Source organism: Thermococcus pacificus (genome assembly GCF_002214485.1).
In the GTDB taxonomy this organism is placed as follows: domain Archaea; phylum Methanobacteriota_B; class Thermococci; order Thermococcales; family Thermococcaceae; genus Thermococcus; species Thermococcus pacificus.
The window spans coordinates 1,707,984-1,760,844 of record NZ_CP015102.1 but is presented as its reverse complement, the minus strand read 5'-3'; the positions used below and the strand labels follow the sequence as shown (position 1 = coordinate 1,760,844).

The 52,861-nt window shown below is 55.6% G+C and carries 62 protein-coding genes and 1 pseudogene (2 of these 63 only partly in view); 36 read left to right on the top strand and 27 right to left on the bottom strand.

Translation table 11 applies throughout. The features are described 5' to 3' along the window. Both A3L08_RS09665 and A3L08_RS09660 read left to right on the top strand, forming a co-directional pair. Nucleotides 1-1,313, top strand: the 3' portion of a protein-coding gene (locus A3L08_RS09665) for an ABC transporter ATP-binding protein (RefSeq protein WP_088854807.1). It extends 424 nt beyond the left edge of the window; 1,313 of the gene's 1,737 nt are visible here — the last part of the coding sequence; its start codon lies beyond the left edge, outside the window; it ends in the stop codon at nucleotides 1,311-1,313. Continuing rightward, entirely contained in the window at nucleotides 1,306-3,048 is a 1,743-nt protein-coding gene (locus A3L08_RS09660) for an ABC transporter ATP-binding protein (protein WP_088854806.1), read from the top strand. Before A3L08_RS09665 ends, A3L08_RS09660 begins: the two co-directional genes overlap by 8 nt. Before the next feature lie 57 nt (nucleotides 3,049-3,105). Here A3L08_RS09660 and A3L08_RS09655 read toward each other — a convergent pair whose 3' ends face one another. The 3 genes from A3L08_RS09655 to A3L08_RS10205 all read right to left on the bottom strand — a co-directional run bounded on the left by A3L08_RS09655 (nucleotide 3,106) and on the right by A3L08_RS10205 (nucleotide 5,623). Further along, complete coding sequence (locus A3L08_RS09655) at nucleotides 3,106-4,089, bottom strand: hypothetical protein (RefSeq protein WP_088854805.1); 984 nt, start codon at nucleotides 4,087-4,089, stop codon at nucleotides 3,106-3,108. Nucleotides 4,090-4,696: 607 nt separating this feature from the next. Next, entirely contained in the window at nucleotides 4,697-5,149 is a 453-nt protein-coding gene (locus A3L08_RS10210; RefSeq protein WP_232461732.1) for a hypothetical protein, read from the bottom strand. Nucleotides 5,150-5,158: 9 nt separating this feature from the next. Beyond that, nucleotides 5,159-5,623, bottom strand: a complete 465-nt coding sequence (locus A3L08_RS10205) for a hypothetical protein (RefSeq protein WP_232461731.1) — start codon at nucleotides 5,621-5,623, stop codon at nucleotides 5,159-5,161. A gap of 133 nt (nucleotides 5,624-5,756) precedes the next feature. Here A3L08_RS10205 and A3L08_RS09645 point away from each other — a divergent pair, with 133 nt between their 5' ends. The 7 genes and pseudogenes from A3L08_RS09645 to A3L08_RS09615 all read left to right on the top strand — a co-directional run bounded on the left by A3L08_RS09645 (nucleotide 5,757) and on the right by A3L08_RS09615 (nucleotide 9,751). Then, nucleotides 5,757-6,530: a CPBP family intramembrane glutamic endopeptidase gene (locus tag A3L08_RS09645; protein WP_088854804.1), complete on the top strand. Its 774-nt coding sequence runs from the start codon at nucleotides 5,757-5,759 to the stop codon at nucleotides 6,528-6,530. After that, complete coding sequence (locus A3L08_RS09640; protein WP_088854803.1) at nucleotides 6,527-7,048, top strand: hypothetical protein; 522 nt, start codon at nucleotides 6,527-6,529, stop codon at nucleotides 7,046-7,048. The genes A3L08_RS09645 and A3L08_RS09640 overlap by 4 nt, the downstream gene beginning before the upstream one ends. Nucleotides 7,049-7,116: 68 nt before the next feature. Continuing rightward, on the top strand, nucleotides 7,117-7,590 hold the full coding sequence (locus A3L08_RS09635; RefSeq protein ID WP_088854802.1) for a nucleotidyltransferase domain-containing protein: 474 nt from the start codon (nucleotides 7,117-7,119) through the stop codon (nucleotides 7,588-7,590). 228 nt (nucleotides 7,591-7,818) lie between these two features. Next, nucleotides 7,819-8,265 (top strand): annotated as a pseudogene (locus tag A3L08_RS09630) (class I SAM-dependent methyltransferase); the annotation flags it as partial. Next, nucleotides 8,262-8,933 carry a carbon-nitrogen hydrolase family protein gene (locus A3L08_RS09625; RefSeq protein WP_088854800.1) on the top strand — a complete coding sequence of 224 codons (672 nt, stop codon included), beginning with the start codon at nucleotides 8,262-8,264 and terminating at the stop codon, nucleotides 8,931-8,933. The pseudogene A3L08_RS09630 and the gene A3L08_RS09625, both read left to right, overlap by 4 nt. A gap of 35 nt (nucleotides 8,934-8,968) precedes the next feature. Further along, nucleotides 8,969-9,298 carry a methionine--tRNA ligase subunit beta gene (gene metG, locus A3L08_RS09620; protein WP_088854799.1) on the top strand — a complete coding sequence of 110 codons (330 nt, stop codon included), beginning with the start codon at nucleotides 8,969-8,971 and terminating at the stop codon, nucleotides 9,296-9,298. Continuing rightward, nucleotides 9,299-9,751, top strand: coding sequence for a protein-tyrosine phosphatase family protein (locus A3L08_RS09615; protein WP_088854798.1), 453 nt, complete (start codon nucleotides 9,299-9,301; stop codon nucleotides 9,749-9,751). Here A3L08_RS09615 and A3L08_RS09610 read toward each other — a convergent pair. After that, a complete protein-coding gene (locus A3L08_RS09610) occupies nucleotides 9,738-10,301 on the bottom strand; it encodes a nitroreductase family protein (protein WP_088854797.1) in 564 nt (187 codons plus the stop codon). The two genes, A3L08_RS09615 and A3L08_RS09610, sit on opposite strands and share 14 nt — an antisense overlap. Before the next feature lie 64 nt (nucleotides 10,302-10,365). Here A3L08_RS09610 and A3L08_RS09605 point away from each other — a divergent pair, with 64 nt between their 5' ends. Further along, on the top strand, nucleotides 10,366-11,232 hold the full coding sequence (locus A3L08_RS09605) for a hypothetical protein (protein ID WP_232461730.1): 867 nt from the start codon (nucleotides 10,366-10,368) through the stop codon (nucleotides 11,230-11,232). Here A3L08_RS09605 and A3L08_RS09600 read toward each other — a convergent pair. From A3L08_RS09600 to A3L08_RS09590, 3 genes are read right to left on the bottom strand one after another with little or no spacing between them, the layout of a single operon-like run. Then, complete coding sequence (locus tag A3L08_RS09600) at nucleotides 11,223-11,972, bottom strand: MBL fold metallo-hydrolase (protein ID WP_088854795.1); 750 nt, start codon at nucleotides 11,970-11,972, stop codon at nucleotides 11,223-11,225. The genes A3L08_RS09605 and A3L08_RS09600 overlap by 10 nt on opposite strands. Before the next feature lie 52 nt (nucleotides 11,973-12,024). Then, nucleotides 12,025-12,393, bottom strand: a complete 369-nt coding sequence (locus A3L08_RS09595) for a nucleotidyltransferase domain-containing protein (RefSeq protein WP_088854794.1) — start codon at nucleotides 12,391-12,393, stop codon at nucleotides 12,025-12,027. Beyond that, nucleotides 12,356-12,781, bottom strand: coding sequence for a HEPN domain-containing protein (locus A3L08_RS09590; protein ID WP_088854793.1), 426 nt, complete (start codon nucleotides 12,779-12,781; stop codon nucleotides 12,356-12,358). Before A3L08_RS09590 ends, A3L08_RS09595 begins: the two co-directional genes overlap by 38 nt. Nucleotides 12,782-12,832: 51 nt before the next feature. Here A3L08_RS09590 and A3L08_RS09585 point away from each other — a divergent pair, with 51 nt between their 5' ends. Together A3L08_RS09585 and A3L08_RS09580 are read left to right on the top strand one after the other, a co-directional pair. Then, the gene (locus A3L08_RS09585; RefSeq protein WP_088854944.1) at nucleotides 12,833-13,297 is read left to right on the top strand and encodes a Mut7-C RNAse domain-containing protein; all 465 of its coding nucleotides are present in this window, start codon (nucleotides 12,833-12,835) and stop codon (nucleotides 13,295-13,297) included. Next, the gene (locus A3L08_RS09580) at nucleotides 13,294-14,001 is read left to right on the top strand and encodes a 6-hydroxymethylpterin diphosphokinase MptE-like protein (RefSeq protein WP_088854792.1); all 708 of its coding nucleotides are present in this window, start codon (nucleotides 13,294-13,296) and stop codon (nucleotides 13,999-14,001) included. The genes A3L08_RS09585 and A3L08_RS09580 overlap by 4 nt, the downstream gene beginning before the upstream one ends. On the opposite strand, the gene A3L08_RS09575 is transcribed toward A3L08_RS09580, so the two are convergent. After that, on the bottom strand, nucleotides 13,985-14,812 hold the full coding sequence (locus A3L08_RS09575) for a hypothetical protein (protein WP_088854791.1): 828 nt from the start codon (nucleotides 14,810-14,812) through the stop codon (nucleotides 13,985-13,987). The two genes, A3L08_RS09580 and A3L08_RS09575, sit on opposite strands and share 17 nt — an antisense overlap. A gap of 62 nt (nucleotides 14,813-14,874) precedes the next feature. Here A3L08_RS09575 and A3L08_RS09570 point away from each other — a divergent pair, with 62 nt between their 5' ends. Both A3L08_RS09570 and mobB read left to right on the top strand, forming a co-directional pair. Then, complete coding sequence (locus A3L08_RS09570; RefSeq protein ID WP_088854790.1) at nucleotides 14,875-15,090, top strand: LSm family protein; 216 nt, start codon at nucleotides 14,875-14,877, stop codon at nucleotides 15,088-15,090. Nucleotides 15,091-15,099: 9 nt separating this feature from the next. After that, nucleotides 15,100-15,834, top strand: a complete 735-nt coding sequence (gene mobB, locus A3L08_RS09565) for a molybdopterin-guanine dinucleotide biosynthesis protein B (protein ID WP_088854789.1) — start codon at nucleotides 15,100-15,102, stop codon at nucleotides 15,832-15,834. Here the strand turns inward: mobB and A3L08_RS09560 are convergent. Next, nucleotides 15,831-16,229, bottom strand: a complete 399-nt coding sequence (locus A3L08_RS09560) for a M67 family metallopeptidase (protein ID WP_088854788.1) — start codon at nucleotides 16,227-16,229, stop codon at nucleotides 15,831-15,833. The two genes, mobB and A3L08_RS09560, sit on opposite strands and share 4 nt — an antisense overlap. Nucleotides 16,230-16,292: 63 nt before the next feature. Here A3L08_RS09560 and A3L08_RS10040 point away from each other — a divergent pair, with 63 nt between their 5' ends. Next, nucleotides 16,293-16,442 carry a hypothetical protein gene (locus A3L08_RS10040; RefSeq protein ID WP_198362123.1) on the top strand — a complete coding sequence of 50 codons (150 nt, stop codon included), beginning with the start codon at nucleotides 16,293-16,295 and terminating at the stop codon, nucleotides 16,440-16,442. Nucleotides 16,443-16,636: 194 nt separating this feature from the next. Then, a complete protein-coding gene (locus A3L08_RS10035) occupies nucleotides 16,637-16,786 on the top strand; it encodes a hypothetical protein (protein WP_198362122.1) in 150 nt (49 codons plus the stop codon). A gap of 80 nt (nucleotides 16,787-16,866) precedes the next feature. Here A3L08_RS10035 and A3L08_RS09555 read toward each other — a convergent pair whose 3' ends face one another. From A3L08_RS09555 to A3L08_RS09545, 3 genes are all read right to left on the bottom strand, one after another. Next, complete coding sequence (locus tag A3L08_RS09555) at nucleotides 16,867-19,257, bottom strand: CDC48 family AAA ATPase (protein ID WP_088854787.1); 2,391 nt, start codon at nucleotides 19,255-19,257, stop codon at nucleotides 16,867-16,869. Nucleotides 19,258-19,384: 127 nt separating this feature from the next. Next, nucleotides 19,385-19,873 carry an Hsp20/alpha crystallin family protein gene (locus tag A3L08_RS09550; protein WP_088854786.1) on the bottom strand — a complete coding sequence of 163 codons (489 nt, stop codon included), beginning with the start codon at nucleotides 19,871-19,873 and terminating at the stop codon, nucleotides 19,385-19,387. Between the two features lie 105 nt (nucleotides 19,874-19,978). Further along, entirely contained in the window at nucleotides 19,979-20,836 is an 858-nt protein-coding gene (locus A3L08_RS09545; protein WP_088854785.1) for an MBL fold metallo-hydrolase, read from the bottom strand. Between the two features lie 85 nt (nucleotides 20,837-20,921). On the opposite strand from A3L08_RS09545, the gene A3L08_RS09540 reads away from it, so the two are divergent. The 8 genes from A3L08_RS09540 (at nucleotide 20,922) to rpl18a (ending at nucleotide 28,120) form a co-directional block, all read left to right on the top strand. After that, a complete protein-coding gene (locus A3L08_RS09540; RefSeq protein ID WP_088854784.1) occupies nucleotides 20,922-21,860 on the top strand; it encodes an ABC transporter ATP-binding protein in 939 nt (312 codons plus the stop codon). Further along, a complete protein-coding gene (locus A3L08_RS09535) occupies nucleotides 21,857-22,648 on the top strand; it encodes an ABC transporter permease (RefSeq protein WP_088854783.1) in 792 nt (263 codons plus the stop codon). Before A3L08_RS09540 ends, A3L08_RS09535 begins: the two co-directional genes overlap by 4 nt. Further along, a complete protein-coding gene (locus A3L08_RS09530) occupies nucleotides 22,645-24,822 on the top strand; it encodes a COG1470 family protein (RefSeq protein ID WP_088854782.1) in 2,178 nt (725 codons plus the stop codon). The genes A3L08_RS09535 and A3L08_RS09530 overlap by 4 nt, the downstream gene beginning before the upstream one ends. Nucleotides 24,823-24,909: 87 nt before the next feature. After that, nucleotides 24,910-26,598 (top strand): acyl-CoA mutase large subunit family protein, encoded by a 1,689-nt coding sequence (locus A3L08_RS09525; protein ID WP_088854781.1) that lies wholly within the window; start codon nucleotides 24,910-24,912, stop codon nucleotides 26,596-26,598. Between the two features lie 121 nt (nucleotides 26,599-26,719). Continuing rightward, complete coding sequence (locus A3L08_RS09520) at nucleotides 26,720-26,875, top strand: 50S ribosomal protein L39e (protein WP_012572069.1); 156 nt, start codon at nucleotides 26,720-26,722, stop codon at nucleotides 26,873-26,875. 10 nt (nucleotides 26,876-26,885) lie between these two features. Next, nucleotides 26,886-27,158, top strand: a complete 273-nt coding sequence (locus tag A3L08_RS09515; protein WP_088854780.1) for a 50S ribosomal protein L31e — start codon at nucleotides 26,886-26,888, stop codon at nucleotides 27,156-27,158. A gap of 27 nt (nucleotides 27,159-27,185) precedes the next feature. Continuing rightward, nucleotides 27,186-27,872 carry a translation initiation factor IF-6 gene (locus A3L08_RS09510; RefSeq protein ID WP_088854779.1) on the top strand — a complete coding sequence of 229 codons (687 nt, stop codon included), beginning with the start codon at nucleotides 27,186-27,188 and terminating at the stop codon, nucleotides 27,870-27,872. A 17-nt stretch (nucleotides 27,873-27,889) separates the two neighbouring features. After that, nucleotides 27,890-28,120, top strand: a complete 231-nt coding sequence (gene rpl18a / locus A3L08_RS09505) for a 50S ribosomal protein L18Ae (protein WP_088854778.1) — start codon at nucleotides 27,890-27,892, stop codon at nucleotides 28,118-28,120. Nucleotides 28,121-28,123: 3 nt separating this feature from the next. Here rpl18a and A3L08_RS09500 read toward each other — a convergent pair whose 3' ends face one another. Continuing rightward, on the bottom strand, nucleotides 28,124-28,741 hold the full coding sequence (locus A3L08_RS09500) for a DUF7411 family protein (protein WP_088854777.1): 618 nt from the start codon (nucleotides 28,739-28,741) through the stop codon (nucleotides 28,124-28,126). A 95-nt stretch (nucleotides 28,742-28,836) separates the two neighbouring features. On the opposite strand from A3L08_RS09500, the gene A3L08_RS09495 reads away from it, so the two are divergent. Beyond that, nucleotides 28,837-29,253: a YhbY family RNA-binding protein gene (locus tag A3L08_RS09495; protein ID WP_088854776.1), complete on the top strand. Its 417-nt coding sequence runs from the start codon at nucleotides 28,837-28,839 to the stop codon at nucleotides 29,251-29,253. A gap of 3 nt (nucleotides 29,254-29,256) precedes the next feature. After that, the gene (locus A3L08_RS09490) at nucleotides 29,257-29,709 is read left to right on the top strand and encodes a 30S ribosomal protein S19e (RefSeq protein WP_088854775.1); all 453 of its coding nucleotides are present in this window, start codon (nucleotides 29,257-29,259) and stop codon (nucleotides 29,707-29,709) included. Between the two features lie 37 nt (nucleotides 29,710-29,746). Here A3L08_RS09490 and A3L08_RS09485 read toward each other — a convergent pair whose 3' ends face one another. Continuing rightward, nucleotides 29,747-30,508: a transglutaminase-like domain-containing protein gene (locus tag A3L08_RS09485; RefSeq protein ID WP_157721617.1), complete on the bottom strand. Its 762-nt coding sequence runs from the start codon at nucleotides 30,506-30,508 to the stop codon at nucleotides 29,747-29,749. Between the two features lie 101 nt (nucleotides 30,509-30,609). Between A3L08_RS09485 and A3L08_RS09480 the strand changes: the two genes are divergently transcribed. The 3 genes from A3L08_RS09480 to A3L08_RS09470 are packed head-to-tail and all read left to right on the top strand — an operon-like array spanning nucleotide 30,610 to nucleotide 32,180. Continuing rightward, nucleotides 30,610-30,948 carry a DNA-binding protein gene (locus tag A3L08_RS09480; protein ID WP_088854773.1) on the top strand — a complete coding sequence of 113 codons (339 nt, stop codon included), beginning with the start codon at nucleotides 30,610-30,612 and terminating at the stop codon, nucleotides 30,946-30,948. A 15-nt stretch (nucleotides 30,949-30,963) separates the two neighbouring features. After that, complete coding sequence (locus A3L08_RS09475; protein WP_088854772.1) at nucleotides 30,964-31,242, top strand: hypothetical protein; 279 nt, start codon at nucleotides 30,964-30,966, stop codon at nucleotides 31,240-31,242. Nucleotides 31,243-31,280: 38 nt separating this feature from the next. Beyond that, nucleotides 31,281-32,180: a transcription initiation factor IIB gene (locus tag A3L08_RS09470; protein ID WP_088854771.1), complete on the top strand. Its 900-nt coding sequence runs from the start codon at nucleotides 31,281-31,283 to the stop codon at nucleotides 32,178-32,180. Between the two features lie 41 nt (nucleotides 32,181-32,221). Here the strand turns inward: A3L08_RS09470 and fen are convergent, their stop codons facing one another. Both fen and A3L08_RS09460 read right to left on the bottom strand, forming a co-directional pair. Continuing rightward, nucleotides 32,222-33,247 carry a flap endonuclease-1 gene (gene fen / locus A3L08_RS09465; protein WP_088854770.1) on the bottom strand — a complete coding sequence of 342 codons (1,026 nt, stop codon included), beginning with the start codon at nucleotides 33,245-33,247 and terminating at the stop codon, nucleotides 32,222-32,224. Between the two features lie 92 nt (nucleotides 33,248-33,339). After that, on the bottom strand, nucleotides 33,340-33,801 hold the full coding sequence (locus tag A3L08_RS09460) for a phosphate-starvation-inducible PsiE family protein (RefSeq protein ID WP_088854769.1): 462 nt from the start codon (nucleotides 33,799-33,801) through the stop codon (nucleotides 33,340-33,342). A 249-nt stretch (nucleotides 33,802-34,050) separates the two neighbouring features. Between A3L08_RS09460 and acs the strand changes: the two genes are divergently transcribed. Both acs and A3L08_RS09450 read left to right on the top strand, forming a co-directional pair. Further along, nucleotides 34,051-35,448, top strand: a complete 1,398-nt coding sequence (gene acs / locus A3L08_RS09455) for an acetate--CoA ligase alpha subunit (RefSeq protein WP_088854768.1) — start codon at nucleotides 34,051-34,053, stop codon at nucleotides 35,446-35,448. A gap of 93 nt (nucleotides 35,449-35,541) precedes the next feature. Then, complete coding sequence (locus tag A3L08_RS09450; protein WP_088854767.1) at nucleotides 35,542-36,249, top strand: metallophosphoesterase family protein; 708 nt, start codon at nucleotides 35,542-35,544, stop codon at nucleotides 36,247-36,249. A gap of 1 nt (nucleotide 36,250) precedes the next feature. Here A3L08_RS09450 and A3L08_RS09445 read toward each other — a convergent pair whose 3' ends face one another. The 3 genes from A3L08_RS09445 to A3L08_RS09435 form a co-directional block, all read right to left on the bottom strand. Further along, nucleotides 36,251-36,559, bottom strand: a complete 309-nt coding sequence (locus A3L08_RS09445; protein WP_088854766.1) for a PRC-barrel domain-containing protein — start codon at nucleotides 36,557-36,559, stop codon at nucleotides 36,251-36,253. A 75-nt stretch (nucleotides 36,560-36,634) separates the two neighbouring features. Further along, nucleotides 36,635-39,148: a CDC48 family AAA ATPase gene (locus A3L08_RS09440; protein ID WP_088854765.1), complete on the bottom strand. Its 2,514-nt coding sequence runs from the start codon at nucleotides 39,146-39,148 to the stop codon at nucleotides 36,635-36,637. After that, nucleotides 39,145-39,912: a hypothetical protein gene (locus A3L08_RS09435; protein ID WP_088854764.1), complete on the bottom strand. Its 768-nt coding sequence runs from the start codon at nucleotides 39,910-39,912 to the stop codon at nucleotides 39,145-39,147. The genes A3L08_RS09440 and A3L08_RS09435 overlap by 4 nt, the downstream gene beginning before the upstream one ends. Before the next feature lie 130 nt (nucleotides 39,913-40,042). On the opposite strand from A3L08_RS09435, the gene A3L08_RS10030 reads away from it, so the two are divergent. The 3 genes from A3L08_RS10030 to serS all read left to right on the top strand — a co-directional run bounded on the left by A3L08_RS10030 (nucleotide 40,043) and on the right by serS (nucleotide 43,013). Then, entirely contained in the window at nucleotides 40,043-40,198 is a 156-nt protein-coding gene (locus tag A3L08_RS10030; protein WP_198362121.1) for a hypothetical protein, read from the top strand. Between the two features lie 171 nt (nucleotides 40,199-40,369). Continuing rightward, a complete protein-coding gene (locus A3L08_RS09430; protein WP_088854763.1) occupies nucleotides 40,370-41,572 on the top strand; it encodes a molybdenum cofactor synthesis domain-containing protein in 1,203 nt (400 codons plus the stop codon). A 73-nt stretch (nucleotides 41,573-41,645) separates the two neighbouring features. Then, nucleotides 41,646-43,013, top strand: coding sequence for a serine--tRNA ligase (gene serS / locus A3L08_RS09425; protein ID WP_088854762.1), 1,368 nt, complete (start codon nucleotides 41,646-41,648; stop codon nucleotides 43,011-43,013). A gap of 40 nt (nucleotides 43,014-43,053) precedes the next feature. Here serS and A3L08_RS09420 read toward each other — a convergent pair whose 3' ends face one another. Then, nucleotides 43,054-43,752, bottom strand: coding sequence for a nucleotidyltransferase domain-containing protein (locus tag A3L08_RS09420; protein WP_088854761.1), 699 nt, complete (start codon nucleotides 43,750-43,752; stop codon nucleotides 43,054-43,056). Nucleotides 43,753-43,831: 79 nt separating this feature from the next. On the opposite strand from A3L08_RS09420, the gene A3L08_RS09415 reads away from it, so the two are divergent. Further along, nucleotides 43,832-44,254, top strand: coding sequence for a hypothetical protein (locus A3L08_RS09415; protein WP_088854760.1), 423 nt, complete (start codon nucleotides 43,832-43,834; stop codon nucleotides 44,252-44,254). A 13-nt stretch (nucleotides 44,255-44,267) separates the two neighbouring features. Here A3L08_RS09415 and A3L08_RS09410 read toward each other — a convergent pair whose 3' ends face one another. From A3L08_RS09410 to minD, 7 genes are all read right to left on the bottom strand, one after another. Then, entirely contained in the window at nucleotides 44,268-45,443 is a 1,176-nt protein-coding gene (locus A3L08_RS09410) for a hypothetical protein (protein WP_232461729.1), read from the bottom strand. 74 nt (nucleotides 45,444-45,517) lie between these two features. After that, nucleotides 45,518-46,537, bottom strand: coding sequence for an L-threonylcarbamoyladenylate synthase (locus A3L08_RS09405; RefSeq protein WP_088854759.1), 1,020 nt, complete (start codon nucleotides 46,535-46,537; stop codon nucleotides 45,518-45,520). A 39-nt stretch (nucleotides 46,538-46,576) separates the two neighbouring features. Continuing rightward, nucleotides 46,577-47,608, bottom strand: a complete 1,032-nt coding sequence (locus tag A3L08_RS09400) for a glycosyltransferase family 4 protein (protein WP_088854758.1) — start codon at nucleotides 47,606-47,608, stop codon at nucleotides 46,577-46,579. A 37-nt stretch (nucleotides 47,609-47,645) separates the two neighbouring features. Further along, nucleotides 47,646-48,872 carry a cell wall-binding repeat-containing protein gene (locus tag A3L08_RS09395; RefSeq protein ID WP_198362120.1) on the bottom strand — a complete coding sequence of 409 codons (1,227 nt, stop codon included), beginning with the start codon at nucleotides 48,870-48,872 and terminating at the stop codon, nucleotides 47,646-47,648. 142 nt (nucleotides 48,873-49,014) lie between these two features. Then, a complete protein-coding gene (gene asnB / locus A3L08_RS09390; protein WP_088854757.1) occupies nucleotides 49,015-50,457 on the bottom strand; it encodes an asparagine synthase (glutamine-hydrolyzing) in 1,443 nt (480 codons plus the stop codon). A 122-nt stretch (nucleotides 50,458-50,579) separates the two neighbouring features. Beyond that, on the bottom strand, nucleotides 50,580-51,323 hold the full coding sequence (locus A3L08_RS09385; RefSeq protein ID WP_088854756.1) for an ATP/GTP-binding protein: 744 nt from the start codon (nucleotides 51,321-51,323) through the stop codon (nucleotides 50,580-50,582). Continuing rightward, entirely contained in the window at nucleotides 51,320-52,057 is a 738-nt protein-coding gene (minD, locus tag A3L08_RS09380; RefSeq protein ID WP_088854755.1) for a cell division ATPase MinD, read from the bottom strand. Before minD ends, A3L08_RS09385 begins: the two co-directional genes overlap by 4 nt. 80 nt (nucleotides 52,058-52,137) lie before the next feature. Here minD and A3L08_RS09375 point away from each other — a divergent pair, with 80 nt between their 5' ends. Continuing rightward, on the top strand, nucleotides 52,138-52,861 hold the 5' end (the start) of the coding sequence (locus tag A3L08_RS09375; protein WP_088854754.1) for a PINc/VapC family ATPase. 1,085 nt of this gene lie beyond the right edge of the window; the window shows 724 of its 1,809 coding nt (coding positions 1-724); the start codon lies at nucleotides 52,138-52,140; its stop codon lies off the right edge, out of view.

The following is a 52,861-nucleotide window of genomic DNA, read 5'->3' as shown; positions in this document are numbered from 1 at the left end:
TGTACTCGCTCTTTCTGATAGCGGTCTCGCTCTACTACATGGTCCGGATGAACACCCTCCTGACTGCCGTGGCCCTGGTTACCATAGGGATCGTCGTGGCCTTGAACTCGGCCTACGCAATGAAAGTCCGCCCCATCTACGACAGGATCAGGCACCAGACAGGTGTAATAGCCTCTACAGCCACAGGGACGATAGCCGGGATAAAGACGATAAAGGCCCTCTCGGTGGAGGAAGAGATCAGCAAAAAGTTCGAGAGGGAGAACGAGGAACTCTACTCACTCAACGTCGAGGCCACGAGGGTGGTGGCGATATACGGAAACGCCTCCTTCCTCGTCCTTGGAATAGCGATGAGTGCGATGCTCTACTTTGGTGGAAGGGCCATCATAGTGAACACGCTGACGGTTGGGGAGCTCGTGGCCTTCCTCACGTACATGCTCACGATGACCTGGCCCCTCAGGGCGCTCGGCTTCACAATAGCCGACATCCAGAGGAGCCTGGCCGCGGCTTCGAGACTTTTTGAGGTTGTGGATTCCGCTCCCGGGAGCGTTGATCCGCCGAATGCTGTCGAGCTGAAGAACCCAAGGGGCGAGGTGGAGTTCAGGGATGTGTGGCTCACCTACCACACGGGGAAGACCGTTCTCAGGGGGCTGAGCTTTAAGGTGAAGCCCGGTGAGAAGGTCGTCATAACCGGACCGCCGGGCTCGGGAAAGAGCACGGTTCTGAAGCTGATAGCCAGGTTCTACGAGCCCGAGAAGGGAGAGGTGCTCCTGGACGGGGTTGACGTGAGGAAGATAAAGACGGAGAGCCTGAGGAAGACCGTAGCCTACGTCCCGCAGGAGCCCTTCATCTTCAACCGGAGCATAAGGGAGAACATCGCCCTTGCCAAGCCGGACGCGACGATGGAGGAGATAGTAAAGGCCGCCAAGATAGCGAAGATACACGATTTCATTGTATCTCTTCCAGAAGGCTACGACACCGTGGTTGGGGAGAAGGGGGTAACCCTCTCGGGCGGCCAGAGGCAGAGGATAGCGCTGGCGAGGGCCCTGCTCCTCGATCCAAAGGTAATCCTCCTCGATGATCCAGTCTCGAACCTCGACGCCGGAACCGAGAAGCAGCTCGTGGAGGACTTGAAGGAGATACTGAAGGACAGGACGGCGTTGATAGTTTCCCAGAGGCCGTCACTAGTTAAGCTCGCCGACAGAGTTATTGTAATGGCCGAGGGCAGAATAGTAGAGGACGGTAAACCGGAGGAGCTGGCCAGGAAAGGTGGAGCCTTCAGCGAGATGCTCAGGGCGGTGGGAGGAAATGAATGAGTCGTCGCTCTCGCTCATAGTGCGCTTCGTAAGGGAAGCCCTCTCCGAGAGGAAAACCCTCGCCATAGTGGTGGTGAGCATCATCGGCTCGGCTTTGGCTAACCTGGCCTCCCCCTACCTCCTGAGCGTGGCGATAGACCGCTACATAGTGCCCGGGAGATACGAGAAGCTGGGGCTCATCGCGGCCCTCTACCTCCTCGCCCTTGCCGGCCAGTGGTTCTTCATGACTCTCCAGACGTACTACACAGAGGTTTTCGGCCAAAAGGTCCTCAGGAAGCTCAGGAGCAGACTGCACGAGAAAGTTCTCTCCGCGAACCTCGACTTCTTCAAAGAGAAGTCCACCGGCGACCTCGTGTCGAGGATAATCAACGACACCGGCGTGGTGAACGATGTCCTCGTTTCCGGCCTGCTGGGCGGGCTTGGGAGCCTGCTGAGCCTGGCGGGCATAATAGTTGCCATGCTCATACTCGACCTCAGGCTGACCCTCGTAACCCTCACCAGCGTCCCGCTCATGGTTGTGGTTGCCTACTACTTCGGGGGAAAGATGAGGAAGGCCTACCGCGAGACGAGGCGGAAGATAGCGAGGATCTCCAGCGTGGTCGAGGAGAGCGTTGCTGGAATAGAGACGATACGCGCCTTTGGAAGGGAGAGGCATGTAGAGAGGGAGTTCTCAGAGGCGTCGCTGGAGACGATAAAGGCCTACCTGCGGGTCGCGGTTTACATGGGCCTCTTCTGGCCCCTCATGAACATAACGAGCCTTCTCTCGGTTGTGGTGGTCATAGCCTACGGCGGCTACCTCGCCTACCAGGGGAGCGTCAGCATAGGAGTCGTCGTGGCCTTCATCCAGTACGCCCAGCGCTTCCGCGGGCCGATAAACAACGTTGTGAGCATGTACGACAGTCTGCAGTCCGCTCTGGCCGCTTTGGAGAGGATATACGAGGTCCTGGACGATGAGAGGGTGGAAGACTACAACGGAAAAACCGTGGAAAAGCTGAGGGGCGAGATAGAGTTCAGAGACGTCTGTTTCGAGTACGAGAAGGGAAGGCCCGTGCTCAAAGGGATAAACCTCTCAATTCCCGCGGGCTCAAAGGTTGCCCTCGTGGGAAGGACTGGGGCAGGAAAGACAACCATCGCGAACCTGATAATGCGCTTTTACGACCCGACCAGGGGCTCAGTCCTCTACGACGGGACCGACGGGAGGGAGATAAGCAGGAAGAGCCTGCGGAGGAGGATAGGCTATGTCCCGCAGGAGACCTACCTCTTCCCGGGGACGATAATGGAGAACATCCTTATAGCGAACCCCAAAGCGAGCGAGGAGGACGTGGTGAGGGTCTGCAGGGAGCTTGGGATCCACGACTTCATAATGAGGCTCCCCAAGGGGTACGAAACTCAGGCCGGGGAGGCCGGAAAACTGCTCTCCGTCGGGGAGAAACAGCTCATCTCGCTCGCGAGGGCGATGCTCAAGGATCCGGACGTGATTATCCTCGACGAGGCCCTCTCGAGCGTTGACCCCAAGACTGAGAGGCTCGTTCAGGACGCGATGCTGAGGCTCATGGAGGGCAGGACGAGCATAATCATAGCCCACCGCCTTGGCATAACCCGCTTCGTGGACAGGGTTGTCGTGGTCGAGGACGGGGAGATCGTTGAGGAGGGCCCCCCAGAGGCCCTACTCGAGAGGAAGGGCCGCTTCTACAGGCTCTACACCTCCCAGCTCAGCGGGGCTGAAGTTGACTGACGGTCATTCGAATAATGGGCGGATGCAAAATAGGCCCGCGGAAGAAAAAGAGATAGATCAATCGAAAGTCCCCTCACCCGACCATATTTTCTGGACGGCTGCTTTAACAGCGCTCTCGTTACCGTAGAGGAGCATCACCCTGTCCATCCCCGGACCATCGTACAGCTCGATGTAAACGCCCCCGTTTCCTTCAAAGTATGTCCTCTCGACGACCTTTCCTGCAGGATCCCTTGAGTTCAGCGGCGGGAGGGACTTTTCGGTGAAGCCAATCTTCTCGATCTTCGATTTCAGCTCCCTGTAAACCTCCTGCCCACACCCTTCCCTGTAAACCGCCACTTCGATCCTCGCTCCTTCCGGGGTGAAGCCGCTCTCCGAGAGCAGGTCGCCGGAGAACACCCTGCTCCTCCCGGTTTTGTTCACTATTTCCGTGTGCATGAAGAGCCCGAGCATCTTCTCCGGGGAGGGGCCAACCCACATCACGTGAAACATGACCTCGTTGAGGGCGTACTCCGCCATATTAAGCCCATCCTCGCCATAGGGCACCTGGAAGACCACGATGAGGTAGAACCCTCCGAAATACGTGGTAAAAGCAGAGTAGAGCGCGTTCTTCCCCTCCCACTTGAATTCATCGGTGCTGTTCCCGAGGCGGTTGAGCTTTTCTTTGAGCTCTGCCAGCGCTTCAGTGGCCGAGTACGAATCCGGGTAAGCAAAAACACTGACGTAAACCTTTGATGAAACTCCCTTTGGTGAAACCTCCAAGGTCTGGCCGGCCAGACTGCCCCCGGGAACCGGGAACTCAGGCTCGGCTGGGGAGATAGAGTAGTCCTCCCTAAGCGGGTCAATGAAGTGGGAGACGCTGACGTTTGGGTTCATCCCGCAGAGGGGATCCGAGGGAGAGACCTTCCCCAGCTCTTCCAAAAATCCAGTCTCCGAGGAGATCGTGGTGGGTGTTGCATCGCTAGTTGCGTTATTATCAGAGTCCTCTAAACAACCAGAAGCTATAACAACGGCAACCAGTATAAAGGCCAGTATCTTCCTCATGGGGCTCCCTTCTTTTACTAAATCTTAAGGTATAAGTAGTTTTTGGTGAAATATGTGTAAAGCACCTGATTAGAGTTAGAACTTGATTTTTAAGAAGGTCAGTTGTACTTCGTACACAACATATCTATACTCTTACAGCACGAAGCCTAACCTTCTAAGAGAATTTTTCAAGCAGGTCTGAAGCAAAATTGTCCCAAAAAGCGCCACCACCGATGTGGTGATCGCCGAAAACAGAACTCCGGCACCGTTTTCAATCGCCTACGCAAAGGCCAACTGCGACAGCGGAACGACGAGCGTAGCGAGGGCGTCAAAGATGCCCCTCGCAGTTCTGAGGCTTTTGAGGGGAAGGCCTTCTGCATCAGGCTGTCGAAGGAGACGTTGAGGAGCCGACCTCCTGAGCCTAAGAGGAGAACCGCGGAAAAGAGGGCCGGACTAACGGGAAGCCAACCAGAAGCAACTCGCTCCTCACGGCTTTGGCTTTCCACCCGTCGGCGAACCTTGCGGATTTGCTCTTTTCTGGTCTCCGGAGAGAATCCTTGAACCTCTCGTAAATCAGCTCGTCAATGTATTTCCCATCGCTCCAGACGTGCTCCCTGAAGTGGCGCCTTTAAATTCTTTCAACCACCATAACGGTCTTTCCCTCTTCCTCCTTAACCCCGAGCGCAACGCCTTTACCCAAGATCTCGACCCAGCCGCGCTCCCAAGGTTCTCTCTTCCAAAGGATTTTACCATTCTTGGTCTTTAGTAGCACCGCCTTCCCATAGACTTCGCCCCCGACAAGGAGGCCGTTCTCGATTGGCAGGAGCGAGGTTGCCGCGCCGTTCGGGAGCGTTACCTCCCAGTCTCTGCCCCAGACCCACAGGTCACTCCCTTTGTAGCCGCCCAGGGTTATTTTTCCTCCCATTTTGGCGGCCGTTAGGGCGACTCCATTTCCGAGCTCGCTTTCCCTTATCAGTTCCCCGTTCTCAGTGAACTCAAACGCTTTAACCTTCCAGGTTCCATCCTTCACGCTTCCGACGAGGACGGGCTTACCGTTGAGTTCAACTAGGCCGGAAATCACAACATCGCCTCAGGGACCAAGGGTCTTGAGCCAGAGGAGTTCGCCTTCCAGCGTGATTCTCCCGACGAAGAAGCCCCTGCCTTTCCCATCAGAGGTTTCTCCAGCTACGAAGGTCCCGCCCTCAGCGGGCAGAATTGAGTAAACGCATTCATTGCCAAGGATTTCCAGCTTTCTCTCCCAGAGGACTTCGAGGTTCCCGTCAAGCCTCGCTACGTAGCCCTTCCATCCCTCACCGCCCTCAAGTGTGGCCTTCCCCTCAACGGCACCGCCGAGTAGATAGCCGTCTTTGAGCTTCGCCGCGCTGTGCCCTTCCCAGTCGTCTTCTCCTGAGATGAACTTCACGGCCTTTATCTCTTCCCCGTCGAGCCTTGCGAGCATTATCTTGTAGGCTTTCCCGTCGTGGACGCTCCCGACGAGCAGGTCACCGGCGAGTGCAACCGGAACCGTCTCAACGCCGAGGGAGTAGGTTTTCATAAAGCTTTTCACCCCTTACTTTTAACACCAATTCTCGTCCTTTTAAAAGCTCGCAGGTGTATTCTTACAACGGCGAATTGTTTTTAAAGTTTTTGAAACTTAATGTAGGATGTGAGAATCTCGGGGTGGTTCAATGGATAGGGGGAAGAAGATAGCACTGTCCGCCCTTGGGGTAGAGATTGTTGGTTCAAGCATACTTCTTCTATTTTACCGGGATATAGGTTGGGTTCCCCTTGGAATACTTATGCTCTTCCTGCTTTATCTCGTCGTTAAAAAGCTCGGCGTTGGAAAGGAAGAGCTCGGACTCGGAGGAGAGCTTGACCTAAAAATCCACATCCTCCTGCCCATAGCCTTCATGCTCCTGAGCTTTGTGTGGATTCTCCCCCTGGGAGTAGGCCTGAACACGTTTGGGAAGCCGCTGAAAGTTGTCCTTTTAATATATCTGGTGTTGCTGGTTAGGTATCTTGTCTTCGTAGCCCTCTACGAGGAGATACTATTCAGGGGGCTGATGCAGAGGGGTTTTGAGCTCTGGAAGGGACCGAAGTTCGCGGTAATTGCCACGGCCATAATCTTTTCGTTGGGTCATATCGGGAGCCGCTTCTCATTCCAGCCAACCTTCCCAAACTTCTGGAGGCTTTACAATCCCCTCCTGGCTGGCATAGTCTATTCGATCTACCGCTGGAAGTTCCGGAGAATCGAGGGTCTAATCCTTGCGCATGGCCTCAGCGACTTCTTTGACAGGATTATGACCGTTGAAAAGGCTGACTGGCTCCTGGGCACGCTTGAAGGGCACGTTTACATGGTGGCGGCGTACACAGCCGTCATGGCCCTCGAAGGTTATGCATACGTGAAGATAGCCGAAAAACTGGGGGAAACAGCCAAAAAATCCAAGGAGATGGTGGCATGACCGGAAGAAAAGCTCTTGTCGTCTTTGTCATAGCCCTGCTCCTCGTGGCTTCAGTATTTTCAACCTACTCCTGGTGGCAGTGCCGGAAGGAGAAGAGGGAGATTCTGGTGGATGTTTACATCGGATCTCAACTAAGCATACTGGCGCTAGGAGAAATAGGTGACCTCATGGAGCACCAACTCCAGAACAACGCCTCCAAAATCGTCCTATTAATTTACACCATGGATTACCGTGATAAAGCGTATGAAGTTGGGCACACCTTCCTGATCTTGTACCTCCACTCCGATGAGGATAAGTTCTGGAAGCTTAGTGTTGCAATAAGAAACCTGGCAGACTTCCTGAGCACGGCCTTAAATGGAGGACCAGAGGAGTGTGTACATAAACTCGGAGAGAACCTCGAAACGCTAAAGAAGTTCGACGCCCTCTTTAAGGAGCTCAGGAAATATGAGGATCCCTTTGACATACCGGCCGGACTTGCGGAGGAGTTTTTCAACACAAGCGAGCAGCTGAAGTGGTAATTGGTGGGGAGGGCTCTGACTCTCAAAGTTTTTATGGATTCAATCCATAATTCCTTAGAGGTGTCGCGATGGTTCCCGAAAGTCACCTCAAAGTTCTCCGCAAGCTGTACGAGCGGCTAAAGGATAGCGACGTGGACTGGGCCGTTACAGGAAGCCTCGGCTTTGCGCTCCAGGGAGTTCCCGTTGAGCCGCATGATATTGACATTCAAACCGATAAAGAAGGAGCCTATGAAATCGAACGCCTCTTCTCTGAGTTTGTGGTCAGGCCCGTCAAGTTCAGGGAGAGCGAGAGAATCCGCTCGCACTTCGGGGCGTTGAGGATTGATGGGATCGAAGTCGAGATAATGGGGGACATCCAGAAGAAGGTCGGGGACGAGTGGGAACCGCCAGTGGACGTGAGGAAGTACAGGCGCTTTGTGGAGATTGAAGGCATGAAAATCCCGGTTCTGGATCTGGAGTACGAGTATCAGGCCTATCTCAAGCTGGGGAGAGTTGAAAAGGCAGAGATTCTGAAGAGATTTTTAGAGGGAAGGAGCGATTAATGGATACGGATCATGGCCCACAACGCGGCTCGGGTGAGGTCTCATGAACTCCAAAAACCCGCTCGATGCCTTCTACTCATAGGCGCTGGAATATTTCAGGGAGCTTGGCGGGAGTGAGGAGGAGTTCAAGTGGTTCGTTGGGGTCAGACTGGCCTGGTTCGGGCCCTACCGCGAAGAGGTCAGACTGAGGCTCAAACTCCTCAATGAGCTCCCCAGGAGGGTCAAGGGAGGGTGCTTGACGTTGGCTCTGGAAGTGGCTACCCAGCGCTCCTCATAGCCCTCTCCGGGAACGCCACGGAGGTTGTGGGCGTTGAGCCCGATCGCCACATCTTCGAGTTCTTGAAGAGGCTTGAAAAACTCGCCGAAAACCTTCGGTTCATTAACGGTGACTTCCTCGATCGGGGGCTTGAACTGGAAGGCTTCGACACGGTGGTTTTCAGCTACATCCTGCACGACTTCGACCCGCTCCCTTTCATTGAGAGGGCCCTTGATGTCCTCAAACCTGGAGGGAGAATAATAGTTGGGGACTTCGACCTCAACGGGCTGAGGGAAACCCTGAAGAGGTTTGTCCGTGAAAAGAGGGTCAAAATCCTCGAAAATCTAACCATCGGAGAGGCCCCCACTCACAGACAGAGGGCAAAGGCCTTTATAATCGTCATGGAGGTGCCGAAATGAGGGTCGCCTTGATTCCAATGCGCGTTAAAGTTGGAGACTTCGACACCAACTGGGCCGAGTTCGAGAGGCGCTTTGATGAGGCCTTGGCCCATAACCCCGACTTCGTGGTCTTCCCAGAGTACTGCTTGACGGGCTTCGAGGAGTGGGACTTTTCCGGGGCGGAGCTTTACGATGAAACTGTCGAACGGGTAAGCTCGCTGGCGAGGAAAAACGGAGTTTACGTCGTCTTCGGCCTTTTAGAACCCTATAAAAACTGCGTCTACAACTCGGCCCTTTTAATCGGCAGAAACGGCGAGGTTTTCCTAAAACACAGAAAGTTCCAGGAGCCATGCAAGTTCTGCACCGGCAACACGGTGAGGACAGCCTGGACGGAGTTCGGGAAAGTGGCGGTAATCATCTGCGGTGACCTCTACAACAAGCGCATCCTGAAGTGGGTGAGGAGGAAAAGGCCAGCTTATCTCTTCGTGCCGATGGAGTACTCGCCCGACTACGGCCAGCCGAACGAGGAAGACATTGAAGCAATGGCCGAGAGAGTAAAACTCCTCGGCGTTAGGGCTTTCATCGTGAACAGCTATCCACCGGGCGGCGCATGGGTCTTCGACGCTGATGGAACCCTGTTGGCTTCATCAGAGGGTGACAAAACCCTCCTCTGGGAGGGACAACCCTAAAATACATTGCCGCATAACTGTCCCCGGTGGGTTCGATGGAGCTCTACGACGTTGAGGAATTCTGGAAGTTTGACATACGCGTTGGCCTCGTGAAGAAGGCTGAGAAGCTGAAGCGCACGAGGAAGTTAATCAAGCTCGAGGTTGACTTCGGGAGCGAAGAGAGGACGATAATCACTGGAATAGCCGACCAGTATTCGCCGGAGGACCTCGAGGGGAAGAAGTTCGTCTTCGTTCTCAACTTGAAGCCCAAAAAGCTCTCCGGCGTCGAGAGCAGGGGAATGCTCATCGTTGCGGAGACAGAGGACGGAACGGTTTACCTCCTCCCGGTTTCGGAAGAGGTTCCGGTCGGAACGAGGGTGTGGTGAATGTGGCTCTCGGCTAGGTTCGTCGATGAGAACGTGGCCTTTTCAAGGATGCCGAGCGATGTTGAGCTCGATGAAGTTGCCGATGACTTCGATGCCATCGTTGTCCTAGTAGAGGACTACGAGCTACCCTACTCACTCGAAGAATGGGAGAAGAGGGGAGTTGAGGTCCTTCACAGCCCGATTCTGGATTTCACCGCTCCGAGTCTTGAGCAGCTCCTCGAAATCCTCCGCTGGATCGATGCCAGGGTTCTGGAAGGAAAGAGGGTCTTAATCCATTGCATGGGCGGCCTCGGCAGGAGCGGAACCGTTGCGGTTGCCTGGCTCATGTACTCAAAGAACCTGCGTCTGAGCGAGGCCCTGAGGAGGGTTCGCTCGGTAAGGCCCGGTGCCGTCGAGACCTACGAGCAGATGGAGGTTCTGAAAGAACTGGAGAGTTTCCTCAGAAGCCGTTGAAGCTCACCACCTCCTCCAGCTTCCTCCTCTCGTATTTCGGCTTTGGATCGGCTGGATAACCTACCGGCAGAATCGTCTGAAGCTTGTACTCAGGGGGAGTTTTCAGGAGTTCCTCGACAGGTTTTGGATTCGGTGGCGTGTATGTTACAGTCCCGAGGCCGAGTTCTTCAAGGGCAAGAAGCAGGTAGCCAACGGCTATCCACGTTGACTGGAGCCAGTAAGGGGCTTTGGTGTATCCGAAGACGAGGATTAGGTAGGGTGCCTCGCTCAGGAATGGCTTCTCCGGCTTGAAGCCCTTGGCGTTCAGCCAGGCCATGAGGTCTCCCTTGGTCCTCGAGTAGAACTTCTCCTCCTCGGCCTCGCAGAGCTCCCTTATTCTGCCCTTAAGCCAGTCGTCGTCGATTACCACGAACCTCCAGGGCTGGGCGTTCATTCCGGATGGGGCTTCTTTCGCAGCTTTTATCGCCTTCAGTATATCTTCCTTCGGAGGTCTGTCTGGGAGGAACTGCCTCACGGTCTTCCGCCTCTTCGCTAATTCAAGAACGCGCATGTCACCACCGTAGAAAATTAGACTTTCCCCAAAAGGCTTTTACGGTTCTTGAGAACTCACTTCGATGAGGAGGTATTTCCTGTCCTCCGTGTTCATCGTCCTGCTCGTGGTGGGGTTTTTGGTGTGGCACGGGAAGAGCACTCCCAAACCCTCGCTGGAGTATCCCTTGAATTCCTCAAAGCTACGCTCCTTCCTCGAATCACAGTACGTTCCCGAGGCAAATCTTCTCAGGGCGGCCGTTAAAGCCTACCCGGACAATGAGACGATTTACATAGCGAATGACAACCTCCTAGCTTCGCGCGCCCTCGTCGCCCTCGGCTCCCCGATTGGGAGGCGCATCCTTGAGAACCTCAACGCCAACTATTCTGGGGGATGGAGCGGGAAAGTTGACCCTCTCCCCGGGAGACCCATCGCGGGGTTCTACTGCGTCGAGACACGAAATCTGGGCAAAGTCTACTCCAAAAAGTTCAACGCGACGTTCGAGATAAAATACGAGATAGCCAACACCTCTTGCAGAATGGAGGACTGGGAGTCCTACGCGGATTTGCTTGTTTACGGGGCTTTAAACGAGCTCATAAATGGGAACGAAAGCGGTGCCCTTGAGATCTATTCTCGGCTTCTTGGGATGTGGGACGGAAACGGCTTCAGGGACAGAGCCTTTGATGGAACGTATCAGACCTACAAGTGCGCCCTGTTCGTATACCTTTACCGTGCCCTTGGAAAACCCAAAGAGGGTGGAAACGTCTATTCGCACTGTCTTAACGTGATCTCTTCTCTGCAGGCCGAGAACGGTGGAATAATCACGGGCTATTGGGTTGAGAATGGAAAAATCGCTCCGGTTGGTGATACCAACACGGAAACGACCTCCATGGTAGTCCTCGCCGTGTATTCCGGATATCCCACCACCATCAAGGAAGTTTATCAGACGTAGAACACCATCCCGTCGTAGGCGACGAGGACTCTATTCCCCCACCTCTTTCTCACGTACTCAGTCAGCTCAAGGAAAGGCAGGTTCTTGTGCGATATGTGGCTTAAAACGGTCCTCTCGGCGAGAGAAAGGCCTATCTCAGCGGCCTCATCGACGTTGTTGTGGTAGGGATCGTCGGTTCCAGGCGGATAGGTGGCATCGACGATAGCTAGCCTCAGCGGGGCCCTCTCTTCCAAAAACTCCCTCGTCCCCTCTGGAAGGCCTTTCGTGTCGTAGAGGATTGCAACGCTCTTCCCGTCCTCTTCTATCAGGTAGCCCAGGGTCTCGACCTGATGGTTGAGCCTGATCGGGGTGATTTTTAGGGTGTCAACCTTTAGAGTTTGACCGGGCTTTATCACGTTGGGCCTCAGGTTCTTCGGGTCGTTGAGGATTAGAGCATCGGCGTGCCCCTCTGGGGCATAGAGCCTCGTCTCCTTCGCCATCCAGCGGAGCTTGTAGAGGCCGTAGATGTGGTCGTGGTGCCAGTGGGTCAGAAAAATCGCCTCCAGAGGGACGTTGAGGAAGTCCCTTATATCCGTTCCAACGTCGAAGAGAACTGCCCTTTTGTTCTCGGTGATTATCGCCAAAGTTGAGGGCCTCCTCTGTGCGAAGCCGAACTTTCTTGCTTCATTACAGGTCGAACAGGTGCACAGATGGGCTGGAATCCCCTCGCTCCCGCCGGTGCCGATGAAATAAACCAGCATAGCTACCACCTGTTTTATGGTCGTAAAATATTCCCGCTTAAAAAGCATTCCCTCACTCGACCTTAACGGGGTTCACCTTGAGAACCTCAACGTATCGCCTGAAGCCCTCCTCGTCAACGATGTGGAACTCAAAGGGGTGATAGTAGGGGAGGTTTGCGAGCTCCTCGATTTTAACCTCGAGCTCGGCCTTCTCGCGGAGGTTTTTTGGGGCCTTTCTTACCTTTATCAGGAGATCAACGTCGCTCCCGGCTGTGAACTTCCCGGTTAAGACGCTTCCGAAGACGTAGAGTTCGCACTGGCCAAACACTTCCTCGCAGGCGCGCTTTATCGCGGGGAGGTATCTCCTGTAGTGCTTTATCATGAGGTAGCGCTTTCTTCCGTCCTCAATCATCCTGGAGATTACTGCCTCTCTCGAACTCATCAGCCAGGCCCTCCACGAAGTCCATAACTCTGGCAACGAACTCGATGAGTTCTTCTGCATCTTCCCTATAGTAAACCCTTGCCTCGTATCTTGTTTCGATGTAAGCGTCCTCAAGCTCCCGCAGGAGCTTCCTGTTAGCCCTTATGAACTCCTCGATGCGGTCTTCCAGTTTAAAGACCTGTCCAAGGCGATACAAAAGCTCTCTCAGTGAATGGCTCCTTATCCTCAGGTCGGCATATTTGATTAAGAGGGCTTTTATGTGGAGCTGAAGGGCCTGTTCCGCGAGGAATATTGCAGCGTCGTATTTCTCACTTTCAAAGGCGGAATTCGCAAGTTCCAGGTAATCCTCTGAGCGCCTCAGCAGCGTCTCAACCTCCTCGTAGTGCATTTCACCACCGGAAACACTTTAACCCAGACGGATTAATACCTTTCGATGCTCATGCGCTTTATAGCGGACATGATGCTCGGCCGCCTGGCCCGCTGGTTGCGTCTCTATGGCTACGACACGCTCTACGGGATAGAAGACGATGACGAGATAGTCCATGTTGCCCTTAAGGAGGACAGGATAATCCTGACGAGGGACTCTGGCTTAGCGGAGAGGGCAAAGAGGCTCGGCGCCAAAGTTTTCCTCCTATCATCGAACTCCCTTGAAGAGCAGGTGAAGGAACTCAAGCGCCTTGGGGTCGACTTCAGGGAGCTCTTTCCACCCAGCGCCCGCTGTCCCAAGTGCAACGGCCCAATAGGGCGCGCCTCAAAGGAAGAAGTCAGAGGGAAGGTCCCTTCCACAGTTTACGAGAGGTACGATGAGTTTTATATCTGCCAGAACTGTGGTCAAATCTACTGGCCGGGCAGGCAGTGGAGGGAGATGCTGAAGATCGATAAAAAGCTGAGGGGAGAGAAATGAACTGGGAGCAGTGGAAGCCGTTCTACCTGAGAATAGTCCGCGAGATGGGATACTCAATTGATGGTGACAGAAGGGCGGCTCAAATCCTCCGCGCCCTTCTCCTCGAGGGCGACGAGTACATCCTCAGGGAGGAGCTTGAAGCCATTATCAGGAAAAAGGCCTACGTCTTCGGTGCCGGTCCGAGCCTGGAAGATGCCCTAAAGCAGTTCGACTTCTCAGACGGAACGCTCATAGCGGCAGACGGTGCGACTTCAGCACTCCTCGATGCGGGTTTGGTTCCCGACGTAATCGTGACAGACTTAGACGGAAGGATTCCTGACCTCAGGATAGCAAACGACAGGGGTTCCTTCATGGCTATTCATGCCCACGGTGACAACATCGACAAACTGACGACCTACGTTCCGTTCTTCTCCAGAATCCTCGGAACCTGTCAGACTGACCCCCTCGACATCGTGTATAACTTCGGCGGCTTCACAGACGGCGACAGGGCGGCTTTTCTGGCGGAAGCCCTCGGCGCGAGGGAGATAGTTCTGATCGGCTTTGACTTTGGCGACGTCGTTGGGAAGTGGAGCAAGCCTTCCCTGAGGGAGCACTCGCCGGTATGGGAGAGCAAGGGGAAGAAGTTCGCCTTCGCTCAAGAGCTCCTAAGATGGCTGGAAAAGAATGGGAAGGCAAGAATAGACTACCTCAGACCAGATCCCTGAGCTTCTTGACCTTTCCGGCCTTTATCTCAATGTAGCCGAGCCTTTTGAGGAAGCGGAGCACCTCCTCGAGTGCCACCGGGGAGTAGTTGATGACGAGCGTTCCCTTTGGCGTTGGAATCGCTATCGGCGCCGCCCTGGCGAAGGCCTTGACGAGCTCACTCAGCTCCACCTTCTCATTGCCAAGGCTCTTGAGTATCTCGCTCGAGAGGATTGCCCTGCCCACGAGCGCGAAGTAAACCCTCAGCAGAACATCCTCCGGGAAGTATCTGCTCGCGATTTTGCCGAGGGCGTTTATCTTGCCCATGTCAAGCTCGAGTATCTCAAACTCGTATTCCATAGTCAGGTCGGCGAAGGCGAACTGCTTGGCTATCTTCTCGGCGCTTTCTGGGTTGTGGACGAGGTTGAATGGGAACTTGAACTCAAAGCGGAGCTTGGTGACGTCCACCCCATCGCGGAGCTTTATAACGCCGTCCTCGTAGTCTATCGCGCCGTTCCTCGTCAGCTGGTCGAGGATTTCGGCCACCCACGGCCCCTCGTTCAGGAGGACCTCGAACTTCTCCCCGACTTTTATGTGCTCGAGGATGTGGTTCAGGCTTTCCTTAAAGGATGTGAATCCCTCGATGAGGGCTTCCTTGTCAGCGCCCTCCATGACTTCTATCTGCGCCCTTATCTCCTCCAATGTTCCCTCAAGCATGTAGCCTACAAAGCTCTCGTAGGAGAGCCTCTCGTTGAGTTCAAACTTTATCCCTTCCCTCTTCAAGTCCTCAAGAAATGACCTCTTGACGGCCTCGTTCTTCGTCACGAACCTCATTCTATCACCGAACCGGAAACCGTTAAAAGTCTTATAGACTTTTGCTTTCAGGAGGTGAGGGGATGAGCGAGAAGCAGTACCTGCTCGATAAGACTCTGGAATCATGGAAAGGAAAGCGCGTGGCTCTCTCGGTTAGCAACGAGCATTCGTTCACCGGAATCCTCGAGGACTTCGACGAGGAGGTCATACTCCTGAGGGACGTCGTGGACATAGCCGGAAATAAAGCCAAAGCGCTGGTGGTTAAAATAGAAGACCTGAACTGGATAATGCTCCTCTGAGGTGGAATCATGAGGGCAGTGGCCTTCGTAGGCGTCAAGAAGAGCGGTAAGACGACGACGGTCGAGGCGGTCGCAAGGGTGCTGAGGGAACGCGGCTACCGCGTGGCGATAGCGAAGAGCATGCACGCCGAATTTGACAGAGAGGGAACTGACACATGGCGCTTCTCACAGGTGGCAGACTCAGTCATAGTCAGGGCTAACGACACGGACGCGCTTCTGTTTAAGGCAAAGGACATCAACGCGCTCTTCTCGATGGTTAACGCGGACTTCCTTCTCCTCGAGGGCTTCAAAAGCGTCCAGCACGTTCCAAAGGTCATCTGCGCGAAGAGCGAGGAGGACGTTAGAGAACTCAACGATGGCCTCGCCGTAGCTGTGAGCGGGGTTGTAGCAGGGAACGAGGTCAGAGAGATAGACGGCCTCCCAGTCATAGACGCCACGAAGGAACCGGAAAAGCTCGCCGACCTCGTGGAAAAGCGCGCCTTCATGCTGCCCAATATAGACTGCGGCCTCTGTGGCTTCAAGTGTGCCGAAATGGCGAGGATGATAGTGAAGGGTGAGAAAACGCTCAGGGACTGCGTCGTCCTCAGCTCAAAGCCGAAGGTGACGGTCAAAATCGACGGCCAAGTTCTTCCCATGAAGGACTGGGTGCAGGAGCTCGTTGAAAAAACGATAAAGGGCATGCTCTCAGCGATGAAGGGTTACCGTGATGGACGGAAGATCGAGATTGTGATAAGGGAGGACTAAACAGCCTTCACGGAAACTTCTTCCACTCTTCCATCCTTCAAAACATATGCTCCATAGTTCCCCTTTCCATCAACGATCAGCCAGGCCACTGGCCAGAGCTCCATCCCCCTCAAATCCTTCCCGCTCGGCCTTGGCGGGCACTTGGGGTGGGAGTGGAAGATGCCAACAACTTCAAGGCCCTTCTCCTCGGCCTCGTCTATGGCCTCCACCATTTCTAAGGGATCCATCTCAAACTCCGTAGGAGAGTTCAGCCTGTTCGTGATGAAGCGGACTTCCTCGACCTTGAACGTCTCCTCCTCTCGCCTCCCGAAGAGGAAGCCGCACACCTCAAGGTCGTTCTTTTCCGCCACTTGGATAATCGACTTTAAAGCCTCCTGTCGAATCATCAACTGCATACCCAAAGTTGCCCCGTTAGACTTATAAACCTTGAACAAATGGCAAATGCCGCTGGTGGTATCATGAAGTGGTCCCTCACACTCTATGGCGGAGACCACCATGGAAAGACCATTGTCTTTGAAACCGAAACTACCGACGAGGCGAGGCACTTCGCGAAGCAGGAGCTGAAGCGGAAGGGCGCGAGGGTCTACGAGCTCGAAAAGCTTGAGTGATTCTTCTTCTCCCATTCTTCTTCCCCCATCCCCTCGCTCGGGGGATATCCAATTCTGTTCCGGTGTATTAATATGGCTATTGTTGTCTTATTATGTTCGTACAAAGATGTTGATTGATGAACCTGTTAGGCCAACAATGCTTTTAAACTTCTCAAAATCTCTTGTTGCCAGTAGTGATATGTGAGGTGTCCGCGATGCTGGTCAGAATAGTCTACTACCGGGAAAACACACTCCCAGAGGAGAGGATAGTCGTCACGAACGACCTGTCAAAGGCAGAGAGGATAGCAAGGGAAGAAATGGAGAGGCTGAAGGCCAGGGAGTACGAGCTCGAGTGGGTGGCTTGAAAAGATCCTTCAGCACAGAAATTTTTCGATTATCTTCACTTGGCAAACTGAGTGGATATTATTAGAAAAAATTAGGGGCATCAGCCCCTGGCCTGTTTGAACTGCTCCTGTACCTTTCTGTAGTACTCCATCGTCTCCTTGCTCACGCTCGGGCCGATCTTCTTGAGGGCCTCCTCGAAGTCCTTCATGGTGACCTTGACCTTCTGCCTTATCTCGTCGGCCTTCATGCCGGGCCGTATGATGCCCTCCTGGAGTGCCCTTCTCATGGCGAGCATCGCTGCCTCTCTGACCACGGCCTCGATGTCGGCACCGGTGTATCCCTCGGTCCTCTTGGCCAGCTCCTCGAGGCTGACATCCTCAGCCAGCGGAACCCTTCTGGTGTGGACCTTGAATATCTCGAGCCTGGCCTTCTCGTCTGGTGCTGGAACCAGGATGAGCCTGTCGAACCTTCCCGGCCTGAGCAGGGCTGGATCAATGATGTCCGGCCTGTTGGTAGCGCCTATGACGACCACGCCGCTGTTCTCCTGGATTCCATCCATCTCAGTCAGGAGCTGGTTGATAAGCCTGTCGGTGACCCTGTTCACGTCGGTTCCCCTGCGCGGAGCGATTGCGTCTATCTCGTCGATGAATATCACCGTTGGGGCCGCCTGCCTCGCCTTCCTGAAGATCTCGCGGATGTTCTTCTCGCTCTCACCGACCCACTTGCTCAGCACTTCCGGACCCTTGATGGCTATGAAGTTAGCCTCGCTCTCGTTCGCTACTGCCTTTGCAAGGAGGGTCTTACCTGTTCCGGGTGGTCCGTAGAGCAGGATACCCTTCGGCGGGTTGATGCCGAGGCCCATGAATGCCTCCGGGTACTTGAGCGGCCACTCGACTGCCTCGCGGAGCTCCTCCTTGACGTCCTCTAGGCCACCAATGTCGTCCCAGTGGACGTTCGGAACCTCAAGCAGGACCTCCCTGAGCGCTGAAGGCTCTATCATCTTGAGGGCCTCGTAGAAGTCCCTCCTGGTGACCTTCAGGTCTTCAAGCACTTCTTTGGGTATGTGCTCCGCCTCGAAGTCTATCTTGCCCTCCTGTATCAGCCTCCTGAGGGCGGCCATTGCGGCTTCTCTCGCCAGGGCTGCGAGGTCGGCACCGACGAAGCCGTGCGTAACCTCGGCGAGCTCCTCAAGCAGGCTGTCGATTAGCTTTGCCTTGACCTCATCGTAGAGCCTCTCCTCAACCTCGCGGAGGGCCTTCTTTATCTCCTCCTCGCTCTCGGCCTTCTTGACCTTGGCTATAGCCTTCTCTGCGGCATCCCTGTAGGTCTCGTTCCTCTCAAGCTCCTCGAGTATCTCAATGACCTTGCTCTTCCTGAACTCAGGCTCGATGGGCATTCCTCTGGTGTGGATCTGGAGTATCTCCTTCCTTCCCTGCTTGTCCGGAACACCGACCTCAAGCTCGCGGTCGAACCTTCCTGGCCTCCTCAGTGCCGGGTCAATCGCGTCGGGCCTGTTGGTGGCTCCAATGACGATGACCTTTCCGCGGCTCTTGAGACCGTCCATGAGGGTGAGCAGCTGGCTGACAACCCTCTTCTCTACCTCTCCGCTGACCTCTTCTCTCTTCGGCGCTATAGCGTCGATCTCGTCGATGAAGATTATCGCCGGGGCGTTCTCCTCAGCCTCTTTGAAGACCTCCCTAAGCCTCTCCTCACTCTCACCGTAGTACTTGCTCATTATCTCCGGTCCGTTTATCGCTATGAAGTGGGCGTTTGCCTCGTTGGCGACTGCCTTTGCTAACAGGGTCTTACCTGTTCCGGGAGGACCGTAGAGCAGGACACCCTTGGGCGGCTCAATGCCGAGCTTCTCGAATATCTCCGGGTGCTTGAGCGGGAGCTCTATCATCTCCCTGACCTTCTGGATGACGTCCTTGAGGCCGCCGATGTCCTCGTAGGTGACGCCAAGTGCGGCAGTCTTGCTGACCTCCTTAACGGGCTTCTCGCTGACCTGGAAGTCAGTGAACTCTGTGATCTGGACGATTCCGGCCGGTGTCGTTGCAGTAACGACGAAGGTCAGCTCCTGGCCGAGGATTCCGACCTTAATGTAGTCACCCCTGACGACCGGCCTGCCGACGAGCCTGCTGTGGAGCCACTCGACGAAGTCTCCACCAAAGCGTATTGGCTCGGTTGGGGCAACGATGACCTTCTTGGCCTCCTTGACCTCTGCCTTCCTTATCGTAACCTCATCTCCGAGTCCAACGCCCGCGTTCTTCCTGAGGGTTCCGTCCATGCGGATTATGCCGAGTCCCTCGTCTTCTGGGTAAGCAGGCCAGACCACCGCGGCGGTGTTCTTGGTTCCGATGATCTCGATTATGTCGCCGCTCTGGACTCCAATCTCGCGCATAGCCTTTCTGTCGATCCTAACTATTCCCCTACCAACGTCGCGCTGGTAAGCGGAAGCTACCTTCAACTTAACCTCTCTCCTTTCGGCCATTTTTCACCACCTCCAAATTTTTTCATGGCCGATGATCGCGATTCATCCCTTCTGATTTCAGCTCCCAATGAGAGTTAAAGGCTTGGGCTGTAGAGGGCAAAGCCCCGGAAAATAAACGAAAAAGCCGTCATTCAATCTTAACCTCGAAGCCCTCCTTCTCTGGCTTGGTGGGCTTCTTCTTGGGTATCTCGATCTCAAGGACGCCGTTGTTGTACCTTGCTTTGGCCTTCTCCGGGATGACCTCCTCGGGCAGTCTGATGACCCTCCTGTAGCCGCTGTAGTAGCGCTCGATCCTTATTGCACCCTCGCGCTCAAGCTCCTTCTCGCGCTTCATCTGGGCCTCGATGTAGACGGTGTCCTCCGTAACCCTGAGCTTGATGTCCTCCTTGCGGACTCCGGGGAGCTCTACTGTGATGACGAACTTATCACCGCGGTCGAAGATGTCAACGAAGGGCTCCCTCCAGGTCTCACTGGCAAACTCGGTGCGCTCCTCGGACTCGCGCCAGCCCCAGAGCCTCGGGCCGCGCATGACGTCCCTGAATATGGCGTCGATTTCCTCCTGTATCTCCCTCATCAGGTCGAAGGGGTCCCAGTAGCGGTCCCTCCTCCAGGCCATCGGCACCACCTCCCGGTGCCCTTTTGATTACCGTTAGTTACTAAAAACGTCACCCTTTATAAACTTTTCGATTTTAGTATGCGATGGTGACTAAAATCTGCTGGGTTACAGCTTCAGCTCAGAGTCGGATTTGATGGGAAGGGCATCATAACCAAGCCCTCTGAGAATCCTCGCGAACTCATCCGCGAAGCCGTAGACCGTGAAGATTTTCTCCGGCTTAATTTTCTCGATTATCCTCATCAGCTCCCAGAAGTCCGCGTGGTTGCTGAGCTTCAGCCTTCCGAAGCCCGAGACAGTAAGCTCCCAGGGAGAAAACGAGTTCTCGACCTTCAGCGAGCGGTATGAGCGGAGCACAACCTCTCCGTCTTTATCAACGTTTCCGAACTTGATCCCGAACTTGGAGTAAACCTTAGCGACCTTCAGCATTGTCCCGCTCGGCCTAACTGTGTAGCCGTGGACGTCGAGTATCTTCATGACTTCCTGGGCTTTTCCCATTTGATTAACGTAGAGAACCGGCCTCTTTCCCCTGTCAAGGGTCTCCTCAACAAATGCCACCAGCTTCTTTTCCGCCTCTCTCGGTGAGGGAAAGGTGAATCTCGGAACGCCGAAGGTGGCCTCGATTATCAAAAAGTCCGCCCTTGGAAAGCGGCTCTTCTCTGCCGTTCTGAGCTTGAACCACTTTGTGTCTCCGGTGTAGAAGAGCGTCCCGCCCTCGAGCCAGAGCTTTATCCCGGCCGAGCCAAGCATGTGGCCGGCAGGGTAGAGCTTTGCCTTGAGGTCCCCAAGGTAAAAGGTCTTCCCGAAATCGATTTCCCTGTAAAAGCCGCCTTTCCTTAGGTGGCTGAGGTATTTTGTTGCCCTCGTCGCGAAAATAACCTCTCCGCTGACGAAGTGGTCGGTGTGGGCGTGGCTCTGGAAGGTGAAGCGCGCCGAGCTGTCGAGGCCGACTTTTCCGATTATCATTGTTATTGAATACACCCTGACCAATATAATCTTCCCGCCCGAAACCCTTAATTACATCCGTTTCGATAGAACTCTTGGTGTTGAGATGGAAACCTACGTCATCGAGACCAGAGACCTAACCAAGTTCTTCGGCAAGAGGAACGTCGTCTACCACTTGAATCTCAAGGTGCCTAAGGGCGTTGTCTACGGTTTCCTCGGGCCGAACGGAGCGGGAAAGACAACTACAATTAAGATGCTCACCGGTGCCCTGAAGCCCACCTACGGTGAGATAAGGATTTTTGGCATGGAGATGCCGCGCGAGAGGGTCGAAATCATGAGGAAAGCAGGCTACATGCCAGAGGTCCCGATAGCCTATGAGGATATGACGATTTTTGAGTTCCTCGTGTATATGGGCCGGCTCAGCGGGATGAAGAAGGGGGACGCCGTTGAACAGGCAAAGAGGCTCATGCAGTACACTGGAGTGGGAAGGCTGGCCCTGAACAAGATAAAGGAGCTCTCCTCCGGCCAGAAACAGAGGGTAAGCTTTGCCGCCGCCCTCATGGGCGACCCCGAGCTGCTGATACTCGACGAGCCAACCGCGAACCTCGACCCCCTTGGAAGGATAGAGTTCATCGGCAAGGTGCTCGAGCTCGCGAGGCAGGGAAAGAGCATCTTCATCAGCTCCCACATTGTCAGCGAGGTCGAGAAGATGTGCAACCACGTCGGAATAATCAATCGTGGGGTCCTGGTAGCCCAGGGCAGGATAAGGGACCTCGTGAGCGTTGAGGAGGACGAGTATGACGTCGTCACCTCGGACAACGATAAGGCCATCGCCTTCCTCAGAGAGAAGCCCTACGTCCGCGAGGTCTGGGAGGAGGAAGGCGTGATAAGGGTCCGCGTGGAGCCCCGCTTCCTTGAGGAGTTCTTCTTGGCCTTTCCGCGGTATCTTGTCGAGAACGGGGTGAGGCTAAAGCTCTTCAGGCCCCACACGAGCCCGCTTGAGAGAATCCTCATGGAGAAGTTCGGCATGGGTGAGGAGACATGAGTGCAATCGGCGTCCTGTACTCAAACGAAGTGATGAGGCTCCTCCGTTCGAGGCGGCTGAAGGTGATGCTCGCACTTATGCTCCTTCCCGTGATCGTCTACTTCTTCACCCACGAGGACATAACGGAGTACAGCACCCGGGCGCTCCAGATTTCCCTCCAGGTGAATTTCGCGTCCTTCATAGTCAACTTCTGGGCCAGCGTCATCGGCCAGCTCGTGGTCATAATTCTCATGAGTGAGCTCATCGCGAGCGAGATTGACAGGGGCACGATAAGGCTCCTCCTGACGAAGCCGATAAGAAAGAGCGAGATACTCTTCGGCAAGTTCTTCGCCGGAATGACGGGAATGGCGGTGCTCTTTGGAGTCCCCTACCTCACCCTCCAGGTCTACATGGTGCTCCTCTACAAGAGGGGCTTTGAAGGCTTCAGCTCAACGGTCGGGGACGTCTTCTTTGCCCTTGGAGTCACACTGCTCGTGCTGGGCTCCCTTGGGGCTTTCTCAATGTTCCTCTCGGTAATACTCTCTCGTCCTCTCTACGCCTCCCTCGCGAGCTTCGGCGTCATTTTTGTGGCCCAGTTCATACTCCCGCAGCTGCCGTTCTTCGACGACCCCGAGAGGTTCACTCTGAACTACCAGCTCGGCGTTCTCTTAAAGAAGGGCTTCACCCTCCACACGGGCCTGGACGCCTACAAGGGGGACCCCGCTTCCAGCGCCCTGTTCTTCGCGGTTACGATAATTCTCAGCCTTATCTTTGCCCTCATCGGCCTTTACAGGAGGGAGTACAGATGAATCGGGTAGGAAGGCCTGAGTTCCTCGTCCTCATGCTCATCCTCATCTCCCTCTCCAGTGAGGCCATGGCCCTTTCCGTTGAGATGGGGTTAGATGAGGTTCTGCTAGTGGACGGCCAGGTCGTCACCTTTGACGTTGCCAACGGGGGCTCGCTTATCCTCCTCCACGTCGATGCCGGGAACAGAAGCTACTCTCCCGTTCTGAGGTTCGGGGAAAACCTCACGGTCGATGGGGTAACCTACGCCGTCGGGAGCTTTGACCCCTCCACCTTAAGGCTCCGGCTCCACGTTTCGGGGAACTACTCCTCTGTACGAGTTATGAAGAAGCACGACTTCGATGTGAAGGTTATTGAGGCCTTTGACACCTACGTCAAGCTCAACGTGACCAGCAATGGTTTTTACCCGCTGAACGGAACGCTTAAGGTCTACTCCGGCGGAATCCTTCTCAAGGAGGTCCCGATTGAGCTGGACTGCGGAGAATCCATCCTTCTTAAGCTCAGCCCACCAAGCTCGCCCCTAACGCTTGTGATGGAAGAACAGGGAATTTCCAAGACGGTATCCATTACCAAGTTCGATAAGCAGGTCTCGATAGAGAGGATATGGAGCAACGGTTCGCCCGTCGTTGAGCTCTTTAACAGGGGCGACCCTGTGAACGCGACGGTAAAGCTCCTCTACAACGGCCTGACGGCTGAGACCAAGAGGGTGGAGCTCAGGAGGGGCAGTAACACGGTTGCCTTTTCCTCCCCCGTGGCCCAGGGGATGGTTCTGGTTGACTACGGCGCCCTGGCCCAGGAGAGCTTCTACCTTAAACCCGCTTTGCTTGTTCTCGACGGCGTGCAGAAAAACAGAAGCGTCCTGGTTGTCAGGCTCCGGAACGCGGGAGAGGTGACTTTCAGAGGCACGGTGAGCGCCCTTCAGAACGGAGTCATTGTTGGAAATCCGCTCTCCAGGGATGTGGAGATAAAACCTGGGGAGCTGGTGGAGGTTGAGTTTGAAGTCCCCTCGGATGCATCCTACCTCACACTGACGGCCACCTCTGAAATCGGGGGCTTCTCGTTCCCAGTCATGCTCGGCTCGGAGGGAATCCAAGTCGAGGCCCAGTCTGGGAGCATAAGGGTGCCCTTAGGTGGCAGGGGAGCTTACATTCTCATGTTAAAAGGTTCTGGAAGGGTCAGGCTGGGCATTGAGGGCCTGCCTGAATCGATGCACTATTCCTTCTACGCCGGTGAGAGTGAAATACGGGAGCTCAACGTCGATGGGGCCGCCCAGGTTTCACTCGTCCTCACCGTTCCGAACCTGCCGAGCGGCTTTTCCCTGGGCGAGCCTATCACCTTCAACGTAACCGTCTACACAGATGACGGAACTAGAGTCCTCCCCCTTGAGCTCGAAGTTTACGGCCTCGGCCTGTTGCCCGTCTACGGCGACAACTGGCTGGCGAAGATGAACTACACCGCGGAGACCCACTTCGTCGGGATACCCTACAGGTTCGCGGGGGCCGACCTGACGCCGCCCCTCGCCTTCGAGGAGTGGCCCGGGGAGAAGATAGCAATCGCCTACGGGGAGTACGTCCAGCAGGGGGCCGACCTGACGGTTCACGTCCTCTCGAAGTCGGGCGGGATACTCCACTCATCGGAGCAGAGGAAGGGCATGGCCGACTACGTGGTCTTTAACGAGACGGACTTCATGCTGATGCTCGAGGGGGACAGGTTCCGGGGAATCCTTCTCGTGGCCGATTACATGAACGGGCCGGGAAACCTCAGCTTTGAGGTGAGTCCGAAGGAGTTCGGAACTGGAATACGGACGTTCATCATCAACGCCACGGGGATAAGGGGAAAGAGGCTCAACCTCAAAGTCCACTCCGATAGTCCTGTTGAGATCAGGGCGTACTACTTTACCCTGAACGACGAGAGAAAGGACTTTGACCCGTTGTCCTCTGACTTCAAGGGCGTCTTCAGGGGCAGGGGGACCTCGGTCGAGGGGAGCGTTAACATCAGGCCCTACGAGGACTTCATTGCGGTCTCCATAGTCGGAGCAGGCAACGTCTCGATTGAAATGGTGCCGGAGAGCGTTCCCGTTCAGGCTGGAGGGCTAGGCAAATACGCCGGCTACCTGCTCATAGCCGGCCTGCTGGTCCTTCTGGGCCTGTTCGTGTACTTGGAGAGGCGGCTCGGCTGATGGACAATTTATCCAAAGGCAAGCTCAACCTTTAGTTATGTAAAAGCTTTTTATAGGCCGGCGCCCAAATAGGGGCAGGTGGTAGGCATGACCTTCGATAAGGAGAAGCTCGCGAAAATCCGGGAGGAGGAGAAGCGCTGGGAGGAAACTACCGTCGCGAAGTTCCTCCAGAAGGCTCCGGAGAGAAAGGAGAAGTTCATGACGGACGACGGTTTTGAGATAAAGCGCGTTTACACTCCGGCCGACCTTGGCGAAGATTGGGACTACATGGAGAAGCTCGGCTTCCCCGGTGAGTACCCGTTCACGAGAGGCGTTTACGCGACGATGTACCGCGGCCGCTTCTGGACCATGAGGCAGTACGCCGGCTTTGGAACCGCCGAGGAGAGCAACAAGCGCTACAAGTACCTCCTCGAGCAGGGGCAGACCGGTCTGAGTGTCGCCTTTGATTTACCCACCCAGATAGGCTACGACTCCGACCACCCGATGGCCGAGGGCGAGGTCGGTAAGGTCGGTGTCGCGATAGATTCGCTCTGGGATATGAGAATTCTCTTCGACGGAATCCCGCTCGACAAGGTTTCCACTTCAATGACCATCAACTCCACAGCGGCGAACCTTCTCGCCATGTACATCCTCGTGGCTGAAGAGCAGGGCGTTAAGCCAGAGCAGCTCCGCGGAACGGTCCAGAACGACATCCTCAAGGAGTACATAGCTCGTGGCACTTACATCTTCCCGCCCCAGCCGAGCATGAGGCTCACGACAGACATCATCATGTACTGCGCCGAGAACGTTCCCAAGTGGAACCCGATAAGCATAAGCGGCTACCACATCCGCGAGGCCGGTGCCAACGCCGTTCAGGAGGTTGCTTTCACCCTTGCCGACGGTATAGAGTATGTTAAGGCCGTCATCGAGAGGGGTATGGACGTCGACAAGTTCGCCGGAAGGCTGAGCTTCTTCTTCAACGCCCACAACAACTTCCTTGAGGAGATTGCCAAGTTCAGGGCCGCGAGAAGGCTCTGGGCCTACATCATGAAGGAGTGGTTCAACGCCAAGAACCCGCGCTCGATGCTCCTGCGCTTCCACACCCAGACGGCCGGCTCAACCCTCACCGCCCAGCAGCCGGAGAACAACATCGTTAGGGTTGCGATCCAGGCCTTAGCGGCAGTTCTCGGGGGAACCCAGAGCCTGCACACCAACTCCTACGACGAGGCCCTCTCGCTCCCGACGGAGAAGAGCGTTCGCATTGCTCTGAGGACCCAGCAGATCATAGCCTACGAGAGCGGCGTCGTCGACACCATCGATCCTCTCGGCGGAAGCTACTACATCGAGTGGCTCACCGACCACATCTACGAGGAGGCTTTGAAGTACATCGAGAAGATCCAGAAGATGGGCGGCATGATGAGGGCTATAGAGCGCGGCTACATCCAGAAGGAGATAGCCGAGAGCGCCTACAAGTACCAGAAAGAAGTCGAGGAGAAGAAGCGCATCATCGTCGGCGTCAACGAGTTCATAGTCGATGAACCGCTCGACGTCGAGATCCTCAAGGTCGACCCGAGCATCAGGGAGAAGCAGATCGAGCGCCTCAAGAAGCTCCGCTCCGAGAGGGACAGCAAGAAGGTCGAGGAGGCTTTGGACAGGCTCAGGAAGGCGGCAGAAAGCGAGGATGAGAACCTTATGCCCTACATCATCGAGGCCCACAGGCACCTCGCGACCCTCGGTGAGGTCACCGACGTCCTGAGGGAGGTCTGGGGCGAGTACAGGGCGCCGCTGATATTCTGATTTTATTCCATCCCTTTTTCTATTCCGTTATCCTTCCGAGGCACCAAACCCCACAAAAAAGCTTAAAAAAGGATAGCCAAAGCAACAACAGGCATTCATGATAATCCCGGGAGGTGTAGTTATGGCGAGAAACAAGCCGCTTGCGAAGAAGCTCAGACTTGCCAAGGCCGCGAAGCAGAACAGGCGCGTTCCGGTCTGGGTCATCGTTAAGACCAACAGGAAGGTCATGACCCACCCCAAGAGGAGAATGTGGAGAAGGACCAAGCTTAAGGAGTGAGGTGATCTAAATGCCGATCAAGCCGGGTGAGGAAGTTATATTCGTCGTTCCGATTCAGAAGATAAAGAAGCGCGTTCCGCGCTGGAAGAGGGCCCCGAGGGCAGCTCGCTTCCTCCGCGAGTGGATAGCGAGGCACGCCAAGGCCGATGAGGTCATTATCGGCACCGACGTCAACGAGAAGATCTGGGAGCGCGGCGCTGAGAAGCCCCCTAGCAAGCTCCGCGTTAAGGTTGTTGTCGAGGAGGAGGAAGGCAAGAGGGTGGCCAAGGTCTCCCTCGCATGATCCTTTCCTTTTGCGAGGGGTTGAGCGATGCACATAGAGAGGCTTGATTTTGAGAACTCACCGTATCTTGGAGTTTACGGCCTTGCGACCGATAAGGTAGTCCTGGTTAGGGAGGGCCTCGGAGAGAAGAAGCTCGCGGTTCTCAGGGAGGTCCTCAAGGTTCCGCTCATCGAGACGAGCGTGATGAAGTCCAGGATAGTCGGCATTTTCGCAGCCGGCAACTCCAACGCGATAGTGGTCCCATGGTACATCTGGGACGCCGAGCTTGATGCAATAAACAATCAGCTCAAGGAGTACGGCATTGACGTGGAAGTGGTCCCCTTCCAGAGCACGCTGACGGCTTTTGGCAACCTCATCTTAGCGAACGATAAGGCAGCCCTTATAAGTGCCAAGTTCACCCGCGAGGAGGCGAAGAAGCTCGAAGATATACTCGGCGTCGAAGTTGAGAGGGGCATGATAGGCGACTACCACGCGGTTGGAAGCGCCGGTGTGGTCACCAACAGGGGCGGCTTGGTTCACCCCGAGGCCACTGATGAGGAGCTGGAATGGCTCCGCGACCTCTTCAAGGTTGATGTCTACGTCGGAACCGCCAACATGGGTGTCCCGTTCGTTGGCTCATGCATGCTGGCCAACTCTCACGGTGTCGTCGTTGGACACCTCACCACTGGACCGGAGATAGTTAAGATTGAAGAAGCGTTAGGTTTCCTTGACTGATGACGGAGGTGTGAGAAATGGAGGTTAAGGTCTTCCGCGTTAAGGGCGTCTTCGAGAGGAACGGAAAGAAGGAGAGGTTCACCAGGGAGTACCGCGGGCTTAAGAAGGAGGACGTTGTTGAGATCCTCTACTCCGAGGTCGGTAGCAAGCACCGCGTTCCGAGGAACAAGATATGGATCGAGGCCGTTGAGGAGATAAAGCCTGAAGAGGCCGAGAACCCGATCGTCAGAAAGCTCAGCGGCCTCTGATTCTTATTCTATTTCCCTGTTGCGACCTTCTTTCCACCCCATGACCCTTGACTGGTAGTGGCTCTTCGGGAATATCCCCAGCGGGTCGATGCCTTTCTCGCGGAGCAGATGCCTCAGCTCTACTTCATAGTCAGCCTTCTCCAGCTCCTCGCTCTCCCTGATCTCAACGACGAAGAGCCTCTCCGTGAGTTCTCTGATCGTCTTGTAGCCGAGGCCGAGGAGGGGCCTTATGTAGGCTACGCCAAATCGGTCTTCCAGCGAGCGTGCCCTCGGCAGGTCAAGGAGAGGAACGCGGTCGTCCCTCCTGGTGCCGTCACTTATTCTCTCAACTTCCGGCAGCGAGGCGAGGGCCTCCAAAGCTTTCTCGTGGATGAACTGTATGGCGTTGTTTGGGTGGCCGTCTCGGATTGCCATCTCCGCCGCTTTTTCCAGCGTCTCCTTCGGGAGGTAGAGAACCCTGTGCTCAAAGCCGAGCCTCTCAGCCGTTTCCCTCGCGAAACGCCAGTTGTCCAGAAGGCCAAAGCTCACCGTCACCAGCTCGACATTGTAGCCGAGTCTTGTTAGTATCCACGCGGCCAGGCTTGAATCTTTCCCACCTGAGTAGAGATGATGGACGAGCATGGTTTGACCCCCTTTCCCCTCTGCACCCAACACCTTTAAAAGGCCAACCTTTATAAGACCTCCAGCAAACCGCGAGAGGCTTAGAGGTGAGAGGTATGGAGAAACGCTTATCCGGAAAGGTGAGACGCGCCATAAGGGCGAGATACTACGATATCCCTCCGCGAGCCTGGATAGGGAAGAGGGGACTGGACGAGAGCGTCATCGAGGAGATAAACACCCAGCTTGAGAAGGATGGAATCCTCAAGGTCGAGATAAGGAAGGGTGCGCTCATAAGCACCGGCCTCGACAGGGGAACCCTTGCCAGAAAGGTCGCGGAGATGACCGACAGCGAGCTCATAGACGTGCGCGGCAAAAGGTTTATATTGTTCAAACCGAGGGAAGGTTGGGAAAAGTATTTAAGGAAGCTCCAGAGAAAGGAGCTTTCGAAGGAAAAGCGGGAGGAGAAGCCCGTTAAGAAAGTCAAGCTCGACATCGCTCAATTCAGGAGGAAATTCAAGAAGGGGAGGGATTGAAGAATGGCGACTGTTTACGACGTTCCCGGTGATTTGCTCGTTGAGAGGGTTGCCCAGAAGCTCAAGGAGATAGAGGCTATAAAGCCGCCCGAGTGGGCCCCGTTCGTCAAGACCGGCAGGCACAAGGAGAGGCTTCCAGAGCAGGACGACTGGTGGTACTACAGGGTCGCCAGCGTCTTCAGGAAGGTCTACGTCGATGGGCCGGTCGGCATCGAGAGGCTCAGGACCTGGTATGGCGGCAGAAAGAACCGCGGCCACGCCCCGGAGCACTTCTACAAGGCCAGCGGTAGCATCATAAGGAAGGCTCTCCAGCAGCTTGAGGCCGCTGGCTTCGTCCAGAAGGTTCCGGGTGAGGGAAGGGTCGTAACCCCGCAGGGTCAAAGCTTCCTCGACAAGATCGCCACCGAGCTCAAGAAGGAGCTTGAGGAGCAGATCCCCGAGCTCAAGAAGTACTGAGCTCCTCTATTCTTGCTTCTTGTTTGTAACTTTCGGTTTAGTATTTTAACACCAGGACAATCAACAATATGCCAATCACCATCACAGTCAGCTGAGGCAGCCTGTTGATTACCTCCCACGGTGTAACCCCAACGTACGAAACAACCTCGCCCTTATCGTTGAGGATGACTATCGAAAGGCTCCCCTCCCATCTCTCGGCGTAATGTGCGTCTATCTTCTGCGGTCCCCACCAGTCGAGCGCGTAGTAGGTTCCATTGTATTTGAAGACCAGAACCGCATGGCCCCAAATAGAGCTTGACATACTGATATAGGCCAGGTATATATCTCTGTAACCCAAGGCTTTCATAACCGCATAGTTGAAGACCGCGTAGTCCCTGCATACTCCTTTCTTTTTCTGAAGGAACTCGTGGGGAAGGAGGGTGCCCCCTTCGAGCGCCATGAATTTCTCGTAGTCGTAGTCGGTGTTCTCGACTTCCCATTTGTGGAGGTTCCATGCGGTCTCGAGGATGTCCCGGCCCTTTACCTTCTCCGCAACCGGCATTATCGCATTTATCTCACTCTCGTTGATGTCGCACTTGATTATTCCCGGCCCCCAATTCCTCCAGTAGGGCTTTGAGCAGTCGAAGGCCTCGGAGTATTTCTTGAGATAGGCATCGCGGTCGATAGTGTTTATTCCCGCTTTCTGGAGGAGATCCGAAGTCTTCACGGTGATTACGCCCGTCTGATGATCGTAGATGATGGCCGAGATTATGAGGACCACGATGATTAACTTTATGATGCCCTTGAGGAGAACTCCCATACTACCTCCCAACCTTTTAGTTCCGTCCTCCTTTAAATGGCTAACGCAGATGCAATACATTTTTAACCCAATCCCCAACCTTAGCATAGGAGGTGAGGGCCATGGCGGAGGACATTGAGGAGATCAGGAAGAAGAAGCTCATGGAGCTCCAGAAGAGGTATCTTGAGCAGCAGAAGGCTCAGGAAGAGGCCATGAGGCAGGAGATGGAGCTTGAGGCCCAGCTCGACGCGATAATGAGGAGGATTCTCACGCCGGAGGCCAGGGAGAGGCTCGGAAGGGTGAAGCTCGTTAAGCCCGAACTCGCGAGACAGGTCCAGCTCGTCCTGGTCCAGCTCTATCAGGCCGGCCAGATACGCGAGCCCATCGACGACGCCAAGCTCAAGAGGATTCTGGCGCAGATCGACGAGCGGACGAGGAGAGACTTCAACATTAAGTGGTAGCGAGAAGGTGAAGCCATGGACGCCAGGGAGATAGTGGAGATTCTCGACGAAAAGGGAGAGGTCAGTCTCGACACCTGGAAGGCCGTCTCGGTAAAGAAGAACAAGGACGGGACGGCCGATCTGCTCTACCGCAACCTCCACGTCGGGACCGATGACGATCCCGTCTTCCTCTGGATTTATGCTAACATAGTTGAGGAGGACTGGGACGTTCGTGTTCTGGAGAGGATAACCTTCAAGCGTGAGGACATCGCCTGGTTACTTCGCTATGTAGTTAAAAAAGGCGAAGGTTTATAAGGGCTATATAAAATAGCCGGCCGGTTGGGGGTGTTGGAGTGAGCAATCGCAGGGTTTGCCCGGTGTGCGGTTCGACCGAGTTCATTTACGACCCGGGTAGGGGCGAGATAATCTGTAAGGTTTGCGGTTACGTTATCGAGGAAAACGTAGTTGATATGGGCCCGGAGTGGCGCGCCTTCGACGCGAGCCAGAGGGAGAAGAGGGCGCGCGTCGGTGCTCCTGAGAGCATTCTCCTCCATGATAAGGGTCTCTCAACCGACATCGGCATTGACAGGAACCTCTCCGGACTGATGCGCGAGAAGATGTACCGGCTGAGGAAGTGGCAGTCCAGACTCAGGGTCAGTGACGCGGCAGAGCGTAACCTCGCCTTCGCCCTGAGCGAGCTTGACAGGATTGCCTCTCAGCTCAGTCTTCCGCGACACGTCGAGGAGGAAGCGGCTAGACTCTACCGTGAGGCTGTGCGGAAAGGCCTCATAAGGGGTCGCTCAATAGAGAGCGTCATAGCGGCCTGCGTTTACGCCGCCTGCAGGCTTTTGAAGGTTCCGAGAACGCTCGACGAGATAGCGGACATTTCCCGTGTTGACAAGAAGGAGATTGGTAGGAGCTTCCGCTTCATAGCCAGGAACCTTAACCTCACTCCCAAGAAGCTCTTCGTCAAGCCGACGGACTACGTGAATAAGTTCGCTGACGAGCTCAACCTCAGTGAGAAGGTCAGAAGGAGGGCGATAGCCATCCTCGAGGAGGCCTACGAGAGGGGCCTCACCAGCGGCAAAAGCCCTGCCGGACTGGTCGCAGCGGCGCTGTACATAGCGAGCCTCATCGAGGATGAGAAGAGGACCCAGAGAGAGGTCGCTGAGGTCGCCCGCGTCACCGAAGTCACCGTCAGAAACCGCTATAAGGAGCTCGTTGACAAGCTGAACCTCAAAATACCTGTATGAGCATCGACGCTGGAAAAATGTGAAGCCTCTGGATTTCGGGTTTAAGGTTTCCCGAACCAGCTCTCAAGCGTCCTCTGCTTTCCACTCTCCACCGCTTTCTTCAGCCTTTCAAGGCCGCTCTTAACCCTCTCCTCGCTGAAGTCGTGCTCATCGCAGAGGAACTTTAGAATTCCCTCCTCGTCGGGCTCGCGCCATCTCAGCTCGTACTCGTCCGTAACTGGCGGGTTCAGGAAGAACTCCTTTATCGCGTAGAGGTCGACCTCGCTCTCCTTCTGGTACTTCTTGAGCGGGTCTTTGGTTCTTTTGACTATGGTCAAAGCCTTCTTCGGGCCAATGCCCTTTATCCCGCTGGGATTGTAGTCCGTCCCAACAAGAATCGCCAGCTCTATAAGTTTTTCTCTGTCTATGCCGAGCTCCTTGAGAACCTCCTCCAGAACGATTAGTTCGGGCTTCACTTCAACGTAGACGTTCTTTCCCGGGAGCTTCCTCCTGCCGGTTATGGTGAGGTTTCTCACGAGTTTCGGCGCGCCGAAGAGGAGCGAGTCGTAGTCCTGGCTCGCTGAGGCGTAAACTTTCTTCTTGGCGGCCATGTAAGCTGCTTGGGCCTCACCCTCGCTCGGGGCTTGAACAACGGGAATCCCCATTAGCTCGAGGAGCTTCTTGGCATCGTTTATGAGTTGCTCGTTAACGCGAGTTGCCCTCATCGCGTACTTCTTCGCCTCCTCCAAGTCACCTTTTTCAAGGGCCTCATGCCACTTCTCCTCAGCCTCTTCCCTGGCCTCGCGGCGCTTCTCTATCTCCTTCTTCTTGAACTCTGGCGGCTTTCCGTCGAAGACGTAGGCGGGCTTTATTCCGGCCTCCATCAGGTTTATTGTCCTGTAGAAGAAGCCGCTGAGGTGAGAGGTTATCCTGCCCTTCGAGTCCATTAGAGGAGTTCCATCGCGTTGCCTTATCGTTGAGAGAAACTGGTACATGGCGTTGAAGGCATCGATAGCGACCTTTTTCCCGTAGAGGTTCTGGAGCTCTATCTCCTTCCTTGGTACCAGCTCACCGATCTGAACTCCCATGCTCACCACCGAAAAAGATAGGGAAGGGAGGTATTTAGCCTTTGCCTCAGCCTACCGGATTGCTCCTCACCGCTCGGGGAGGGGAAGGGTCATCATCGGTCTAGCCCGTGCTCAACGATGAACTTCTCCTCTTCTGAAACCCTCCACCTTTCCTGGACGTATATCCAGCCAAGAACGAATATCAGGGCGGCCATTCCGAGCATGACTTCCCAGCCGAGGGATTTATAGTCAACGGTTATTACGAGCTTCCTCACCAGAGCAACAACGCCGAGCTCGGCCACACGGCGCATGCTCACGTGGTGCTCCTTTATGTAGAGGGTGAGCAGCTCAAACAGCTCCAAAAGTATGATGACGAGCAAGAACTCGTGAAGCGCCTCCTCCACGTCAAAACCATGAAACAAGATGCCGATTAGGTCGTATATCGCGTAGATCACATACGCCATCGTGAGAAGGGCCAAGACTATCACAACGAAGTCAAAGGAAAGGTTCATCCACTTAAGGACTATGCTCTCGAGCGGCGTTAGCTCTTTCTCGGGCTTGGGTATTATTGCCATTAGATCACCCTAATTTTTGTTGTGGGTTTGCTTTTAAAGATTTTCTCCCACCTGGTTCTCCTGATGAAGAATTTCCGGGAAATAAAGGTTATTACGGGCAGCCTAACTGATTTCAGTGAGCTAAAACTCATCACCTATTATTTTCAGGGTTTTAACATCTGTCGATTTTCTCATCGGCAAAAAGAGAAGGGAAAGGTTTTAACTGCATTTTATAGACGTAAAACTGGAATGTCATTAGAGGTGATAAGAATGGCTGATTCAAGGATTGAGGCACTTTTCAAGCCCAAGAGCGTCGCAGTTATAGGCGCTTCAGGAACGCCCGGGAAGATAGGGTACGCAATTATGAAGAACCTCGTTGAGTACGGCTACGAGGGCAAGATATACGCCGTCAACGTCAAGGGCGGTGAGATAGAGATCAGCGGAAGGAAGTTCCCGGTCTACAAGAGCATCCTCGATGTTCCCGACGAGGTTGACATGGCCGTCATAGTTGTCCCGGCCAAGTTCGTCCCGCAGGTCGTCGAGGAGTGTGGACAGAAGGGTGTCAAGGTTCTCCCGATCATCAGCTCCGGCTTCGGTGAGCTGGGTGAGGAGGGCAAGAAGATCGAGCAGCAGCTCGTCGAGACCGCTCACAAGTACGGCATGAGGATCCTCGGTCCGAACATCTTCGGTGTCGTTTACACCCCGGAGAAGCTCAACGCTACCTTCGGCCCGACCGACGTCATGCCGGGCAAGCTCGCCCTCATCAGTCAGAGCGGTGCCCTCGGAATAGCCCTCATGGGCTGGACGATACTTGAGAAGGTCGGCCTCTCAGCGGTCGTCAGCATTGGAAACAAGAGCGACATCGACGACGCTGACCTGCTCGAATACTTCGAGGAGGATGAGAACACCGGCGCCATACTTATCTACATGGAGGGCGTGAAGGACGGAAGGAAGTTCATGGAGACCGCAAAGAAGGTCAGCATGAAGAAGCCGATCATCATCATAAAGGCTGGAAGGAGCGAGCGCGGTGCCAAGGCCGCCGCAAGCCACACCGGAAGCCTTGCTGGAGCAGACAGCATCTACACCGCCGCCTTCAAGCAGAGCGGCGTTCTCCGCGCTCTGACCATCGGAGAGGCCTTTGACTGGGCGAGAACGCTCAGCAACCTGCCTGAGCCAGAGGGCGAGAACGTCGTAATCCTCACCAACGGCGGTGGAATAGGCGTTATGGCCACCGACGCTGCCGAGGAAGAGGGACTCCACCTCTACGACAACCTGGAGGAGCTTAAGGTCTTCGCCAACCACATGCCGCCCTTCGGAAGCTACAAGAACCCGGTCGACCTCACCGGTATGGCGGGAGCGGAGAGCTACGAGGGAGCCATTCGCGATGCGCTCGCCCACCCCGAGATGCACAGCATAGCCGTTCTCTACTGCCAGACGGCTGTGCTCGACCCGCGTGACCTCGCGAAGATAGTCATCCGCGAGTACAACGAGAGCGGAAGGAAGAAGCCACTCGTCGTTGCCATCGTCGGTGGAATAGAGGCCAAGGAAGCCATCGACATGCTCAACGAGGAGGGCATTCCAGCCTATCCGGAGCCGGAGAGGGCCATCAAGTCCCTCGCGGCGCTCTACAAGTGGAGCAACTGGAAGAAGAAGCAGAAGAAGGAGTGAGCCCTTCTCTTTCTTCCAATTCCCTTTTCATTCGTTGGTTCTCGTCCGGTAAGTGTTTTAACGTGAGCTTCTCAAACGGTTTTGGGAAGTGCCATGATCATCGCCCTCATCTCAGACATCCACTCAAACTGGGAAGCCCTCCAGGCCGTCTGGAAAGAGATTAAGAAAGCGGATGCAATCCTCTGCATGGGAGATTTGGTAGGTTACGGCGCTTCACCAAACGAGGTCGTTGAGTTCGTTCGAGAGCAGATGGAAAAGAGAACTTTCCTCTGCGTTCGTGGAAACCACGACAACGCTGTCGCTTTCGGCCTCGACTGGGGCTTCAACCCCTACGCGAGGGAGGCTGTGAGGTGGCACCAGCGGGTCATGAGTATCGAGAACCTTGAATTTCTGAGAAGGCTCCCTGTTAGGCAACTCTTCACCGACGATAGAGGGAGGAGCTATTTGCTCATCCACGGTTCACCGAGGGCACCCCTCGATGAGTATCTCTTCCCCTGGCTCCCCGATAGCGAGTTCAAAGCCGTTCTGAGCTACATAAAGCAGGACGACCTGCTGGTGGGGCACACCCACGTACCGATGCTGAAGCTCCTTGGAGGGAGAAGGATAATAAACCCTGGAAGTGTCGGCCAGCCCCGTGACGGGAAATGGAGAGCGGCCTATGCCATCATGGACACTGAAGAAGAACCCCCGGACAACGTCGAGTTCCACCGGGTGGAATACGATGTGGAAGAAGCCGCGAGAAAGATATTGGAAGCGGGTCTCCCGCGGTTCCTCGCGGAGAGACTCTACGACGGCTACTGACTCACTCGCCCTTTCCGGTCAGGGCAGAGGCTGTGGGCGGCCTCCTGAGCTTTGACTTCACCGCGAGCTTGGTCGAGTCTATGATTATGACCTCTCCGATGCTCTTCACCGCGCTGACCGGGACGAGGAGGAGTCCCTCGTGGTCGGTAACGAACTCGCTGGTGTCGAGGTCTTCGTCTGGCTCGGCAACTATCACAAGAATATCGCCGGTTTCCTCATCGAAGCTAAGGTCGTAGACCCAGCCGAGCCTTACACCGGTGTCGGTTATAAGCTCAACGTCCCTAAGCTTGGAAGCCATTATCTTGACCATTTTCGCCACCCCTCGGTTTAATCGTGTAAGCTCTTGGGCACCAACGTATAAAACTTTTTCCAAAAAGAAATGGGATCAGAAGGTGTAGTAGTCGGGGCCCTTCGCCCCTTTCTCCCCACTGCGCCTCCTGTTCTCCTCGAAGTTCTTGTAGTACTCGACCATATAGGGCGTTATGCTCGGGCGGACCTTCTTCAGCGCCTCCTCGAAGTCCTTCCTGGACACCTTGAGCTTCTCAAGGAACTCCTCGCTCTCTTCCTCGACGAGCTCCTCTGGAAGCTCCCGCATTATCCTGCGCATCGCTATGAGTGCGGCCTCCCTCACCAGGGCCTCAATGTCGGCACCGCTGTAGCCCTCTGTTCTCTTGGCAAGCTCCCTGAGGTTAACGTCCTCGGCGAGGGGGACGCGCCTTGTGTGCACTTTGAGTATCTCCAGCCTGGCCTTCTCATCGGGAGCTGGAACGAGTATCAGCCTGTCGAACCTTCCCGGCCTGAGCAGTGCGGGGTCGAGAATGTCCGGCCTGTTGGTTGCCGCTATAACAACTACGCCGCTGTTCCTCTCGATGCCGTCCATCTCCGTCAGGAGCTGGTTGATGAGCCTGTCGGTAACGCGGTCGCCCTCCATGCCCCTTGCAGGCGCTATGGCGTCTATCTCGTCTATGAAGACCACTGTTGGAGCGGCCTGACGGGCCTTCCTGAATATTTCCCTCACGCGCTTCTCGCTCTCACCGACCCACTTGGAGAGAACCTCCGGCCCGCGGATTCCGATGAAGTTGGCCTCACTCTCCGTCGCCACCGCCTTAGCGAGGAGCGTCTTACCTGTTCCGGGCGGGCCGTAGAGGAGTATTCCCCGGGGCGGTTCTATTCCGAGCCTCTGGAATGCCTTCGGGTACTTGAGCGGCCACTCTACAGCTTCGCGGAGCTCCTGCTTCACCTCTTCAAGTCCGCCGACGTCGTCCCAGTGGACATTGGGAACCTCCAGCAGGACTTCCCTGAGCGCGGAAGGCTCGACCATCTTCAGGGCCTCGTAGAAGTCAGCCTTCCTCACACGGAGCTCCTGGAGAACCTCCGGTGGGATTCTCTCCTGCTCCGGACTGACTTTACCCTCATTTATGAGCCTCCTGAGGACAACCATGGCAGCTTCCCTGGCGAGGGCGGCCAAATCAGCACCGACGAAGCCGTGGGTCTTGTCGGCTATCTCGTCGAGCATCCTGTCTATGAGGCGTGTTCTCACCTCTGCATAGACTTCACTTTCGCTCTTGAGGGCTTCCTTGACCTCGTCCTCACTCCTCGCATCCTCGACCCTTTCAATGACCCTCTTGAGAGTGCCCTCATCGAAGGTCTTCCTCTTCATGAGCCCCCGCAGAACCCTCAGGACGGTCTCCTTATCGTAGTCCGGCTCGAGGGGCATTCCCCTTGTGTGTATCTGGAGTATCTCCTTCCTCCCCGCTTTGTCCGGAACGCCGACCTCTATCTCCCTGTCGAAGCGTCCGGGCCTCCTCAGCGCGGGGTCGAGGGCGTCCGGCCTGTTGGTTGCGGCGATGACTATGACCTTCCCGCGCCCCTTCAGACCGTCCATCAGGGTGAGCAGCTGTGAAACGACTCTCTTCTCAACCTCTCCAACTACCTCTTCCCTCTTAGGAGCTATTGCATCAATCTCGTCGATGAAGATTATCGCCGGGGCGTTCTCCTCGGCCTCCTTGAATATCTCCCTCAGCCTTTCCTCGCTCTCTCCGTAGAACTTACTCATGATTTCTGGACCGTTGATGGCTATGAAGTGGGCGTTGGCCTCGTTGGCGACTGCCTTTGCCAACAGAGTCTTACCTGTTCCCGGCGGACCGTAGAGGAGCACACCCTTTGGAGGCTCTATTCCAAGCCTCTCGAACAGCTCCGGGTGCTTGAGCGGGAGTTCGACCATCTCGCGTATCTTCTGAATTGCGTCGCTCAGGCCGCCTATGTCCTCGTAGGTCACCTCGGGGATGGCCTCCTCGCGAACCTCGACGGCCTGCGGGAGAACCTCGACTTCGGTGTTGTAGGTTATCTGGACGATTCCCTTCGGGACCGTGTTGACGACGACGAACTTCAGCTCGCCGAAGCCCAGGGGCATTGTCTCGAAGAGCCCCCTAAGCAGTTCATCGAAGGGCGAACCGCCGTAGTACGTCTCGTTCCTGCTGCTGGCAACGACGAGGTCACCTTTAACGACGGGCCTTCCGAGCAGGTTCCCCTTCACCATCTCGCCGGGGATCTGGATAAAGACGCCCTTCTGGGCGGGTGCGAGGGTTACCTTCTTGGCCTCCTGCACCTCTGCCTTCGCGATCGTTACGTAGTCGCCTATGCTGACGCCGGCGTTCCTCCTTATGTATCCGTCCATCCTCACGATGTCAAGGCCGCGGTCGTCGGGGTGCGGATTGGCGACTATCGCCGCCGTCGAACGCTCGCCTATGAGCTCGACTATGTCCCCCGGCTCAACGCCGAGCTGCTTCTGGTACCTCCTGTCGAACCTGACTATCCCCCTGCCGACGTCCCTTTTGAGGGCCTCCGCAACGCGGAGCTTGATTTTCTCATACCTCTCCTCATCCTTACCGAAGATCATTTTGACCTCCTCCTTTTCCTTTGCCTCTCTATCGCTTCCTCCAGTGTCAGATTGCCCACCGCCACCTCACGGGCCAGCTTAGAGGATATCGTGATGTTGCCGCTCAGTTCGCGGCTTCGCCTTTTGATGTCTTCTATCTCACGCTTAGTGGGCTCCTTGACCTCGAGAATCTCGCCGATTGAGACCTCTCTCCCCTCGCGGAGCCCTATGTTTATCGCCGCCACTATGTCCTGAACCTGCGATACTTCCATCCCCCCAACCTTCGGGGTGGTTCTCGACTCGTTCACGATGATTACCGGGTAATCGTAGCCCAGCAAATCGGCGAGGGCCTTAAGCATGAGCACCCTCTGTCTCTTTGCCCCGTGTCCAATCTTGATTTTAGCGCCCGGATACTTCTCGAGCAGGTCTATTATAATCCCAACGTCCCTTGGGTTCTTCAGGTGGTGCACCTCTATCACGCGGTTGTCCGCGACGACGCTCAGGCCCGGCCTCTCACCGGGGTCTATGGCTATGTAAATCCTCTGGAACCTCTCCCGTCCCTCAAGCTTCGATAGCAGCTCATCTATAAACCCTTCGTCCCTCACGACAACCTTGACTGGAAAGTCTATGCGGTCGTAGTCCGATTCCGAGGTGAGCACGACCTCAACGTCGAAGGGGATTTTCTCCCCCACCCTGAGGCTGCGGAACGGTATGCCGTACTCCTTCAGCACCTTCGTGGATACGTAGTAAATGCGGGGATCGCTGGTTACAATCGCCACTCTCATGGTCATCACTTGGTTTCATCAATTAAAAACCTTTCTAACCGCCCGAATTACGAAATTTGGCCTGAGAGGGGCTTAAATTGGTGGAAAAAAGTTTATAAGCCATAATCCGGAAGTAGAAACGGGGATCGGGATGCAGCCTCCTAAGAAAAAGAAGAAAGTTGAGGAGTTCGAAGAAGAGCTCTTCGAGGAAGAGGAAGAGTGGGAGCTGGAGGAGGACGAGTTCGACGAGGAAGAGTGGGAAGAGGAGTGGGAGGAAGAGGACTGGGAAGAGGACGAGGAGTGGTGAACTCCGTTCTTTAAGATTTTCCACAGTTCCGGGCGGCTGGCTTTATAGGCCCTTCAACATTATCCCCGCGAGGATAATCTTCGCCCGGATAAACTCTGGCCGCGGGAAGTAAACACCTCCGCTTACGCAACCCATTTATAGAAAGCCTTCTTCTTTTCTCAGGGTGATAGAATGGCGTTCCTAAAGGTCGTTCCCCTGGAGAAGGCACTCGAGGTTATCAACTCATTCCCGCTCGAGCCGAAGGTCGAGAAGGTGCCTCTGGAGGAGGCCCTCGGCAGGGTTCTCGCTGAGGACGTTGTCTCTCCGATAGACGTCCCACCCTTTGACAGGGCGACGGTTGACGGCTACGCGGTCAGGGCAGAGGACACCTTCATGGCGAGCGAGAGCGAGCCGGTCAGGCTGAAGGTGGTCGGCGAGATAAACGCCGGGGACACCCCGAACATCGAGCTGAAGCCCGGCGAGGCGGTCTACATATCCACCGGCGCACCGCTCCCGAAGGGGGCCGATGCGGTTATCCAGTTCGAGGACGTCAGCAGGGATGGGGATGAGGTCATCATATACAAACCCGCTTATCCATCGCTCGGCGTCATGAAGGCTGGGGCAGACATCCCGAAGGGGGAACCTCTCTTAAAGAGGGGAACGAGGCTGACTTTCAAGGACACGGCCCTCCTCTCTGCAGTCGGTATTGCGGAAGTCCCCGTCTTCAGGAAGCCGAAGGTTGCGGTTATAAGCACGGGCAACGAAATCGTTCCCCCGGGGAGCGAACTGAGGCACGGCCAGATTTACGACATCAACGGGAGGGCCATAACCGATGCCGTCAGGGAGCTCGGCGGCGAGGCGTTCTTCCTTGGAATAGCGCGGGACGACCGCGAGAACCTTAAAGCGCTCATTGAGAAGGGTGTGGAGTGCTGCGACGTCGTCCTGCTCAGCGGCGGTGCAAGCGGCGGCATAAGGGATCTGACGAACTCCATCGTTGAGGAGCTCGGCGAGGTGAAGATACACGGCATAGCAATACAGCCCGGCAAGCCGACGGTTATAGGCCTCATCGATGGGAAGCCCGTCTTCGGTCTCCCCGGTTATCCTACCAGCTGCCTGACGAACTTTACGCTACTCGTCGCGCCGCTTCTCAGGAAGCTCATCGGAAGGGAGGGTGAGGTCAGGAAAGTTAAGAAGAGGCTCGCCCACAAGGTCTTCTCCGTCAAAGGAAGGAGGCAGTTCCTGCCCGTGAAGATAGATGGCGAGAAAGCGGTGCCGATACTGAAGGGAAGCGGAGCTGTTACCAGCTTCGTCGATGCCGACGGCTTCATCGAGGTTCCGGAGAACGTCGAGATACTCGAGGCGGGGGAAGAGGTCGAGGTTACGTTCTTCGGCTGATTTCGTCGCTCCTCCAATCCCCTCATCAAAACCTTTTTTAAACTCCTTACCGTTCCATCCCCAGGTGAAGACTATGCTGGACATAAAGCTCATCCGTGAAAACCCCGACCTCGTCAAGGGCGACCTCATCAAGCGCGGCGAGCTTGAGAAGCTCAAGTGGATAGATGAAATCCTCGAACTCGACGCCAAGTGGCGCGAGAACCTCAGGAAGATAAACCAGCTCAGGAAGGAGCGCAACCGGCTTGCGGTCCAGATAGGCAAGCGCAAGAAGGCCGGTGAACCGATAGACGACCTCCTGGCGAAGAGCAACGAGATAGTGAAGCAGATCGAGGCCCTGGAGAAAGAGGTAGAAGAACTCCGGAAGAAGATAGACTACTACCTCTGGCGCCTCCCGAACATAACCCACGAGAGCGTTCCCGTTGGAAAGGACGACACCGAGAACGTCCCGATAAGGTTCTGGGGTAAAGCTAAGGTCTGGGAGGGCTTCCTCGATACGTTCAAGGAGCAGAGCCTCGGAAAGATGGAGTACGAGGTTCTGAGCTGGAAGCCGAGGCTCCACGTCGACATGCTGGAGCTTTTGAGGGGCGCCGACCTCGAAAGGGCCGCGAAGGTGAGCGGCGCGCGCTTCTACTACCTCATGAACGAGCTTGTAATACTAGATTTAGCTTTGATTCGCTTTGCCCTTGACAGGCTCATCGAGAAGGGCTTCGTCCCGGTGATACCGCCCTACATGGTGCGTCGCTTTGTTGAAGAGGGCGTCACCAGCTTCGGCGACTTCGAGGACGTCATCTACAAGGTCGAGGGGGAGGACCTCTACCTCATCCCGACGGCTGAGCACCCATTAGCTGGAATGCACGCCAACGAGATAATTGAGGGTAAGGATTTACCTCTCCTCTACGTCGGCGTTTCGCCGTGCTTCAGGAAGGAAGCGGGAACGGCAGGAAAGGACACGAAGGGAATCTTCCGCGTCCACCAGTTCCACAAGGTCGAGCAGTTCGTCTATTCCCGCCCGGAGGAGAGCTGGGAGTGGCACGAGAAGCTCATAACCAACGCAGAGGAAATATTCCAGGAGCTTGAGATACCCTACCGCGTCGTGAACATCTGCACTGGCGACCTCGGCTACGTTGCGGCTAAAAAGTACGATATCGAGGCGTGGATGGCCGGCCAGGGCAAGTTCAGGGAAGTTGTTTCAGCGAGCAACTGTACGGAGTGGCAGGCGAGGCGCTTAAACATCCGCTTCCGCGATAAGACCCACGAGAAGCCGCGCTTCGTCCACACGCTCAACTCGACTGCCATAGCCACCTCAAGGGCCATCGTCGCTATCCTCGAGAACCACCAGACAGAGGAAGGCGTCGTGAAGCTCCCGAAGGCCCTCTGGAAGTACACGGGCTTCAAGGAAATTCTGCCGGCGAGCATGAAGGAGAAGTGCTGCCAGGAGTGATTTTTTCTTCCTTTCTTCACTCTGTGTTGTCCCCCCTAAACTAGCCCCTCTCCCTAATCTTCCTCCTAACGTTCGGGTCGCGGTCAGCTATCATCTTGAGGGCTTCCTCAAAGGTCATCCAGTCGGGCACTTCCTCGTCAATGTAGATCCCGGTTCTCCCTATTCTGTCACGCCTCGTGAGGACGTGGACGCGTTCGGTGACTATGTCAATGCTTACCCCGAGGAGCTTTGCAACCTCACTCTCCCTCCCGACGACTTCGCGCTCGATGTGCCCCCTCTCCGTCGGAATGATCAGAATCAGCTTCTTATTCACGCCTGGAACGCGCTCGTTGGTTTTCACTCCCCACAGGTCTATCGCACCTCCCCAGCGGTAGAACTCCAGCTCCCTGTCCGTGGGGTCTATCAGCGGAAAGGTCACCGTCGTCTCCTCGTCTATCTCGATGACGCCCTTTATGAGGTGCCAGGGGGTCGCCATCACGATTTTCCTTCTGCCCACAAGCCCCTCCAGGGCTAGCTCGATGAGGTAGCTCGGAACCCTGTAGGGAATGAACACGTCTATGTCGCTGTCCCTCCTAACGTCGCCCCTCGCGACACTGCCGTAGAGCTGTGGGTCGAACTGCTCCAGGCGCTCCATTATCCCCAGGGCTTTCTCCCTTTTCTCCCGGAGGTAGCGCCAGCGCTTCGGCGTGTAGACGACTTCCCTCTCGTCCCAGACACGGACAACCTTTTCCCTCGGCATTGGTTATTATTTGACCGGAATGTTTAAAAACGATGTTCTTGGCTATTTAAATCAGAACATATAAGAGGGGTGGTAAAGAATGCCAGTGCTTGGGATTAATATAACTGATGTCAGAATAAATAAAAGTTCTACCGTATCGCCTACTGGCCAAATTGAGGTGAAACTTACTCCAAAGATAAAGGAGCTAAGACTTGGTGAAATAAGACTTCCTACGGGGAAAACCAATGGAATCGAGGTTTTATTCTCGTATAACATTCAATACACTCCTGCTATTGCTGAGGGAAGTATTGAAGGGCTGTTAATGTATTTGCCCCCTCAAAAGGAAAACTTAGACGAGATTTTGGACCAATGGGAAAAGGAAAAGCGACTCGATCCTTTTATGTTCGCTGAGGTCGTTAACTTCATAACCAAGGAAGTCTCGCCGATGTTGATGCTTCTCGCCAAGGAGATGCGCCTTCCATACCACATACCGATCCCGAGGGTTGAGGTCAAGTCTCAGTGACCTCTTTTTTCCTTTAGTATACTCCCTCTGCCGCGTGAATCTTTTTGAGGGTCTCCATTAGCTCCTCGCGCCTCATGGACTTCTCGGCAAGTTCGAGGGCCTTCATAAGGTTCTTCCTGTTCAGGTAATACTCTATAGTATCGATTTCGTTGACTATAACCTCAGAACCCTTGGACGCAGCGTGCCCCTTGAGGACGGCCAGTCTTACCCTTATTCTGAAGGCCAGGTTGCTCTTAGACTCGAGGGCACTCCTGTATGCATCCATGGCCTCGTTGATCTTCCCGATACCAATCAGCGCCTCACTGAGTTCGACAAGCTTCGAAGCTGCCTTGTCCTCCTCCCTATTGGAGCGGTAGGATGTTATCACCTGGTAGAGCATCCTTGCCGTGTTGAGCCCTATGAGCTTGGCCCTGTTAAAGTTCCTGGCCATCAGATATGAGTACTGGGCCTTGACGAGGTAGCTCGTCGTCCCATCGAGGTCCCCGTTTGAGTAGGCAACCTTGCTCGCCTTCTCGAAGTTCTTCGCCGCGGTGTCCATCATCTCTATGAAGTGGATGTCGTAGCCGAATATCGCCAGTATAAAGTACGCGAGGCGGTAAAATGCTTCGGCGGCGTCCTTTACGTTACCTTTCTCAAGCCTCTCCTCAGCCACCTGTCCGTAGAGGGTTATCATCATCTCGGCGATTCTCCTGTACGCCTCCATATTTTCTATGAGCCGATAGTACCTGTAAGCCGACTCGTAGGCCCTTATAGCTATCTCTATGTCTGCATTGTCCTGATACGAGTTTCCGAGGTCCTCATATATGGCCGCGAACTCTTCCGCGTACTTCATGAGGTTCTTATGGTCATCAAGAGTTGCAAATATTTCGAGGACGTTAAAACAGTATTTGTCTAGGGCGTCAATGTCCACCTCGGGTCGGGATACCTCCTCGTCAATTAAATCTAGGTACAGGTAAGCGCTCTTCAGAAGTGACGGCTTGGACTTCTCCACGGACTTCGTCTTCTCAAGGAGTACATAACCCAGATACTTGTAGAGCCTCGCGGCATCGGCCTTCTGCCTCCTATCCTCGTAGCCCTTGGCGGCCCTAAGCATCAGCTTGAGTCCTTCCTTGAGGTTGCCCTCGTTAATTCTCTTGATTGCGAGCTGTTCAAAGTCCTCCGGCCCCTCTGGTCCCACACCAGCTACCAAGACACTCACCCCACATGATTATAGCCTGGGCATACGGTTAAATCTTCTTTACCCTACAGATATTTAAGCGTTGTCTATGCCCATACTATTCTGTACCCTGCCGCCTTTCTCAGTCTGTTCATCACCGCAAAGCCGAGCCCCCTTTCCTCAATCCCTTCGGCAATTATTATGTCCACGCCGCGCTTATCAAGCTCCCTCAGGGCTCTAAACAGGTTTCTGGCCACGTCCTCCTCCGTTCTCCCTAGATGGAAGAACTCGTCTGCCTCATACTCCTCCGTGGCCATGACCCCAACGCGGAGCCCCTTCGAGCGGTATTCCTTGACAAGCTCGGCTATCTTTTGCCTAACCCTCTCCCTTGGCCCCTCTACGACTATAACCTGCGCATTCGGCGAGTAGTGCTTGTACTTCATGCCTGGTGAGCGGGCGACGTCTACGAGTTTGCCCCTCACAGCGGGGTGTATCTCAACCGGTCCGATAACTGCCTCAATCTCCTCAAGTGGCAGGCCCCCCGGCCTCAGGAGGGTTGGCCTCTCCGAGCTGAGGTCTATAACGGTTGACTCCACCCCTATGTTCGTCTCCCCGCCGTCGATTATTGCCTCAATCTTCCCGTAGAAGTCATCCACCACGTGTTCAGCGAGGGTGGGGCTGGGCTTCCCGCTTATGTTTGCTGAAGGAGCCGCTATCGGGGTGCTGGCCTTTATGAGTGCGAGTGCTATCGGGTGGGCCGGCATCCTGACGGCTACGGTGTCCAGTCCCCCTGTGGTTACGTCCGGCACCTCCTCCCTCCGGGGGAGCACCATCGTGAGCGGCCCCGGCCAGAACCTCTCCGCCAGAAGTCTAGCCTCGTCGGGGATTTCTCTGGCGAGCCTTTTTAAGTCCTCGAATTCAGCTATGTGGACGATGAGCGGGTTGTCCGCGGGTCTTCCCTTTGCCTGGAATATCCTCCTGGCTGCTTCTTCGTTGAGTGCGTCCGCCCCAAGGCCGTAGACCGTCTCGGTCGGGAACGCCACCAGCTTACCCTCAAGTATGAACCTCGCGGCTATCTTAACCTTTCTCTCATCAACGCCCTCTCGCATGTTGATTACTACCGTCATGCTCTCACCTGAGGGGGGTCTGAAAAGCGGTTAAAAAAGCTATCCCAGAACCGAGCGGTAGACCCCCTCGACTTCCCTCGCAACTTCCTCCCATGTGTAGAGAGCGGCCACCCTGCCCGCGATTAGGCCGGTTTTTCTGTTCCTCTTGGGTTCAAGGAGCAGCCCGACGGCCTCAACAAGCTCCTCAAACGTCCCAAACGTCAGTCCGTTCTTCCCCTCGCGTATGAGCTCCGGAATCGCACTGACCCGCCTGCCAGCTGCCGGGACGCCCAGGGAGTTGGCCTCCAAGATCACCAGCCCGAAGCCCTCTCTCTTCGATGGAAGAACCAGTAGAGCGCTTTTCGAGAGTATGTTCCCAATATCGTTTCTGTATCCTAGAAAGTGGACGTTTTCCGGGGCGGTTGCCTCGAGCGTTTTCCTCAGGGGGCCGTCTCCCACAACGAGAAACTCCCTTTCCGGGAAGCGCCGGGCCAGCTCTATGAAGGTCTCCGGGCTCTTGTATTCCCTCAGCGCCCCAATGAAGGTTACAAACTCCCTTTTGCCCTCCTTTCCAGGGGTTAGGGCACGAACGCCGTTGGGGATGACCCTGACCGAGCTCGCTCCCAGGGAAAGGGCCTTCTTCGCGAGCCAGTGGCTCACCGTTATGACCGCATCCGCTTCAAGCAGCGTTTTCTTCACGTAGAACCTCCCGAGGGCGAGCTTTGCGGTGTGCTCGAGGTCGCTTCCGTGGGCGGTCACGACGAGCGGAATGCCTGTCTTTCCCTTCGCCAGGACTCCGGCAAAGCTCGTCGTCCCGACGAAGTGGGCGTGTACAATGTCAAAATCGAGTTCCCTGTGCAACTTCACTATCTCCCTCGAACCCAGAAAAGCGAAGCTCGTCCCCCTGAACCCATAAACAGGTGGAACGCGAACCTGGTGGACGAACTCTCTCTCAAAACCCCTCGGCTCAACGGGGCCGTAGGTCAGAACGTGAACCTCGTGGCGTTTCCTGAGCTCTCCCACAAGGCTGTCCAGGTGGTTTGCAACGCCTCCGCCGTGCGGGGGGTAGTGTCCGACCATTAAAATCCTCATTTTGACCGGAGAAAATTGGGAAGGGCGTTAAAAAGGGTTATGGTCTCCTCCCTTCCCCTCCACCGTGCTGACCCGGCCAGGTTCCCGACGCCCCGTGTCCTCTGAGGGTCTTCTCGGCCAGCTTCGCTTTTATCTGCGGTATCAGGTCGTTGAGCACCGTTGAGTAGTCGTGCCTCTTGAGTGCATCCCTGGCCTGCTGCAGCAGGCTCTCGACGTCGCTCACGTCGTAACCTTTCTTTTCGAGAACCCTGACCATGACCTCAAACTGAAGCAGCCTCCTCTCGAGCCTCTTCTGGGCGGAGCCCTGGTATATCGTCATAACTTCCTTGTATGCCATCACTATGACGAAATCCGCGTCGCCGCTGGCCTTCATGGCGAGCCGGTACGCCTCGGCGTAATTCCCCCTATTGTATTCGCTCCAGGCCTGCTCGATCAGACTCTCTGCCATCTCCAGCCTCTTCCTGGCCGCGGGGATCTGGAGACCGTCGAGGAGCTCCTTTGCTCTCTCAGTTTTGTTCTGGACGTCCTTCAGAACCTCCCCCGTGGTTACGGGATCCAGGGACGCGGCCACTTCTTCGACGCCCAGTTCGCTTCCAAAGCGCCCCCTGGCGAAATCGGTCAGCCACTCACTGTTCAGCGGAAAAATCGGGGCCGTTCCCTCGAAAGTCCCCATGTAGACCAGGCTCTTAAGCCCCTTGAACCTCCCCAGAGCCTCCAGGGTCTCGTTCAGTTTTCCGGAGTCCGTCAGGATGAGCAGGGGACTCCCGTAGGCTCCCATTGAACCGGTCTTTACCCTCTTAAGGTACTCCTTCAGCGCGAGCCCGTCCCGCCCGTTGGCCACGACGACAGCATCTATCCCTTCGTAAATCCCTGGAAACTCCTCCAGGAGCCCCTCGATGACGGCCAGGTTGGTTTCGTACCTCGTCTCCCCGTACCAGCGCTCGTAGGGGATTCCAAAGTCGTCCAGGTCCCCGTTGTAGTCCTCGGGTACGGCCACAGGGCCGCCGATTATGATGACCTTTCCGGGCTCCACGCTCAGTATCTCCGCACTGACGGCAGGGTCGTAGGTTCCCCACGGGCTCACTATGACCTTAGCATCGAGCAGGGCCGCGACGCTGTACGCTATCGCCAGGTCTGCCTCGTTATCCGTTACCAGGATTGCGATGCTCGAATCGGCCGCCGAGACGTAGCCGACATGATCCGGGATCACCCCCAGGATGAACATAAAGCCGATGAACATGACGCCCAGTTTCCTCCACTCCACGTTCTCCCACCATTTACCCCTTAGAAAATGCTTTATTTAAGCCTTTTTCACGAAACCGTTAGCTTTCGTTAGTCCTCTGGGGAAGAAGAAAGGCATGGATGGGCCTTTCGGGGCCGGATCATTAAAGAACGTTCAGGAGCGTTTATTCCCGTTTAAACATCTCCCTAAATGCTTTCTCGGCGTATTCCCTAAGGCTGAGCCCTTCTCCCTTGGCGACCTTCTCAAGGAGCTTCTGTGCATGGCTGCCGTACTGCGCGGCCTTCTTCTCCCTCATGGCAATTTCCTCCGGCAACCCTGCCCTGATGGCCGCCCTCCTTAGGACTGCTTTTCTAACGCCGCCAGATATCTTTGCCTCCAGAGGTGTGTTAAGTGCGGCCGATATCACCGGCAGGCTCAGGAACGGGAAGCGCCCCTCCACTGAGTTGAGCATGGCTATCTTATCGTCCCTGGCGAGGTTCCTCTCGGAGAGCTCCCTGAGGTCAAGCTCCATCAGTTCCGGCCTCTCCAGGTACTTCGCGTAGCCGCCGAAAAGCTCGTCCGCTCCCTGTCCGCTCAGCAGAACCTTCGTTCCGTCTTCGCGCGCCAGCCTCGTGGCAAAGTAGAGCGGTATCCCGATGGCCAGGTTCATGGGGTTGGGCTCCTCTATCGCGAAGACAACCTTTGGAACCGCATCCCTTACGTCTTCTACGTCGAAGACGTACTCCTTCAGCGGGAGTCCGAGCTTATCCGCCGCCATTCTCGCCCACTCGAGGTCGGGGCTTCCCTCGGCCCCGGCTGTGTAGATGACGACGTCAGAGTACTCCGACGCGAGCAGTGTCACCAGTGAGCTGTCCAGCCCGCCGGAGAAGAGGACACCCGTTTTCTTCCCCACCCGGTGCCTCACAGAGCATGCCAGGGTTTTGAGGACCGCGTTCACTGCACGCTCCCCTGAGAGAGGACTTCTCTTCAGCTCGTCCAGTGAGAAAACCCTCCTCATGGCCGCTCCGCTTCCCGAAATTGTGACGAGTTCCCCAGGCCTCACGGGGATTGCCTCCTCCCCAATGGCCCAGAGCACCTTCTTCTCGCTCGCAAAAAAGCCCCTCGGGGAGTAGTAGAGCGGCCTGATGCCAACGGGATCGCGGAAGAGGTGGATCACTTTTCCGTCTGAGATTGCCACGGCGTAGTCCCCTTCGAGCATCGTCATAGCCTTCCTGACGGCATCGTGGATGCTCAGCCCGCTCCCGAGGAGATACTCGATGAGCCTCAGAATCACCTCGCTGTCCACATCGCTCTCAAAGGAAACGCCGCGCCCCTCGAGCCATGCCCTCAGCTCGCGGTGGTTGTATATCTCGCCGTTGTGGACGAGGGCGAAGTCGTTGACGAAGGGCTGCATGAACGTCTTTGAGCCGGTCATGGCGAGCCTGCACTGAATAAGCCCGATACGTCCTTCGGGTATCTCCCCCACCCTGGAGAAGTCGTCCGATTTCAGCACCCCTGCGTCAGTCCACACGCCGAAGCTGTCCTCTCCCCTGTGCTTGCCGGCGTTTATCATGAGGATGAACTTTTCCCGGAGATTCGAACCGATTCCACCCGCCACCAGGCACATGCTCTTCCACCACCCCGAGTTGGTCGTCTTTAAGAAAAGGCTTCCCGCTTTCGACGTGAGATAGTGATAAAGAACCCGCGCCGGTACTGAACGCCCGTCCATGAGAGGGGCCAAAAATTGAACTACGTCAGGTCGCCGCAGGTGCAGTAGTGCTCATAGGCCAAGGTTTCCAGCTCGTCGAAGCCTTCCCCCGTTTTTGCAGACAGATAGAGCAGCCTCGTCGGCGAGGCCAGCTCGGGAAGTGTGGAGCACATCCTGTAGGCGAGGAGACCCTGCGTTGACGGGTCAAGCTTCAGCCTCGCGGTTAGGTACTCGATGTCGTCTAGGAACTTCCTGTAGTCCTCTATGCTTTCCACGGTGTCCACCTTGCTGAGGGCTGGAACGGTCGTGGTGCCCAGGCGGAGGTCTATCATCAGGCTGAAGAACCTGGCAAAGCAGAAGTCGGCTGGCTTCCTCAGTATCTCAGGACCAAAGAGGTAGACCGTCAGCGGCTCGGGGAGGTTCTCCATCAGCCTGACGCCGAATTCGTGGAAGAGAAAGGTCTCCATCTGGCCAGGTGTGTCGATTATCACGTAGTCCCTCTCCTCATTGAGGCGGGCTATCCTGGAAGCGTAGTCCCCCAGCTTTGCCAGGAGCCTGTCGTAGCTCTCGACTATTGCCCCGTTGGGCCCGTAGCCTTCCTCCATCAGCTCCCACGCGGTTATATCTTCCCTTACATCAACGTCCGGGGGGTAGGGTAGATTCTTCACCCCGGTGTCCAGGTTGACGTAGCCGACGGAGTGGCTGTTTTCCTCTAAGTACCTCCCGAAAGCCCCGCTCATCGTGGTCTTTCCGCTTCCCGCGGTCCCCACGAAGACCAGGATCATCCCATCACCCTTGCCTTGAGGCCGGCTATCCTCACGATTGTCTCAGCAAGCTCCATGAATGCCTTTGCACCCGGTGAGTTAGGCGCGTACTCGACGACGGGAACGCCCTCCAGCGTCGCCTCCCTCACCTTGGGATCCTCCGGGATGACCTCCAGCAGAGGTATCTCCATGACCTCCTCTGCAGCGTCCGGCGGTATGTCGTTTTCGCTCCTCCCATAGCGGTTGAGGACGAAGCCTAGGACTGCCAGGCCGGCCCTCTTCAGAACCATGCCAACCTTCATCGTGTCGGTCAGGCAGGAAATTTCGGGGTTCGTGACGAGGAGAACCTCCTCCCCGCTCATCATGGCGTTCATCGCGTCCATCTGCAGGCCTGCGGGTGAGTCTATTATCACGAAGTCGAACTTCTCCTTGAGGGGCTTGATGGTGTCCGGGAGCTTCCTCGGGTCGGCCCTTATGACGTGCTCCCAGTCTATCGCGGCCGGAATCACGTGGACGTTCTCATAGGTCGTGGCATATATCGCGTCGTTTATATCAGCCATACCTGCCAAGACGTCGTGTATCGTCGTGTCAGCGTCATCTATCCCCATGACAAGGCTCAGATTTGCCATCGTGAGATCGGCATCGACGGCGCACACCCTATAGCCCATCTTCCCGAGCGCTATCGCCAGGTTTGCCGTTGTCGTCGTCTTTCCAGTTCCGCCCTTGCCGGATGCCACGGATATGAGCCTGCCCATTTGTATCTCCCCCTAACTTCTGCGGCATAAACCTTTATGAACCTTTAGCCGCAGAGCCCTTTGGAAAAGAGGTGAGAGAAATGAAGGTGTTTGTTGCAGATACGAGCGTGATAGTTGACGGTCGCCTGACACAGTTCCTCTCAACGCTCAACGAAAAGGTTAAGGTGGTCATTCCGGAGGCCGTTGTAGCTGAGATTGAACACCAAGCCAACGAGGGGAAAGCTATTGGCCACGTGGGTCTGGAGGAGCTCAAGAAGCTCAGGAAAATGGCAGACGAGGACAGGATTCTCCTTGAGTTTCACGGCGACAGGCCGGAGCTCTGGCAGATAAGGCGCGCCAAGGCCGGGGAGATAGACCACATGGTGCGCGAGGCCGCGAGGGAACTCGGTGCAATCCTCATAACCTGCGACCAGGTGCAGAGGGATGTGGCGATAGCGAAGGGGATAGAGGTAATCTACCTCACCGCCAAAAAGGAGATTCGCCACCGCCTTGAGGACTTCTTCGATGAGACGACGATGAGCGTCCACCTCAAGGGTGGCCTGAGGCCCTTTGCCAAGAAAGGCCGCCCCGGCGACTGGAAGTTAGTTCCAGTCAGGGATGAGGTTCTGACAGATGAAGAGCTCTATGAGATCGCCGATGACATAGTCGAGAGGGCCAGACGCGATCCGGAGAGCTTCATCGAGATGGACGAGCCGGGGGCAACGGTAGTCCAGCTCAGGAACTACCGCATCGTTATAGCGAAGCCGCCATTCGCCGACAGGATAGAGATAACCGCGGTGAGACCCGTTAAGAAGCTCAGCATAG

Coding starts and splice junctions, on each gene's coding strand:
- A3L08_RS09660 (WP_088854806.1), top strand. CDS start 1,306: ATGAATGAGTCGTCGCTCTCGCTCATAGTGCGCTTCGTAAGGGAAGCC.
- A3L08_RS09655 (WP_088854805.1), bottom strand. CDS start 4,089: ATGAGGAAGATACTGGCCTTTATACTGGTTGCCGTTGTTATAGCTTCT.
- A3L08_RS10205 (WP_232461731.1), bottom strand. CDS start 5,623: ATGAAAACCTACTCCCTCGGCGTTGAGACGGTTCCGGTTGCACTCGCC.
- A3L08_RS09645 (WP_088854804.1), top strand. CDS start 5,757: ATGGATAGGGGGAAGAAGATAGCACTGTCCGCCCTTGGGGTAGAGATT.
- A3L08_RS09640 (WP_088854803.1), top strand. CDS start 6,527: ATGACCGGAAGAAAAGCTCTTGTCGTCTTTGTCATAGCCCTGCTCCTC.
- A3L08_RS09635 (WP_088854802.1), top strand. CDS start 7,117: ATGGTTCCCGAAAGTCACCTCAAAGTTCTCCGCAAGCTGTACGAGCGG.
- A3L08_RS09625 (WP_088854800.1), top strand. CDS start 8,262: ATGAGGGTCGCCTTGATTCCAATGCGCGTTAAAGTTGGAGACTTCGAC.
- metG (WP_088854799.1), top strand. CDS start 8,969: ATGGAGCTCTACGACGTTGAGGAATTCTGGAAGTTTGACATACGCGTT.
- A3L08_RS09615 (WP_088854798.1), top strand. CDS start 9,299: ATGTGGCTCTCGGCTAGGTTCGTCGATGAGAACGTGGCCTTTTCAAGG.
- A3L08_RS09610 (WP_088854797.1), bottom strand. CDS start 10,301: ATGCGCGTTCTTGAATTAGCGAAGAGGCGGAAGACCGTGAGGCAGTTC.
- A3L08_RS09605 (WP_232461730.1), top strand. CDS start 10,366: ATGAGGAGGTATTTCCTGTCCTCCGTGTTCATCGTCCTGCTCGTGGTG.
- A3L08_RS09600 (WP_088854795.1), bottom strand. CDS start 11,972: ATGCTGGTTTATTTCATCGGCACCGGCGGGAGCGAGGGGATTCCAGCC.
- A3L08_RS09595 (WP_088854794.1), bottom strand. CDS start 12,393: ATGAGTTCGAGAGAGGCAGTAATCTCCAGGATGATTGAGGACGGAAGA.
- A3L08_RS09590 (WP_088854793.1), bottom strand. CDS start 12,781: ATGCACTACGAGGAGGTTGAGACGCTGCTGAGGCGCTCAGAGGATTAC.
- A3L08_RS09585 (WP_088854944.1), top strand. CDS start 12,833: ATGCGCTTTATAGCGGACATGATGCTCGGCCGCCTGGCCCGCTGGTTG.
- A3L08_RS09580 (WP_088854792.1), top strand. CDS start 13,294: ATGAACTGGGAGCAGTGGAAGCCGTTCTACCTGAGAATAGTCCGCGAG.
- A3L08_RS09575 (WP_088854791.1), bottom strand. CDS start 14,812: ATGAGGTTCGTGACGAAGAACGAGGCCGTCAAGAGGTCATTTCTTGAG.
- A3L08_RS09570 (WP_088854790.1), top strand. CDS start 14,875: ATGAGCGAGAAGCAGTACCTGCTCGATAAGACTCTGGAATCATGGAAA.
- mobB (WP_088854789.1), top strand. CDS start 15,100: ATGAGGGCAGTGGCCTTCGTAGGCGTCAAGAAGAGCGGTAAGACGACG.
- A3L08_RS09560 (WP_088854788.1), bottom strand. CDS start 16,229: ATGCAGTTGATGATTCGACAGGAGGCTTTAAAGTCGATTATCCAAGTG.
- A3L08_RS10040 (WP_198362123.1), top strand. CDS start 16,293: ATGAAGTGGTCCCTCACACTCTATGGCGGAGACCACCATGGAAAGACC.
- A3L08_RS10035 (WP_198362122.1), top strand. CDS start 16,637: ATGCTGGTCAGAATAGTCTACTACCGGGAAAACACACTCCCAGAGGAG.
- A3L08_RS09555 (WP_088854787.1), bottom strand. CDS start 19,257: ATGGCCGAAAGGAGAGAGGTTAAGTTGAAGGTAGCTTCCGCTTACCAG.
- A3L08_RS09550 (WP_088854786.1), bottom strand. CDS start 19,873: ATGGCCTGGAGGAGGGACCGCTACTGGGACCCCTTCGACCTGATGAGG.
- A3L08_RS09545 (WP_088854785.1), bottom strand. CDS start 20,836: ATGATAATCGGAAAAGTCGGCCTCGACAGCTCGGCGCGCTTCACCTTC.
- A3L08_RS09540 (WP_088854784.1), top strand. CDS start 20,922: ATGGAAACCTACGTCATCGAGACCAGAGACCTAACCAAGTTCTTCGGC.
- A3L08_RS09535 (WP_088854783.1), top strand. CDS start 21,857: ATGAGTGCAATCGGCGTCCTGTACTCAAACGAAGTGATGAGGCTCCTC.
- A3L08_RS09530 (WP_088854782.1), top strand. CDS start 22,645: ATGAATCGGGTAGGAAGGCCTGAGTTCCTCGTCCTCATGCTCATCCTC.
- A3L08_RS09525 (WP_088854781.1), top strand. CDS start 24,910: ATGACCTTCGATAAGGAGAAGCTCGCGAAAATCCGGGAGGAGGAGAAG.
- A3L08_RS09520 (WP_012572069.1), top strand. CDS start 26,720: ATGGCGAGAAACAAGCCGCTTGCGAAGAAGCTCAGACTTGCCAAGGCC.
- A3L08_RS09515 (WP_088854780.1), top strand. CDS start 26,886: ATGCCGATCAAGCCGGGTGAGGAAGTTATATTCGTCGTTCCGATTCAG.
- A3L08_RS09510 (WP_088854779.1), top strand. CDS start 27,186: ATGCACATAGAGAGGCTTGATTTTGAGAACTCACCGTATCTTGGAGTT.
- rpl18a (WP_088854778.1), top strand. CDS start 27,890: ATGGAGGTTAAGGTCTTCCGCGTTAAGGGCGTCTTCGAGAGGAACGGA.
- A3L08_RS09500 (WP_088854777.1), bottom strand. CDS start 28,741: ATGCTCGTCCATCATCTCTACTCAGGTGGGAAAGATTCAAGCCTGGCC.
- A3L08_RS09495 (WP_088854776.1), top strand. CDS start 28,837: ATGGAGAAACGCTTATCCGGAAAGGTGAGACGCGCCATAAGGGCGAGA.
- A3L08_RS09490 (WP_088854775.1), top strand. CDS start 29,257: ATGGCGACTGTTTACGACGTTCCCGGTGATTTGCTCGTTGAGAGGGTT.
- A3L08_RS09485 (WP_157721617.1), bottom strand. CDS start 30,508: ATGGGAGTTCTCCTCAAGGGCATCATAAAGTTAATCATCGTGGTCCTC.
- A3L08_RS09480 (WP_088854773.1), top strand. CDS start 30,610: ATGGCGGAGGACATTGAGGAGATCAGGAAGAAGAAGCTCATGGAGCTC.
- A3L08_RS09475 (WP_088854772.1), top strand. CDS start 30,964: ATGGACGCCAGGGAGATAGTGGAGATTCTCGACGAAAAGGGAGAGGTC.
- fen (WP_088854770.1), bottom strand. CDS start 33,247: ATGGGAGTTCAGATCGGTGAGCTGGTACCAAGGAAGGAGATAGAGCTC.
- A3L08_RS09460 (WP_088854769.1), bottom strand. CDS start 33,801: ATGGCAATAATACCCAAGCCCGAGAAAGAGCTAACGCCGCTCGAGAGC.
- acs (WP_088854768.1), top strand. CDS start 34,051: ATGGCTGATTCAAGGATTGAGGCACTTTTCAAGCCCAAGAGCGTCGCA.
- A3L08_RS09450 (WP_088854767.1), top strand. CDS start 35,542: ATGATCATCGCCCTCATCTCAGACATCCACTCAAACTGGGAAGCCCTC.
- A3L08_RS09445 (WP_088854766.1), bottom strand. CDS start 36,559: ATGGTCAAGATAATGGCTTCCAAGCTTAGGGACGTTGAGCTTATAACC.
- A3L08_RS09440 (WP_088854765.1), bottom strand. CDS start 39,148: ATGATCTTCGGTAAGGATGAGGAGAGGTATGAGAAAATCAAGCTCCGC.
- A3L08_RS09435 (WP_088854764.1), bottom strand. CDS start 39,912: ATGAGAGTGGCGATTGTAACCAGCGATCCCCGCATTTACTACGTATCC.
- A3L08_RS10030 (WP_198362121.1), top strand. CDS start 40,043: ATGCAGCCTCCTAAGAAAAAGAAGAAAGTTGAGGAGTTCGAAGAAGAG.
- A3L08_RS09430 (WP_088854763.1), top strand. CDS start 40,370: ATGGCGTTCCTAAAGGTCGTTCCCCTGGAGAAGGCACTCGAGGTTATC.
- serS (WP_088854762.1), top strand. CDS start 41,646: ATGCTGGACATAAAGCTCATCCGTGAAAACCCCGACCTCGTCAAGGGC.
- A3L08_RS09420 (WP_088854761.1), bottom strand. CDS start 43,752: ATGCCGAGGGAAAAGGTTGTCCGTGTCTGGGACGAGAGGGAAGTCGTC.
- A3L08_RS09415 (WP_088854760.1), top strand. CDS start 43,832: ATGCCAGTGCTTGGGATTAATATAACTGATGTCAGAATAAATAAAAGT.
- A3L08_RS09405 (WP_088854759.1), bottom strand. CDS start 46,537: ATGACGGTAGTAATCAACATGCGAGAGGGCGTTGATGAGAGAAAGGTT.
- A3L08_RS09400 (WP_088854758.1), bottom strand. CDS start 47,608: ATGAGGATTTTAATGGTCGGACACTACCCCCCGCACGGCGGAGGCGTT.
- asnB (WP_088854757.1), bottom strand. CDS start 50,457: ATGTGCCTGGTGGCGGGTGGAATCGGTTCGAATCTCCGGGAAAAGTTC.
- A3L08_RS09385 (WP_088854756.1), bottom strand. CDS start 51,323: ATGATCCTGGTCTTCGTGGGGACCGCGGGAAGCGGAAAGACCACGATG.
- minD (WP_088854755.1), bottom strand. CDS start 52,057: ATGGGCAGGCTCATATCCGTGGCATCCGGCAAGGGCGGAACTGGAAAG.